Genomic DNA, 56,941 nt, shown 5'->3' with positions numbered 1-56,941 from the left:
TTACCCCTGCTATTGCCCAAAAGAAACTATTGCCCGGTTTTGTACGCCGCATGCTTTTTGATAAAGACAGCACCCGCCGCAGCAGTTTTTTTCTGCTACCAGTATTAGGATCGGCCCCGGAAACCGGTGTTGAGGTAGGTGGTTCGGCCTTATATTCTTTTTACACCGATACCGCGCATAAAAACACCCGGGTATCTAACATCTTCGGTTATGCCACCATTACCACCAAAGGGCAGGAACGTACCAGCCTGAGCACCAGCTATTGGGCACCGCAAAATGCCTGGCATTACATTGCTGCGGTAAGCTTCATTAATTTCCCATCAGATTTTTATGGTATTGGAGATAATACCTTAAAAGCCAACCAGGACCACATGGGCCAAAAGCGTTTCAAAGTAAACTTTGAGGCCGACAAGAATTTGGGGAGCGGTATATATTTAGGTGTTGTTGCGGGAGGCTTTAACTACAGCTTTAACGATAAAGATCCCGGCGGCATATTTGACACCGACCCTCGGGTAGAGTTTCGCAATGGCGGAGCAACTGCCTTTATAGGCCCCAGCCTTATCTACGATACCCGGAACAATAATACCTATACCACCAAAGGGATGGTAATTACCAGCTATTTCAATTTAATGAAAGGCCTTTTTGGCAACAACAGTTATCAGGGCGGCTTCTTTAACATTGAGTATGCGCAGTTCTTTAAACTCAATAAACGCTTTGTGTTAGGGTTGGATATACAGGACCAAAACCTTACCGGTGCACAATCGCCATTTTATTTGATGCCCGCCCTGGGCAGCGACGAAATGATGCGCGGCTACTATAACGGCCGTTACCGCGACCGCAACCTCGTAGCCGGACAAACTGAACTCCGTTATCGACTAAGCGACCGTATTGGTGTAGTTGGCTTTGTAGGTACAGGTACAGTGTTTAACCAGGCTTTCAGTTTCAATAAACTAAAACCTAACTATGGCGGCGGCTTACGCTACTTCTTCGATGTAGAAAAAGGCTTATCTGTCCGCATGGATTACGGTTTTGGCGAAAAACCGGCTGGAGAACAAAGACAAAGCGGATTATATTTAGGGCTTGGGGAATCGTTTTAGGAAATTGTTAATGAGTAATTTGTCAATGACTATTACTCTCCTTGATGGATAGAAATATACTTATTGCCTTTCCAATAAATTAATTCACCAGAAATTTCATCATTTTCTTCAATGCTAAATATACTTATGGCTGGGTGTTTAAGAATTATCTTTTTACTTCCTGACATACCTCCATCGGCACCCAAAATTGGTTCGTATGCTTGTTTGTTTTTAAATACCCTCCAGCCATCAAGCCAGTTTGTATCAGAAAAACCCTCTCCAGTAAATTCTTTCCCGCCTCCGAAAACAAAATAATTATTTTGTCCTCCGTTAATAATTAGAAGCCCTCTCTTTTTGGTCTTTAAATCAATTATCTGAACAACTACATCATTCTGGTGATCTCCATTAAAATCGGCTTCCAAAAATGCAGGTTTGCAAGGTTGTATAATCTTATATTGCTGCTCTAATTTTAAAGCATTAAATGTTTGTAAAAACCATTTAGGCAACGCATTTTCAGCATAGGCATTTAAATGCATGACAGTAAATAAAAGTGCTATTCTGATTGCTTTCATAAGCAAATTATCTAATCGACAAATCAACAAATTAAAACTTAATCTTAAAATCTTCCTTCGGTTTTCCTTTTCTAAAAAACACCAACCCTATCCAAAACAAATCAACCGTGATGGTTACCTCCGGATGGGCTTTAATTTCGGCCCAAGCTTCTTTCATGCCTTCGCTCCAGTAAATATCGTCGAAAATTAGCATTGTGCCTTCGTGTACTTTGGGTAGCGCCCAGTTGAAGTAATCGAGCGTGGCTTGCTTTTGGTGGTTACCGTCTATGAATACAAAATCCAGCTTAGGTAACTTAGCAATTAAGCCGGGCAAGGTATCATTAAAGTTGCCGGTAATGAGGGTGATATCTTTTGCACCTGCACTGTTAAAACCTTGTTGGGCAATGTTTGCCGTTTCGGGGCAGCCTTCCAGCGTAAATATCTTCGCATTTGGGGCAGCATATTGTAAATACAGCGAGGTAATACCTAAACAGGTACCCAACTCTATCATGGTATCGGGTTTGGCATCGGCAGCCAGGCGATAAAGCAACTGGGCCAATTTGGGTGGCTTCAATGCGTTTTTGGCAATCTGGCTTACCTGCTTTTGTTTGTTATTGTTAACGTGCGAACCTGCGCCCAAATCGGTCACGGTTATGGTTCTATCGTCAGCCAAAAGTTTTTTTCTGAAATTTTCGACCTCAGCATATACTTTTTTGGGCTGAAAGTCGTAAATTACTTCATCAACCAGCCGGTAAACAAAGGGCGAATGTAAGCCATGCCTGTTTTTAGCGCTGATGCGGTGCAGCAGGTAATCTTTCGCGAATTGCCATCTAAACATGGTGGTAAAATTATATAAAGGATTAATATTTTATGTCATCAATGATTAAGCCTTCAGAAATAAACTCACTTATTAAATTACTGGACGATCCGGATAACGAAATCTTCAACCATGTTCATGATAAATTGTTTGAATATGGTAACGATGCAATAACCTATCTCGAATCGGCCTGGGAAGGGGCATTTGACCCTATTTTTCAGGAGCGTATTGCCGACCTGGTACACGAGATCCAGTTCAGTAATGTAAAAAACGATTTGAAATTGTGGTATCAAAGCGGCAGCTTCGATCTGCTGCAAGGCACACTGATTGTTAATAAATACCAGTATCCAGACCTCGACGAGCAAAAGATCATCAATCAGATCGAGGCTATTAAGCGTGATATCTGGATGCAAATGCATAACGAGGCTAGCCCGGTTGAGCAAATTAAGCTGATGAACCATGTGTTTTACAACATTCATGGTTTCGGCGGCAATACTACTAGTCATCAGGACCCGCAGAATAGTTACCTAAGCCAGGTACTCGAATCGCACAAAGGGAACCAGATCTCGCTGGCTATTATTTATGCCATTGTTGCCCAAAAGCTGGATATCCCTGTGTATGGTGTAAACCTGCCGCAGCACTTTATCCTGGCCTACATGGACGAAAGCAAAGAAAGTGAATTCGAAAGCGGCATTCTGTTTTACATCAACGCCTTCAACAAAGGTTTCGTTTTTGGTCGCCGCGATGTAGATATGTTTTTGAAACAGTTGGGTGTAAAACCCGATAAACAATTCTATGAACCTTGCACCAATGCTGATATTATTCGCCGTATCCTACGAAATTTAATAAGTGCTTATGAGGCCCTAGGATCTACCGATAAGGTGAATGAATTGACGGAGTTGCTGGAGATTGTGTTGGATTATGGTGTGAATGATAGAAGGACTGAATGAATGAATAAACTACTTCAATCTCTGTCCATATCTTGTCATTCTGAACGTATGTGAAGAATCTTCTTCGATATACATAACGGCCTTGCCTCATGAAGAAGATCCTTCGCTATCGCTCAGGATGACAAATTTGTAAGGCTTAGCGCTCTCTTGACTCTCGATTCCTGATTCCCTTACTGCGCCCATCCATTAGCCTGCAGCCAGCCTGCCAAACTAATAAACCAATCTTCGTGCGAGCGTGGGTTATGCAACCCAAAGCCGTGGCCGCCAGATTGGTAAACATGCATCTCTGCTTTTACGCCTGCCTTAGTAAGCGCATCATAAAACATCAGTGTGTTTTGGATTGGCACCACGTCATCATCTTGCGCGTGGATGATAAAGGTTGGCGGGGTATCTTTGGTTACCTGCTTTTCGTTAGAGTACAAGTCAATTTGTTCTTGCGATGGATTTTTGCTCAGCAGATTATCTTTCGATCCCTGATGGGTAAGCGACCCCATGGTAATTACGGGGTACATCAGCATCATAAAATCCGGGCGAAGACTAATATTTTCCGGATTAGCGATAACAGCTTTAGCATAATGTGTACCCTCGGTAGCGGCCAGGTGGCCACCCGCAGAGAAACCCATAATACCGACTTTACCTGCATCAATATCCCACTTAACAGCATTTTGCCTTACCAGTTGAATAGCACGCTGTGCATCCTGCAATGGGCCAATGGTTTTATCTACCATAATATAATCGCTTGGTAACCGGTTTTTAAGCACAAAAACGGTTACGCCAATCTCATTTAGTTTTTCGGCAACTTTAAAACCTTCTTTATCAATTGCTAAACCGGCGTAGCCGCCGCCGGGGCATATCACTATGGCCGTGCCGTTGGCTTTACCTTTAACCGGGAAAAACGGTATCAGCTGCGGGTCTGTTACCAGGGTCACCCATCCTTCAGCAACATTCAGCTTTTCGCGGTATACACCCGGCGCAGGCTTGCTATTGGGCACACCATTAGGGTATAAGGCAATCGGATCTGCTTGCTGAGCTACAATTTTTAAAGAAGAAAGTATCATAATAACGATAGTAAAAATTCTTTTTTTCATATGTTAATAAAAATCTGTGTGTACTATTATGGTCCTTTTATCTTTAAAAAAGCCTATAAAACAATAATGTCTTCTATCGTTATCATCATCTCTGGCTAAACCTGTAACAATATTCTTTTCATTATAGTCGCGCATTACATCAGTTATTTCGGCCGAACCGTGTAATGCTTCTCTTTTAAATCGCTTATCATCTAAAAGCTGGCTTTCTAATCTGTTAAAATCATCTTTTGAGACCTCGATTAAGAAAGCAGTTCCATATTTACCATGAAAATCGGGATAAGAAGCTTCCTTCTTCAGGAAATGAGTTGTTTTGGGCAGATCCCTAAATGCTTCATTTTTGAACTCATCTTCATAAAATGATTCTCCGGGATAAACTGCGAAGTATATGTTATATGCAAAAAAGCCAAATACACCGCATAGAATTATTACAGCTACTTTTTTATATCCCTTTTTTGCTAACCACCTGTAAAATAAATAACCTAATAATACAGGGATAACAATTACAATGATTATGATAATTAGGGCTATAACTACAAAGTCCATAAACTATTTTTATAGCCCTAATTTATTTATTTCCCTCTACCTCCACCAAACTCCATCAGATAAGCTTTCAGGAATTCATCTAAATCTCCATCCAGCACTGCTGCTGCGTTGGAGGTTTCGTAGTCGGTACGCAAATCTTTTACCAGTTTGTATGGGTGCAACACGTAGTTACGAATTTGCGAACCCCACTCAATTTTTTTCTTATTACCTTCAATGGCATTGCTGGTTTCCTGGCGCTTGCGCATTTCAATTTCGTACAACTGCGACTTTAACAATCGGATCGCGTTTTCCTTGTTCTGCAATTGTGAGCGCGACTCCTGGTTCTTAATAATAATACCCGATGGCTTATGGTATAAACGCACGGCAGTTTCTACCTTATTTACATTTTGCCCACCTGCACCACCAGAGCGGAAAGTCTCAAACTCAATTTCGGCCGGGTTAATGTCAATCTCAATGGTATCATCAACCAATGGGTACACATATACCGATGCAAACGAGGTATGGCGCTTAGCATTGGCATCAAACGGAGACACACGCACTAAACGGTGCACGCCGTTTTCGCCTTTCAGATAGCCGTAAGCAAACTCGCCTTCCAGCTGCAGCGTAACGGTTTTTATACCAGCCACATCACCCGCCTGCGAATCTTGCTCGGTTACTTTATAGCCGTTTTTCTCGCCCCACATAATATACATCCGCATCAGCATGGCGGCCCAGTCACAGCTTTCGGTACCACCGGCACCGGCTGTAATCTGCAATACGGCGTTTAGCTGGTCTTCTTCAGATGAGAGCATATTTTTAAACTCCAGCTCTTCAATCGCTTTTGTAGCAATTGCAAACTGTTCGTTTAATTCCACCTCGGTGGCATCACCACTCTGGTAAAATTCAAATAATACGCCGGTATCTTCAACAACAGATACTACCTTTTGAAAAGCATCTGTCCATATCTTTTTCAGTTTAATGGAAGCCAGTACTTTTTCAGCTTCTTTAGGATGGTCCCAAAAATGCGGACCTATGGTTATTTCCTGCTCAGCGTTGAGCTCGGTCAGCTTTTTATCGATGTCAAAGATGCCTCCTCAGGGAAGCTGTTCTATCCCTCAGATCTTGAATCTGTTCTTTAGTCATAATAGCAAATATATAAATGTATTATCAGCATTAACAAAAAAGGCCCGCCGAAATTGGCAAGCCTATTTAATATTATGTTTTAGCGTGGCTTATGCAGCCATATAGTTGTTAACTAATAGGCTCAGATCGGCACCGCCGCTTAATTTGGATAAAAAGTTTTGCACCGCAAACTCCCCGTTTTTATCATCGTTTGACTGTTGTACCATTTGCTGCATTACCGGCATAATTAAACTAGTTGCTGTAGCAAAGGCAGCTTTTGAATCGATGTTGTAAAACTTGTTGAGCTTGTTGGCAAACCGGTTAATAATACTGGTAACCATCTCATTGTTCTTAATATCCGGAAACTGGAACATTTTAATAAGGTCTTTGATTTTGCCGCTTTCTAACTGGCTTTTCAATACCTCTATAATAGAACTTGAAGCTTCGTTAATTACTGCTTCGCTTTTGCCGGCTGGAATAACCGGGTTGTTGATAACGGCTGTGCCGGCGTTACTTTTTACAAGTAAGAATAATTTTTCGAACATAATATTAAGTTTTTAACGGTTACAAAAGCGTAATCAAAAGTAAATGTCGTGCCTTTTTATCGGTAATAACAGGGCTAAAATTAGCCTTGTTGAAATAATTGCATTGAAATGAATTTAGGGCAGCACAACTTAAGCTATTCAGCGTTTCTTTGTTTAAACACTATTTTTATTTAAATGCTGTTTTAAACATTTACTTCTATTTTTGATAAAAACAATTCAAATATGCTGCCAAACGTCAATTTCACCGAAACCAACGCTTACAAATACCTAGCAGATCATTACATTGATATCACTGCTACGCATTTAAAAGATCTATTTAAATCTGATAATCAAAGATTTGAGAACTTCTCGATCAGGTTTAATGATATTTTGTTCGACTACTCGAAGAACCGTATAGACGAAAAAACCATCGCCTTACTGATTCAATTAGCAAACGAGTGTAGCCTAAAAGAGGCAATTGAAGCCATGTTTGCAGGCGAAAAAATCAATGTTACCGAAGACCGCTCGGTACTGCATACTGCCCTGCGCAACGTAAGCAACACGCCCGTGTATGCAGACGGTAAAGATGTAATGCCTGAAGTTAATGCCGTGCTAGACCATATGAAAGCTTTTAGCGAGGCTGTGATCAGCGGCGAATGGAAAGGTTATACCGGCAAAGAAATTACCGATGTAGTAAACATAGGCATTGGTGGCTCTGACTTAGGCCCCGTGATGGTTACCGAAGCATTGAAGGCATACAAAACCCGCTTAAACGCTCACTTTGTATCTAATGTTGATGGTACGCATATTGTTGAAACCTTAAAACACCTGGACCCCGAAACTACCTTGTTTTTAGTTGCCTCTAAAACATTTACCACCCAAGAAACTATGGCAAATGCACACAGCGCCCGCGACTGGTTCATTGCATCGGGTGCTAAAGATGCGGATGTGGCTAAACACTTCGCAGCTTTGTCAACCAATGCCAAAGGCGTATCAGCATTTGGTATTGATACAGCCAACATGTTTGAGTTTTGGGATTGGGTTGGCGGCCGTTACTCTTTATGGAGCGCCATCGGTTTATCTATCTCGTTAAATATTGGCTTCGATAACTTTAAGCAATTATTAACCGGCGCCCACAAAATGGATGAGCACTTCCGCACCACGCCTTTTGAGCAAAATATTCCGGTTATTATGGGCTTGATCGGTGTTTGGTATAACAACTTCTTTGAGGCCGAAACCAATGTTATTTTGCCTTACGACCAATACATGAGCCGCTTTGCAGCCTATTTTCAACAGGGGGATATGGAAAGTAACGGTAAATCTGTCGACCGTAATGGTAACGCGATTGAGTACTCAACCGGTCCGATTATTTGGGGCGAGCCAGGTACCAACGGCCAGCATGCGTTTTACCAACTGATACACCAGGGTACCAAAATGATCCCTGCCGATTTTATCGCGCCAGCAATTTCGCACAACCCGCTGGGTGAGCATCATAAAATGCTGCTATCTAACTTTTTTGCGCAAACCCAGGCCTTAATGAATGGTAAAACCTTAGAAGAAGTGGTTGCCGAACTGAAAGCTGCCGGTAAAACAGAAGAAGATATTGCCAAAATTGCGCCGTTTAAAGTATTTGAAGGTAACCGCCCAACCAATTCATTCTTAATTAAAGAAATTACCCCGGAAAGCTTGGGTTCATTAATTGCAGCATACGAGCACAAAATATTTACCCAGGGCATTATCTGGAACATTTACAGCTTTGACCAATGGGGTGTTGAACTGGGCAAACAACTGGCCGGCCAGATTTTACCTGAATTGAAAAACGACGATAAAATAACTTCGCATGATTCATCAACCAACGGCTTGATCAATCAGTGGAAAGAATGGAAGTAATATATTAGAAGCAAAAATCGAGAGACAAGGATCAAGATAAACTTTCATAACGCGTCATTGGGATAAGCCTATGACACACATAACCACGCAGTACGGAGGAATCACGGATTTGCAGGGCCTTTCTGCAGGTCGGGGATTGTTTCCGTTTCTCGCAACAAGGTTTTTTCTTATGCCATGGGTGTCCCTGTCTTGATTCTTGGCTCTCGATTTCCGATTCTATATTAAACTTACTCATCCAGATCACTGATAATTAGTTTAAGCTCTTTAAGGTACCTGCCATACATCAGTTTTACGTGCCACTCAATTAGTATAAAGGCAACTATAAAACTTATCAGCAAAAAGCAAAGCATAACTATTAAATGATGCGTAGCATTAACGCCCGAACCCAAACCTTGCTGGATAAAAACCGAAGCATTTTTTCCGCATAAAATACCGATACCCACCATAATAGCCAGAGGAGTTACACAAAAGTTATAGGTTTTATAGATCTCCATATTAAGCTCCAGCTCGTAAGCTACTTTGCTGATGCTCGACTTTAAGCTTAAATTGTACTGCCCCATAGAGCGGTAAAAAAGATAAAATTTAAAAAAGTAATATCCGTTTAATACCACCATGGTAAAGAAAAGGATACAGGTGATATTGAACAAAAACGGATCTTGCTTACGTAATAAAGTGCCTAACAAGATAAAATAAGATACAATTGTGGCTATAAATTCGTTGCGCATTTTTCTGCGGATTTTAGTTACAGCCGATGTTGTTTGGCCCTGTATGGCCGCGCTTAAAGACTTATGAGTAAAACCGGAATCATCATTTTTCCAGGCATCTTTTAAATCATCTATATTCATAATTCATACTTTTTATGATATCCTTTAATTTGTTTTTGGTACGGTTTAGCCTCACCCTTACATTAATAACCGTAATACCCAGGTTAAGGGCAATATCCTCGTACGACTGATCTTCCATGTATAAAAAAATCAATGCCCTTTCAACCTTACCCAATTGCTTTAGGGCTTTGTAAAATAAGGCCAGCTGTTCCTCCTTTTCGGTATCAAATTCCTGGGCCTCAAGGTGGTCCAGCCTTTCGGGCAACTGTTCGCTATCTGGCCGGCGCTTTTGCTTTTTAAAAAACACTATCGCCGTGTTTAAAGCAACCCGGTACATCCACGAACTAAATTTACTTTTGCCTTGAAATGAATCGAATGCCAGCCATAACTGCAATACCATTTCCTGCATCAGGTCATCGCGATCGGCTTCGTCGTCCTGGTAAATGCGGCATATTTTAAAGAGCATTCCTTTGTGCTCTTCAATCAATTGCATAAACCGGGTTTCTTTGCTTTCCAATTTCTTAATGGTTATTACACAGAGTTAGTATAGATAATTGAATTATGTTACAAAGTAATTTATGAAATAGTTGCGGAATGATTAGCTGAGGTTCAAATTCCCTCCTTTGGGAGGGGCGCGAAGGGATTAGTGTAGTGGCAGGTAGGGGTTTCTCCGATTGACTTAGCAAAAATTCACCCCTCCCTGCCAACGCTCAAGGCACCCGCACCCCTCCCCGAGGAGGGAATTAGCTCCAAAACAAAAGCGGCTGCATTTTCATGCAGCCGCTTTTGTTTACCATTTTGTCATTCAGAGCGATAGCGAAGAATCTTCTTAGATTGCATAGTCCATTATCCACGGCGTAAAAGATTCTTCGCTACGTTCCGAATGACAAGGTAGATTATTCTTTCACAAACTTCACCTGGAACAATTTATCCCATTTCTTACCAGTAACAAACAAGCGTTTGCCTTGTGCATCCCAGGCTATACCATTCAATACTTCGGTGCTTGGGTTATTGGGATAAAGGTTTTTTAAGTTTATGCGTTGTGTAACGGCTCCCGTTTTGGGGTCAATAACAACAATGGTATCTGTTGTATAAACGTTAGCATATATTTTACCATCAATATATTCAAGCTCATTGATCTGGTTAACCGGGCCTTTATCATCATACACATCAACATAACCTATCTGCCTATAGGTGTGCGGATCTAAGAAAAAGAGACGGTTAGTACTATCATCCATGTAAATCTTTTTCCCGTCATAGGTTACGCCCCAGCCTTCAACTCCTACATTGTTTTGAAAAGTTCTCAGCAGCTTAAATGAGTTGAGGTCATACTCATAACCTATTTTCTCTGTATAGGTAAGTTGCATAACTTTATTATCTACAATAGCTATCCCTTCGGCAAATACTTTAGGGTCTACATCCACTTTTTGTAGTACTTTACCGTTTATATCTGTTTTGCGCAAGCTCGATTGTCCTTCACGCTCGGCTACACGGCCGCCGTCGCTTTCATAAAAATATCCGTTGTGGTAAATCAAACCTTCGGTATAGCTACTGGTGTCATGCGGAAACACTTTTTCAACCTTAAAAGTCAAAGCTTCCGGTTCTTTTGGTGCTAGCACTACGATGTTAGTAGCGGCATCATCGTCCTTCCCGCCCTGGTAAACTTTTACAGTAATGGTTTTGATCCCCATTTTAAGCGTATCTGTTTTTAGCGTAACTATCGACGAATCTTTTTTCACTGCCAGCCGTGTAGCATCTAACAGGTAAACTACAGAATCGGGCTTTACATCGGCATTGTAACTTACCTTAATGGGCACATCTGTACCGGCTTTGTAGCTAGTGCCGGCCTCCGGGCTAACGGTTACATTAAAGCCGCTTTCAACCGTTTTATTTTTACAGCCAAATACAATGGAAACAGCTGCGGCAACAAACAAAATTTTATAAAACTTCATGGATTTTAATTGATCAGGCCGTGGGCCAGAATGCATCTTCTATATGTTTTAATGTATAATTTTCACCCTTAAAAAGTATCGATATAATATCAAACCGAACTTCGCCCTGGTGATTCATCAGGTAAATATATTCATCTGCGGCATCAGCCAATAATTTTTGTTTACGATTATCTACAAAATCTTCTGGCTGGCCAAAACCGGTGCCGGTACGGGCCTTTACTTCGGTAAATATAATAACGCTGTTTTTCCAGGCAATGATATCTACTTCGGCTTTTCCATAGGTCCAGTTCTCGTCCAAAATTTCATAACCCAAATTAAGCAAATGTGTTTTGGCGATGAGTTCACCCTTACGGCCCAAGTCGAGGTGTTTGGCCATTTATTTAATGATAACAGAGCCCAGGTAATCTGATATATGCTTCTCTACTTTTTTAAGCTGAATGTACCGGGTCATCAGTATGTCCTGATCTATCGCACTCTCGGTAGTTTGAAGCTCTTTACGCAAGCCTTCGAGTAGCTTACCCACCTTTTGTTTTTTAAGGTGGAAGATGGCACCCAAAATAGCGGCTCGCAGGTGGTCAATCTCATCAGTGATCAAAATCTTGTGCATCTCGTACCAGTTTTCGCTCAGGGTATACTTGGTAGCCAGCATATCAACCACCAGGTTTACAATTTCCTTATCATCATAATGGATAAAAAATTTATCATCTGGCAGTTCGCCATTCTCTACCTGGCTGCGGTAAATGTCTGTAAACTGTTTGCATACCGGGTTCTCAAAGGTAACGTCGCTCAGTTCGGCAATCATAAACGGGCCTATATAGGTATTAGTGATGCCATCCCAGTCAATCATCCGGTTGCCATAAAGCAATAGCAGGCGTACAATTTCGCGCTCCTGGTTTACACCATTGTCCGAGTCTTTAACCGGCTGCTCTATTAACGTCCCCGCCTCGGCGGCTTCTATCGAATAGTAATCAAAATCTGCCGGCGGCCCTTCGCCATGTTGTTGCTGTTGCTGCCGCTCCGACTGCTGATTATTCTTCTTAGCCTTAGCAAGCCGCATCTTGTTCAGCTCAGAAAGCAGCACACGCTCCTCGATCTGCATCTGGTAGCTACACTCTTTAATAAAGACTGAGGCCTTGATATGATCCGGAATTTTGGCAATGCTTTCAACCACTTCACGAATTACCTCTGCACGGCGCAGCGGATCGGTACCGGCATCTTTAAGCAGGATGCTGGTTTTATAGAGAATAAAGTCCTTTTTATTTTGGTCGATGTGCTGCTTAAAGGCAGTGCTGCCCACCTTGCGCACATACGAATCGGGGTCGTGCCCATCGGGGAATGATACCACCTTTACGTTGAGGCCTTCCTCCAGGATCAAATCCAGTCCGCGAAGCGAAGCCTTAATGCCGGCGGCATCGCCATCATATAAAATGGTGATGTTTTGGGTAAGGCGGCCAATTAGTCTGATCTGCTCTACGGTTAACGAAGTACCCGATGAGGCCACCACATTTTCGATACCCGCCTGGTGTACCGAAAGCACATCGGCATAACCCTCTACCAGGTAGCAATTGTCCAGATCGCGGATTGATTTTTTGGCGAAGAACAAGCCATAAAGCACGTTGCTCTTGTGGTAGATCTCCGACTCGGGCGAGTTTACGTATTTGGGTACGTTTTTATCGCTCTTTAAAGTACGGCCGCCAAAGGCAATAACACGGCCTGTAAAACTATGTATCGGAAACATTACCCGGCCGCGGTAACGATCATATAACGAACCATTATCGCGCTTTACGGATAAGCCGCTTTCTTCTAAAAATTCCTGCTGATAGCCTGCGCTTAGGGCTGCGCCGGTAAAAGCCTCCCATTGATCGGGCGAGTATCCGAGCTCGAACTTGCGCATCACTTCTGGCGTAAAACCGCGCTCTTTAAAATAACTGAGGCCGATGCTTTTACCTTCATCGGTATCCCACATGCTTTCCTGGAAAAACTTAGCCGCAAACCCCGACACGATCATTAAACTTTCGCGGCGGCTGTCGGCTTCCTTGTTTTCGGTACTTTCTACGGTTTCCTCTACGTCAATTCCGTACTTTTTGGCCAGCCATTTTAACGCTTCCGGGTAAGTGAATTTCTCCAGCTCCATGATAAACGTAATGGCCGAACCACCCTTACCCGAGGAGAAATCTTTAAAGATGCCCTTGGCAGGAGATACCGTAAAAGAAGGCGTTTTCTCGTTCACAAAGGGAGATAAGCCAACATAGTTGGCACCACGCTTTTTCAGGGTCACAAACTCGCCAACTACCTCCACAATGTCGGTAGCTTCCATTATTTTATCAACGGTGAGTTTGGTAATCATACTTCTTAATATCCAGCCTGAAAACAGGACAACAAAAATATGCAATTGCCGCCTGATACCCTGTGTGTAAATTAATAAAAATTTGCTTACTGTAGCAAACGTTTAACACTTAGCGTATTGTATAATATATGCCTAAATTATATATTCATGAAAAAAATTACATTATTATCATTAGTCCTGGTATCACTGTTAAGCGCCTGCAAAAAGGATAATTCAACTACCAAAATTGAATACAGCATCTCTGCAAAGAAAAACAACGCAGTGTGGGTTTCCGCCAACCCATACACCGGCTATGTTAATCCCTCTATAAAGGATTCTATTTTAATTATTGCCCATGTAGGCGAAGAAACACTGGGTATTAAATTCAAAAGCAAAGGAGTTAGTACCTACCAATCAACCGAGATCAATGCTTATTATTGGAATACCGTAGGCCAGGATGCTATTGTGGCAACGTATAATCTAAGCAGTGATGCATCGAACAAACTCGTCATCAACAGCTACGATGAGGCTAAAAACCTGATGAGGGGTTCCTTTAGCCTCACGCTCAAAAAAACTTACGGTAACAGCGGCTTCCCAACTGAAGTAGTATTTACTAATGGCGAACTCATAACATACGTACAATCGCCTTCCGTTCCTATTAATTAATTAGTGTACTGTTTAGTAAGGTATTGATTGCTCCGTATTTAATAAATTGTATTTTTGCCATTCACATTTTTATTGGATATGAGTAAGCGCATTAAAATTAAAGCACTGCTGGAAAGCACACAAACAAACATTGAGGTTACAGTTAAGGGTTGGGTACGTACTTTCCGTAATAACCAGTTTATTGCTTTAAATGATGGCTCTACCAATAATAATATCCAGATTGTAGTTGATTTTCAAAATACCGACGAAGTCCTGCTTAAACGCATTACCACTGGTGCTGCGCTTAGTATTACCGGTACCCTGGTAGAATCATTGGGTAAAGGCCAAAAATTTGATATCAAAGCAACCAGTATTGAAGTACTGGGCGATAGCGACCCTGAGAAATACCCGCTGCAACCCAAAAAACACAGCCTGGAGTTTCTGCGTGAAATTGCCCACCTGCGTTTCCGTACCAATACGTTCGGTGCAATCTTTAGAGTGCGTAACAGTCTATCTTTTGCGGTACATAAGTTTTTTCAGGAGCGTGGGTTTATTTACCTCCACACACCGGTTATTACACAATCGGACGCTGAAGGCGCCGGTGAAGCATTCCGGGTTACTAACCTCGATCTGAACAACCTGCCACGTACCGAAGAAGGCGAGATTGACTTTAAACAAGATTTCTTCGGAAAATCTACCAACTTAACCGTATCCGGCCAGTTAGAAGGGGAGCTTGGCGCCATGGCGTTGAGCGATATTTATACCTTCGGGCCAACTTTCCGTGCCGAAAATTCTAACACCACCCGACACTTAGCCGAGTTTTGGATGATTGAGCCGGAGATGGCTTTTTATGACCTGACCGATAACATGGACATGGCCGAGGCATTACTGAAATATGTAATTAACCATGCCATTGAAAATAACAAAGAAGACCTGGAATTTTTAACCCAGCGTTTGGAAGAAGAAGACAAGCAAAAACCACAGAACGAACGTGCGGAAATGAGTTTGTTAGATAAACTGCAGTTTTGCCTGGATAACGATTTTCAACGCCTTACTTACACCGAGGCTATTGAGATCCTGAAAGAATCGACCCCGAACAAAAAGAAAAAGTTCCAATACCCGGTAGAAGGCTGGGGAACCGACTTACAATCTGAGCATGAGCGTTACCTGGTTGAGAAACACTTCAAAAAACCGGTTATTCTTACAGATTACCCTAAAGAGATCAAATCTTTCTACATGCGCCAAAACGACGACGGAAAAACCGTTGCCGCTATGGATATCCTGTTCCCGGGCATTGGTGAAATTATCGGTGGCTCGCAGCGTGAAGAGCGTTTGGATAAACTGGAGCAACGCATGGATGAGATCGGTATCCCTAAAGATGAGCTTTGGTGGTACCTGGATACCCGCCGTTTCGGTGCTTGCCCGCATGCAGGTTTCGGTTTAGGCTTTGAGCGTTTGGTATTGTTTGTTACAGGCATGGGCAATATCCGCGACGTGATCCCTTTCCCAAGGTTCCCGAAAAACGCAGAGTTTTAATAGCCTCACTCAAACCCTCTCCGGGGGAAAGGGCTTAAAGAATATTGAAAGGATTTCCGTTCGGAAGTCCTTTTTTGTGCGCTATTATTCCCTCCCTTGGGAGGGTTAGGGAGGGGTTTCTACAGTATGCTTTATGCAGGTACCCCTCCCTGCCAATGCACTATCCAGCCGCACCCCTCCCCAAGGAGGGATTTATGCTACCGTCACAATTTTTCTTTAATTTGCCTTATAAACCTCCAACCCCATGCTTACTAACCAAACACTCCACGCATTCATCCCCACCCTAAACCCAACCCGGGCTAAAGAATTTTATGGCGAAACACTTGGCTTACCGCAAGTATCAGAAAGCCCATTCGCTTTGGAGTTTAATGCCAATGGCACTTTGCTGCGCGTAACCACCGTACAGGCCTTGATACCACAACCGTTTACCGTTTTAGGCTGGGGCGTGGATGATATTGAAGATATGATTGGCCAACTAACAGCCAAAGGAATCTATTTCGAAATATTCGGCTTCTTTGAGCAGGATGACCTGGGCATCTGGCTTGCACCTGATGGTACCAAAGTAGCCTGGTTTAAAGATCCGGATGGTAATTTGTTGTCGCTGGCGGAGAGTAAGAAGTAGCGAGCGAGTGGCGGTTACCCAATTTGTCATTCTGAACGCAGTGAAGAATCTTCTGCTATATATATAGCGGCTTGACAAGTGAAAAAGATCCTTCGGTAGCGCTCTGGATGACAAAAGGCAGTTCCTTTTAAACAAAAAGAGACACAAAGTATTGTGTTTCTACGGTGTATAACCTGCACATATATTTTATTGTAGTAATAGGCACAATACCTTGTGCCTATTACGATTTGTCTCGATTCCTGGCTCTATTTTTTATACTCCTTGTGCAGAATCAAAAAAGCAGCCCGCTCCTCTTTGTGGAAAGGAACATTCCAGTTGCCCTGGTAGCTTATTTTGGCAGGGAGTAGTGTACCTTTATAATTGTTAAGCTCAATGTTCATCTGCACATTAAAGTCGAAGAACATGTTGCTGAATTTCATATCGATATAACGGCCCAGGATCTGGAAGCTGCGGGTGTCGAAGATCGTTGTCATTTCGTTAATCATCACATCGCCGTCGCTGGTACTGGGTTTGCGGATCACTTTAAAGCGGTACACGGGGATCGAATCCATGTAGGTACCGCGGGCAAACTGATAGAGGTAAAATTCCTTCATTTCCTTCGAGAAAATCTCTGTTTTACTACTCAAAAACGGAATGCCCGTAACCTTGGTACCGGGGCGGAAGATCAGCGTTTTAAGCTTGTCCTTATACGACTCGTTTTTACCACCACCGGGCAAGCCCTCGCCCGAGGTAAAATCAGAATTATAAGCATTCTGGAAAATATAGTCGAACATTTCTACCGTGTACAGCTCATATTTGCCGTTCTTTTTATAAACATTGCCACTGTCGCGTTTGGCCAGGGTTTCGATGGTATGCTTACCGTTTACATCGCCGTGGTGCAGCTTACGGTAAATTTTGCCGTCCACTTTATTCTTTTTGTCGAAGGTATAAATACGGTTTTCGGCAATAAAATCGTAGCCTTTCATATTATGGAAGGCTTTATAAAAGCTGGTATCGGCCAGTACGGCATCAATAAAATCCTGCGCGTTGAGCTTGTGCGATTTGATGTTGACAAAGTTCGAGTCAATCACCACAGACTTAATCGTATCAGGGTTAAACCTGTTGATCTGCTGGGCGTGCAGGGCACAAAGACCCATCAGCACAAAGGCTATGCTTAAAAGTAATTTCTTCATGCGGCAGATTTAGTTACCTAATTGTTTAAGGGCAATGTAGGCCATTAAACCAGTGCCGCCTAACAATGCAGTTTCTTCAATATCAAACGTTGGTGTGTGTACTGAGGATGTAATACCGCGACTCTCGTTACGGGTACCTAAACGGTAGAAACAGCTATCCGCAGCATGCGAAAAGTAAGCGAAATCTTCGCCTGCCATCCAGATATCCAGATCAAGCACGTTTTCTTTACCTAAGTAATCAACCGCAAAGCCCTTCACATTGGCGGTCAGTTTTTCTTCGTTAATCAGGTATGGATAACCCTTCATAATATTAAACTCGCATTTAGCGCCCATACTCTCGCATAAACCCTCGGCCAGTTTCTTCATACGTATATGTGCCTCCGCTCGCCAGGTTTCATCCATTGTACGGAAAGTACCTTCCAGGTAAACCTCATTAGGGATCACATTGGTAGCGCCATTGGCAATTACTTTACCGAATGAGAGTACCGATGGGTTTTTAGGGTCGGCAAAACGGCTGATCACCTGCTGCAACGCAGTTAACATATGCGCTGTGATAATTACCGGATCTATATTTTGTTGAGGCTGGGCACCGTGGCCACCTTTGCCAATTACTTTAACATAAATTTCATCTGTAGAGGCCATGTATTTACCGGCCCTGAAACCAACCTTACCGGCATCAATAAAAGGCATTACGTGCTGGCCTATTACCGCTTGCGGCTTAGGGTTTTCAAGTACACCCTGCTGGATCATGAGGTTTGCTCCACCCGGCAGTTTTTCTTCTGCCGGTTGAAAGATCAGTTTTACCGTTCCTCCAAAATCATTCTTAATTCTCGACAGGATAGTAGCCGTGCCCAATAATGATGATGTATGCGCATCGTGACCGCAGGCATGCATTACACCCACGTTTTGCGATTTGTAAGGCACATCATTAATCTCTGTAATTGGCAATGCATCCATATCGGCACGTAGCGCAACTACTTGGTTCGATGGTTTGTTACCCACAATTAGCCCAACCAAACCGTTATCTGCCATGCGCACATAAGGGATTCCCAGCTCATCTAACTTAGCTGCCACAAATGCCGATGTTGCTACTTCGTGAAAAGACAGTTCGGGGTTGGCATGCAGATGGCGGCGATTGCCAACCACATCATTAAAAATTTCTTCAGCTATGAGCTGTATACGTTCTTTAATCATTAGTTCTGTGTATCTGAATCCAGTTTGGGTGGATTAATTTTTTCTGTAATAATAAACATCAGTGGAAACCAGGGTTTTAGCTGCTCCATCATGCGAGTAGCCTCTATCCGGGTCCTGAAATCCCCTACACGCACCTTAAAGTCGGGTTCGCGGTAAGTAATGTAAGCGCTAATATCGGGATAGTTTTGTTGAAATTTAGCTTGTGCCTTGTAAGCAGCGGCGCGGTTTGAGCCGGTGTAAACCTGCACCCGGTAACCCGATGAGGAAAAACCACTTTGAGCACTACCCACATTGCCGTAAAGCTTACGGGCAATCAGGGTATCAACACGCGGGTCTTTAATTACTTCTACCTTGCCGCGAGTTTGGGCATGGGACGCCTGGGTACAAAGCATAAAAAAACAGCACCCAGTGATATACAAAAGTGTTTTGTAGTGGGATGCTGTGTTTTTCATTGAGTATGCTTATCTAAAAAGTATGTCATTGCGCGCGATAGCGTGGCAATCTCATTGTATGCTATTCGACCTGCATAGCTACGAGATTACTTCGTCGTACCTTCTCGCAATGACAAATTTATTAATCTAAAACATAATTTGTCATTCTGAACGCAGTGAAGAATCTTCTTAAAGATGCTTATCTACTGAGAAGATTCTTCGTTAGCACTCAGAATGACAAAATATTTATATAGGCAAGTCCTATTAATTTTCGCCTATGCCGTGGCAATTTTTATATTTTTTACCACTACCGCAAGGGCAGGGATCGTTACGGCCAATCTTTGGGTCAACACGTATTGGGGTTGCTTTTGGCGCATCCGGCATGTCGGCCAGTTCAATACCGCTACCATCCTGCATCAGCTCTGGTTTAGAAGTACGCATCTGGCGCATATCTGTTTTAGGCTGAGGGCGTGCTTCCTGAATTTCGTCGGGCTCTTGTTGTTGCGGGATACCACCTCTGAACAGGAAGCTAACTACTTCTTTGTTCACATTGGCCAGCATCGAACGGAACAACTCAAACGCTTCGAACTTGTAAACCAATAACGGGTCTTTTTGCTCGTAAACAGCATTTTGTACCGATTGCTTTAACTCGTCCATTTCGCGCAGGTGCTCTTTCCAGGCATCATCAATCAGCGATAAGGTTACGTTTTTCTCGAAAGATTTAAACACTTCCAAACCATGATTTTCAATCGCCTTTTTAAGCGGCACTGCCACCTGGATGCCGTGAATACCATCTGTAAACGGTACCACAATGTTTTCTACATATTCGCCACGGGCATCAAATACATCTTTCAGTACCGGATAAGCCTGCTCGGCAACTGCGTGCTGCTTGCGGTGATAAAAATCAGTTACCTCGGCAAAAATCTTGTCGGTCAGTTTTGCAACGTTAGAGCCTGCAAACTCGTCCTGGCTCATCTCTACATCGAAAGAGAACAGGCGGATAATTTCCAGCTGTAAACCTGCATAGTTGCTTGATTCTTTGTATTCGCTAACCACATCTTCGATAACATCAAAAATAGTATTGCTTAAATCAACGTCTAAACGTTCGCCAAACAAGGCATTTTTACGTTTAGCATATATTACAGTACGCTGTGAGTTCATCACATCATCATACTCTAACAAACGCTTACGGATACCGAAGTTGTTTTCTTCTACTTTTTTCTGCGCACGCTCAATTGATTTGGTGATCATCGAGTGCTGAATTACTTCGCCCTCTTCAATACCCATACGCACCATCAGGTTAGAGATACGCTCTGATCCGAATAAACGCATCAGGTTATCCTCTAATGATACGAAGAACTGTGAAGAACCCGGATCGCCCTGACGACCTGCACGACCACGTAACTGGCGATCGACACGACGAGACTCATGGCGCTCGGTACCTACAATGGCTAAACCACCGGCTTCCTTAACACCTTCGCCCAGTTTAATATCCGTACCACGACCAGCCATGTTGGTAGCAATAGTCACTGTTCCAGATTTACCGGCTTCGGCCACAATGTCGGCCTCTTTCTGGTGCAACTTGGCATTCAGTACGTTATGTTTAATACCGCGCAGTTTAAGCATACGGCTTACCAGTTCCGAAATCTCTACAGATGTTGTACCTACCAGTACCGGTCTTCCGGCCTGGGTTAGTTTAACAATCTCATCGGCAACGGCATTGTATTTTTCGCGCATGGTACGATACACCAAATCCTGGCGATCATCACGTTGTATACCTCTGTTAGCTGGTATTTCTACCACATCCAGTTTATAAATTTCCCATAACTCACCAGCTTCGGTAACGGCAGTACCCGTCATACCGCAAAGTTTGTGGTACATACGGAAGTAATTTTGCAGCGTTACTGTAGCAAAAGTTTGGGTTGCATCTTCAACCTTAACATTTTCTTTAGCCTCGATAGCCTGGTGTAAACCATCAGAGTAACGGCGGCCATCCAATACACGGCCGGTTTGCTCATCTACAATTTTAACCTTGCCTTCGTCAAGAATGTACTCAGTATCCTTTTCAAATAAGGTATAAGCCTTCAACAATTGATTAACCGAGTGAATCCGCTCAGATTTAATAGAGAAATCGCGCATCAGTTCATCCTTACGGGCAACTTTTTCTTCGGCGCTTAAGGTCGATTTTTCGATCTCCGCAACTTCACCGCCAACATCAGGCATTACAAAGAAGTGTTGATCTTCGCCCGAGGCAGTAATCAGCTCGATACCTTTTTCAGTTAATTCAACCGAATTATTTTTTTCGTCGATCACAAAAAACAAATCTGCATCAACCATAGGCATTTCTTTGCCCTGATCTTGCATGTAATAGTTATCTGTTTTTTGCAGGATAGTTCTGTTACCGCCTTCGCTCAAAAACTTAATTAAAGCTTTGCTTTTAGGTAAACCACGGTGTGCGCGTAATAAGGCTAAACCGCCTTCGTCTGTACCAGATTTACCGTCGTTGATCTGCTTTTTAGCTTCTTGTAAAATACCGTTGATGTATGCTTTTTGCGCATCAACCAAACGCTGAATGCGTGGTTTTAACTGGTAAAATTCATGCTCATCACCGCGAGGGATCGGGCCAGAGATAATCAATGGCGTACGGGCATCATCCACCAATACCGAATCCACCTCATCCACCATGGCAAAATGCAGTTTGCGCTGCACTAACTCTTCTGGTGTACGGGTCATGTTATCGCGCAGGTAATCAAACCCAAATTCGTTGTTGGTACCAAAGCAAATGTCAGACATGTAGGCTTTACGGCGTTCTTCAGAGTTTGGCTCATGCTTGTCGATACAATCAACAGTTAAACCATGAAACTCATATAAAGGGCCCATCCACTCCGAGTCACGGCGTGCCAGGTAATCATTCACGGTTACAATGTGTACACCCTGGCCGGCAAGTGCGTTAAGGTAAGCAGGCAAGGTAGCCACTAAGGTTTTACCCTCACCCGTGGTCATCTCCGCAATTTTACCCTGGTGCAATACAATACCACCAATTAATTGTACATCATAGTGTACCATATCCCAGGTGGTGTCGTTGCCTGCGGCTTTCCAGGTGTTATGGTGTATGGCTTTATCCCCTTTAATTATAACGTTTGCCTTGGTTGCAGCCAGTTCACGGTCGCTATCCCAGGCAGTAACCTCAATCGTCTTGTTTTCTTTAAAACGGCGGGCAGTTTCTTTAACCACGGCAAAAGCTTCGGGCAGGATGGTCATCAGCACTTCTTCAAGCGCTTTGTTACGGTCCTTCTCTAACTTATCTATCTGGGTGTAAAGGTCAACTTTTTCTTCTACGCCAAGTTCAGGACTTTCTGCCTGCTCTTTTGCTGACTGAATGTCATTATCAATGTCTGCAAGCCCCTGTGCAATCCTTTCTTTAAAGTCAAGCGTCATGGCACGCAGCTCATCATTACTAATGTTTTCGAGCTTCGCGAATTCCGCTTTTATCTTTTCAACTAAAGGTTGTATGCTTTTTAAGTCTCTTTCCGATTTATTACCGAAGAGCTTACTGATAAATCCTAACATGCTTTATTTATAATATAATCTCTACCACTTCAACAATTACGCCATACGAATGTAAAAGTCATTATGGCAGGTAAAGTTAGGAAAAATTCTGTTGTCTGTTGTCTGTTATCGGTTTTCAGTACCACCCTTCTTCTCAAAACTCCTTGATTTTATGATGAAAAGCCTCTTTATTAACGACTGACAACAGATAACTGACAACAGACAACCCGACTACTCATAGTAGATTATCTTCCGTACCGTAATCCAATCCTTTTTATCAGATTGATCCATCGATAGCCAATTAAATAGTTTATCGTAATTAAAGTAGTGATAGATAATGCTTCGCTTACTGCCCGCTGCATCGTTAGTGGTTTCGCTCATTTTATTATCCATTGCATCATAAGCCATGGTAATACTGTACGCCGTAGAATCAACAGATCGTCTATCCTCCCTAATTAAATTGCCCTGGCTATATTTATAATAGGTTTGCCCAGCCTCGTGGTTATGTCCATCATAAGTAATGCGCTTAGTTAAATTCCCGGCTTCGTCATATTTAGATATAAGGCTGCCGAGAAGGGAATCGGTATCAAACGCATAATTGCGTTCTTCCACTTCATTTCCCAGAGTATGGTAAGTATAAGTAGATGTGATCTCCAATTTTCTATTCGAATAATTCAGAACCGACCTTACAAGCTTATGACTTCTATACTCATAATCTATCCTATAACTAGAGGTGTCACCTTTAAATAACGAGTCGTAACGGATTTTTGATATTAAGTTACCGTCTTTATTATAGGTTGCAATTTCTTTATTAATGATTTTGGTAGTGCCGGTATCTTGTTGGGTAGTAGTTACTGATAACACATTGCCTTTCAAGTTCTCCTTTTCCAGATCGCTCTTTACGTTTTGGGCGGTGCAGGTAGCTGTAGCCAGAAACAAGATTATAATGGAGTAGAGCGTTTTCATACAGTGCGGCAATTTACCGATGATTAAAAACTTTGGCAAGTGTATCTGATTTTCCTCTCACGGATTTAAAAACTATGGCGCCGGCTGTACTACCTCCCTTATCGAAGCCCAGCCTGTTGGACTTTTTTTATAACGCACATAAACCACAATAGATCGCCCTTTAAATATAAACGGTTCACCGCCATTTTTTGGTGTTCCTTTAATTGTGAACAGATAACTTTCAACTGCGGTATTACCGTTAATAATTGTGCTTTCGACCTTGTTTTCTAAAAATTTCAGATGATTTACCTTAAATGCTGCTACTAAACCAGCCCTCACAGTATCGGCCCCCACTACATAACTGTTATAAGAAAAGGATTTGACAACATCCGGATGGTGATACGCCATTACGGCATCAACATCGCCATTAAAAAATGCTTTATGGATGGCTTCGCTGGTTTTCGCCAAGTCTGCCCGGTCTTTTGCTGTACCACTGAAATTTGTTTGGGCGATGCATGCCGAGGTTAATAATATCAGCACGATTAATGTCTTAATTACTTTCATGACTGGGCTTTAATGGTTTGTATACAAGATAAGGATATTTACGCAGCCTTTTAGACTTATCGACTTCCGCACTTACGGACTAAAACTCTATCTTTGACCCCCATGAACATCCTGCTCATTGGTTCCGGCGGTAGGGAAAGCGCCTTCGCCTGGAAATTAACTCAGAGTCCTTTATGCCAGCAATTGTTTATTGCACCGGGTAACCCGGGTACGGCCCAGTTTGGTACCAACATAGATATTAAGGTTACCGATTTTGAAGGCCACAAGGCTTTTACCTTAGCCAACAATATCGATATGGTACTGGTAGGCCCCGAAGAACCGCTGGTTAAAGGCATCCACGATTTCTTTTTAAACGATGAGCAGTTACGCAACATCCCGGTTATAGGGCCTCAGCAAGAGGGTGCGCAATTAGAAGGCAGCAAAGATTTCTCTAAGCAGTTTATGAACCGCCACAACATCCCAACTGCTGCTTCTAAAACTTTTACAGAAGCAACTTTACAAGAAGGCCTTACTTACCTGGCAACCGCTGGTTTACCCATTGTATTAAAAGCCGATGGACTTGCAGCAGGTAAAGGTGTATTAATTTGCACCAGCTTAGAAGAAGCGCAACAGGAACTAACCGAGATGCTTACCATGGCCAAATTTGGCGAGGCAAGCGCTAAGGTAGTTATCGAACAGTTTTTACAAGGCATTGAGCTTTCTGTGTTTGTACTGAGCGATGGCACCAACTATAAAGTACTACCCGAAGCCAAGGACTACAAACGCATTGGCGAAGGTGATACCGGTTTAAATACCGGCGGCATGGGTTCGGTTTCACCAGTACCTTTTGCAGATAAGGTATTTATGGACAAAGTACACGAGCGGGTAATTATCCCAACCGTAGAAGGTTTAAAGAAAGACAATATCCCCTACAAGGGCTTCATCTTTATTGGCTTGATTAGCTGCGATGGCGAGCCTTTTGTAATTGAATATAACTGCCGCATGGGCGACCCGGAAACCGAAAGCGTTTTACCACGCATAGAGTCTGACCTGGCCGACTTGCTGAAAGGCGTAGCTGAAGGCAACCTGGATACCAAAGAACTCATTATATCCAACAAGTTTGCAGCCACCGTAGTTTGCGTGGCAGGCGGTTACCCCGGCGAATACATGAAAAACGATGTAATTACCGGACTGGAAAATGTACGTGGTTCTATCGCGTTCCATGCAGGTACTTATGCCGATGGCGATGATATTAAAACTTCTGGTGGGCGTGTATTAGCCATTACCTCTTTACAGGACACCATGTTTAATGCACTGCAACAAGCCACACTTGATGCCAGCCGCATTTATTATGATGGTAAGTATTTTAGAAAAGATATTGGGTTTGACCTCTTGTAAAAGAGTCAAGAATCGAGACAACAATTAAAAACTTGTCATTGCGAGCGATAGTGTGGCAATCTTGTCGCATACAGAGCGGATTTGCAGCAATACGAGATTGCGTCGTGCCACAATGACAAAATATACAATAAGAAAGGCCTCCGGTAAACCAGAGGCCTTTCTTATTGTATTATAACAGCTAATTACTCTGCTTTGGTATTGCTTTTGCTTTTAGCAAGCAGCTCATTTAACTTATCAGTTAAATCTGTACCGCGCAAGTTTTTACCAACAATTTTACCGTTAGGGTCTAACAGGAAGTTTTGCGGGATAGCCTGTACGCCGTAAAGTTTGGCTGCATCATTATCCCAGAATTTAAGGTCTGATACGTGGGTCCAGGTGAGGCCATCTTTGTGGATCGCGTTCATCCATTTTTCTTTAGCACCCGTACGATCTAACGATACGCTCAGGATGGTAAAATTTTTGTCTTTAAACTGATGGTAGGCTTTAACCACATTAGGGTTTTCTGCACGGCAAGGGCCGCACCATGATGCCCAAAAATCAACCAAAACATATTTACCACGGAATGACGACAGCTTAACAGATACTCCATTGGTATCGGCCATTGCAAACTCAGGAGCGGTTGCACCGTAAGCAACGGTTTTTAATTTCTCTAACTGATCGGCATATTTTTTACCTGATGTGCTGTTCTGAATCTCTGGCGACAGGTGATGAAACATCGGATCAAGCTCTTTAAAATCGGCGCTGTAAGTATAGCTGCGCAATGCGTTTAAGCTGATCGCTGACGTAGGATTATCCTCAATGAATTTTTTAGTGATTGCTTTTTCGTGGTTTTCAATTGCTTTCTCTGTGGCGGCAAACTCTTTAGTCTGCTCGTCAGATGGTTTATCACCTGCTGCTTTTTGTTTAGCCTCAAGCGCTTCGTATTCGGCATTAACAGGTTTTAAGGCCAGTTGATACTTCGCATTTTCTTCGCTGATTTTGGTACCGGTGGCCGTTGCATTTTTGGCAACATCGCCACTATTTACCACCGTTGTACCTGGGGCAATGTATAATTCGGTATAGTCATAAGGCGAATGAATACCGTCACCTTTGGCATTTACAAACAGGTCTGCCTGCGCCGGATCTGCCACCGTGCCCTTAAATTCAAAAGCGCCGTTAACCAGCACTACAGAATCGGTTACACTTTTAGCACCCGAGCGGTAAGTTAAATAAGCTTTAGCAGGTGCATTGTAAGCACCAATTTTACCTTTAACGGTAAAGTTAGGTGCAACAGCAGGGGTTGTCTGCGCAAAACTAACAGCCGGCAGGGCAATTAGTGCGGTGTATAAGATCTTTTTAATCATGTTGTTTTTTTAGAGGTAGTTAAAAATCAAATATATAAAAAGGGCGATGAAAAATAAATAGCCAAAGAGATATTGATTTGTACGTAACAACGTAACCATACTTACGCGCCTTTGCAACTCGAGCGGGGATTGCTAATAAGAAATGCTGCAATAAATTTGTACTTGCGCGCGTTTGCAACCCGTGCTTAACCGGGTGGGCATTTGAAATGCCCCTACCAATACACACGCGTTAAAAGACGCGAGAGAGAATGGCTGCTATTAAGAAAGGCTGCAATTCATTCATCGCAGCCTTTACATATCTTGGTTCTTGATTCTCGGCTCTTGACTCTAATTTATCAGGATCCCGGAAATAATTCGGCCAGTTTCTTATCCAGATCTGCACCTCTTAAGTTTTTACCGATTATCTTCCCTTGCGGGTCTATCAGGTAATTTTGGGGGATTGCACGTACGGCGTACAATACAGCGGCCTCGTTATCCCAAAATTTAAGGTCTGATACCTGTGTCCAGATCAGGCCGTCGGCCTTAACGGCAGCTTGCCAGGCATCTTTAGCACCTGCTTTATCTAATGACACACCCAGTATGGTAAAGTTTTTTGCTTTGTATTTATTGTAGGCTTTTACCACGTTAGGGTTTTCCTGGCGACAAGGGCCACACCATGATGCCCAAAAATCAATCAGCACGTATTTACCACGGAAAGACGACAGCTTAACCGGTTTTCCATCGGCATCGGCCTGTGTAAAATCGGGTGCTATGGCACCAATGCCGGTAACTTTTAAATCGTCAAATGATTTTTTTAACTGCTTTGCTGCCTCCATGCTTTTCAGGCTTGGGTCAAGCGAATCATACATGGCAAGCAAGGGCGCAGGGTCGGCAGTTGGGCCACCAAGCGAACTTAGCGCCAATATGCTCAGGTAGCTTTTGGGGTTATTTTGTACAAAAGTTTTCAGCACATCCTGTTGCTGTGTTTGTACCGCCTTTAACCTGTCTTGTATAAAATTTTGGTACTCTACACTCTGTTGCTGGGCCAATGTTGCGCGCTGTGCATCGTATTGTATCTTTTTTGCTTTCGCTATAATCGGGGTTAACTGACCCATCAGTTTAGCATTATCATCATTAATCACAGAGCCGGTAACTTTACCATCGGCAATAGAATCTACGGCGTTAACGCCAATAATTCCGGGCTCGAGGTAAAGGTTCATCATGTCGGCACTGTTGTTATCCAGTTTCTCCATCCCTACACCTTTATGATCATACAGCAATGTGGCATTTACGGGGTTTAATACGGTACCAGAGATCTGGAAACCGCCTACACTAATGGCGCTCGAATCTACCATGCGGTTGGCACCCAGCGTATAAAACAAATAAACCTTGGCAGGTGGTACTGCGTTAGCTATTTTGCCTCTGATGGTAAATTGTTGCGGTGCCTGCGCAAATGATATTGCGGGTATAAAAAGTGCTATATAGAAGAATATCTTTTTCATTAATTACTTAATTATAAGGGATATTAACGTTAAAAATAACGCATCCGTATAAATTTGGTTAGCTTAATTTTTGGTAAGTACGCCACCACAGGTCGGGCATTTCGCCGCTCACTGCAGTTTGGTAATCTTCGTATCGGCAGGGTACTAAGTGGAAACGCTCGTTAAGCGAGCCATTTGCCGGGTACGGTACCTGCATCCACCACCTGTCTGATTTTTTGCTTTTTACAAACACCAGTTCATGGTCATCATGCGTAAGCGTAGTTTTATAGATCAGGTATTGCGATTTGGGGTTCAGCGGAAAATCTGACTTCCGGTTATAAAAGCCTTCTACAAAATACCAGATCATCTGGGCCATCAGCATGGCGGTTTGCCCGTTAACATCGTAAGCCGGGTTAAACTCGTAAAAACCTATGGAGGTTAATTTATCGTTGTAACCGGCATAACGGCAAATTTGGCAAGCCTCTTCGCCATAAAACCCATTGGGCGATGCATTGGCATTGCCCATGGCATCGGCTGCACGGACAGCCCCCATATCAAAGCTAATCATGCTGGCATTGCGAATCACCGGCTCGGCCACGTTGATCTTGCCGCTTAGTTCGCCCAGGCGATGTACATCAAACAATAGCTTATCCATTACACGCAAACTTTCCTGGCTGGCAAAATACGTCTGGTAACCCAGGTTACTAAAGTTAAACAGGTAATTGGGCTCGTGCAGCAGAATCTTGCTTAAAAATGAAGCCGAGGTAGTTTCGAAATGGTTACGTTCAAAATCATCGTCAAGGTCAAAAGCCTGGTCTATCACTACCAGGTCTACCCTTTGCTCCAGGTCTTCATAGGCCATAAACTGTGCATAGGTAAGGTCTTGCCCGCCGCCAATAATAATGGGTAATATATTTGCCCTTATGAGTTCATTTACTACGGTTTTAAGCGCTACATAGGTATCGGTAATGGTTGCGCCACGGCGGATATTGCCCAAGTCGGCTATTTTTACAGCAAAGCTGCCTTCATGCAACAGGTACAAACGTTCGCGCACATAGTTGGGTGCGGTAGAGCATCCTTCGTTGTTAATTGCATGGCGGTCTTCCATTACGCCAATAATAGCCATGTCGTACTGTTGCTCTTCCAGATCGGGAAAATGCCCGGCATATATATTGATCTTACTCCCCAGCTGGCTGTTGTTAAAGCCTTGCTTGGGTGTAACGCTGCTCAGATCAACAGGCGACAGAAAATCTGTTAATGACATAGGGATGCTTTACAAAAGCTCAAATATCAATTTAATTCAATTAATTTGCACTGTTTTCTAAAAAATTACAAGCATGATACTGGTAACCGGTGCAACAGGTTTTTTGGGTACGGAGCTGGTTAAACAGCTTGCCGAAAAGGGTTTACCCTTGCGCTGCACCCGGCGAAACCATTCTGTTATGCCACAAATACTTATCCCTTACAGTAACCTCATTGAGTGGGTGGAGGCTGACATTTGCGATATTTTTGCACTGGAAGCCGCCATGGAAGGCATAACGCAGGTGTACCATTGCGCGGCATGGGTATCATTTAAACAGGCTGATAAAGAGCCGATGATTAATACCAATGTTACCGGCACAGCCAATGTAGTTAATGCTTGTATTGATGCCGGCGCAAGGCTGATCCACGTAAGCTCGATAGCCGCTGTGGGTGTTGCCAAAACCGGCGAGCTGATTACCGAGAAACATTACCTGGAAGAAACCCCGGTTAATAACATCTACGCCATATCTAAACTGGAAAGCGAAATGGAAGTTTGGCGCGGTATTGCCGAAGGTCTGGATGCTGCCATTGTTAATCCATCGGTAATTATCGGCGCCAGTGCAGGTGCAAGTGGCAGCGGACAAATTTTTGAAACCGTGCGCAAAGGCCTCATCTTTTATACCGGCGGAAGCGTAGGCCTGGTTGATGTGGCCGACGTAGCCCAATGCATGATTACCCTCATGAACACCGATATTACCGCCGAACGCTATATTATCAATGCCGAAAACTGGTACTATAAAGATTTGTTTGACACCATTGCCGAACGTTTCCATGTAAAGGCTCCAACTAAACAAGCTAAATCCTGGATGCTGGAACTGGCCTGGCGCGGTGCATCGCTTATAGGTACTTTAACCGGTAAAAGCCCGGCGCTCGATAAAATATCGGCGCAATCTGCCAGTATTGTGCAGAACTATGATAACACCAAAATTAAAAAAGCCATTGGTTTTGAATTTAAGCCAATTGATAAAACTATTGATGAGGTAGTGGCAGTACTTAGTGCGGAAGACAAGAGATAAAGACGAAGGACTTTCTTCACAACTGCAAGTGTTGCGCTTGTGGTTAACCCAAAGTAAGATTCACCTATTATTTACAAATCCTTGCTTAATTTACACTATAATTGTGAATGACAAAACGCCTGATATGCCTGCTGTTTTCGTCATGCTTAATCGCCCCTAATCTGCATGCCCAAACCGTATTAAGAGATTCCTCAACCCTGATTACTCAAGCTAAAGAGGATGCAAATCATTTTAAGCTGAATCGTGCCGATCTAAAACAATTCAGAAAACACCGTGACGATTATATGTTACAATTTTCGCCCAACCGTAATCCCCTTTCGGGGCCGCCCAATCTATTCAGAACCCCGGTTACCCCTGCAGGCATGAGTAAAGTAAGAGAGGGTTATAAACATATTGATTACACCTCCGATTATTTTAAACCAAACAACGTTACCACAAGAGACACCGCCCTGCTGCGGGATTCTATATACGTAAAAGCCTTTAGAGATGCCGCTTACCAACGTACCACTGCAAGGCGTACAGCCGGGCATTATATAGCCATATTTGGTGGGGTTGCAGCAGGGGTAGCGCTTATTATAGGTTTTGTTATTATAGCCAACTCCATGGGCTAATTATAAAGCTAAAGAACGAAAGTCTTTTTAGATAAATACAAAGTGCCAATCGCAATCTTGCGCGCGTTTGCAACGCGTGTGTTTAAACGGACGGGCATTTGGAAATGCCCGACCAATCCGCACGCGCCAGAGACGCGCGTGAGTTAGATTTTTTATTTATCTCCGGTTTCTTATTTCTCACAAGGCAACGAATTTCATTTAAATCTACTTACTGACTTTAAATTTTGCATTTTTGCGCAAAACTTAATCTATACTAAAATACGATGAGCCAGTATTATATCATTGATTTCGACAGTACATTTACACAAGTAGAAGCCCTAGACGAACTGGCCCGTATTTCGCTCAAAGACCACCCCGACCGCGAACTGATTTACAAGAAAATTGAAGATCTGACCAACGCCTCTATGGAAGGCCGCCTGTCATTTACAGATAGCCTGGAGCAGCGTGTAAAACTACTCGAGGCCACGCGCGAACATCTTAAACAACTGATTCGCCACCTGCGCAAAAAGGTATCGACCTCATTTTCACGCAACAGCGATTTCTTTAAAAACCACCAGGATGAGGTATTGATCGTATCCGGCGGATTTAAAGAGTTTATTATCCCGGTGGTTACCGAGTATCATATCAAAAAAGAAAACATTTATGCCAATACTTTCATTTTTGATGAGGCAGATAAAATTGTGGGTTATGACCGTACCAACCCGCTCTCGCAAGAAGGCGGCAAAGTTAAGCTGCTGAAAGAGCTGAACCTGCCGGGCGATATCTTTGGCATCGGTGATGGTTATTCTGATTTCCAGTTAAAGGAATCGGGCATGATTAAAAAATTCTTTGCCTATACCGAAAACATCGAACGTAAATCTGTTACCGAAAAAGCCGACCATATTACCCCCAGCTTTGACGAGTTCTTGTACATCAACAGGTTGCCGCGTGCCATATCTTACCCTAAAAACAGGATTAAGTGTCTGATAGCCGGCAAGGTAGATGAAGAAGCGATAATCCAGATGCAAAAGGAAGGTTACAACGTACGTCAGCGTGATAGTATAGAAGAGAAATACCTGGAAGAAGCAGGCGTATTACTTTGTGCCGAAGATATACAACCAACGCCCGAACAACTGGCCGGCGCACCAAGACTAAAAGTGATTGGTTGCTTTGGTAAGGTTGCCAGCCGCAAACTGGCCGACACTGCCTGCGAAAACGGCGTCATCATTTTCGACGATCCAAAATATAATCCACGCAATTTCGATTTTATACCTAAACGTGTAATCTCATTTATGAACGAGGGCAAAACGCATACCAGCTGCAACTTCCCAGATCTGCAGCCGCCGCGCGTAAATAATGCCCACCGCCTAATCCATATTCACGAAAACGTGCCGGGGATACTTGCTAAAATCAATGAAGTATTTGCCCGCCACAACATTAACATTGTGGGCGAGTTTCTGGTAACCAACCACCAGATAGGTTACGTAATTACCGATGTAAATAAAGGTTATGATGCAGAGGTTTTAAATGAGCTTAAAGCAATACCACAAACTATAAAATTCAGACTGCTGTATTAAGGGTTATTTGTTATTAAGTTATTGGTTGGTTGTTTTATAATAACTTAATAACTAAACTTCTTCTTTAAACGGCACTACCAGTACCGGCATTTCTGCATGGCGTACAACGTGTTCGGCTACACTGCCCATCAGCAGGCGGTCTAAACCGGTACGGCTGTGGGTACCTATTACAATGAGGTCTGCATTAAACGCTTTGCTGCAATTGATAATACCTTCGGCGGTAGAACTGTAATCTGTAAAATGAGTTACTTCCAAGCCTTCCCCATAGGCTTTGATGGTGCTTTCGATAATATCGTCCGAAATATGGTTTTGGATATCCAACATTTCTACATTAACCATACTAACACCCGTTTCAATCGGCATACCGATGGTAGTATCTGTGACCGGCGACGGGATATAAGTGGCTTCAATAATATGTACTAACCCTACTGCGGCACCAAATTGTTTAGCCAGATCGAAACCTGTTTTGGCAGCATGTTTAGCAAACTTACTATCGTCTATCCCTATAAGTATTTTTTTGAAGGTGGTCATGATGGTTTATGTTTATAAAGTATATAACGCTCTGGGGCGAATATGTTTGTTTGATAAAAGATTAATTACGCTGAAATTAAGATTTAAAATCCGCATAACATACCTCTAACTCCTCTCAGGAAGGAATCGAAAAGAGGCTATCTTTTGTATTTACCAAATAACCTGTCCCAATAGCCATTTTCAATCTTATCATTCTCTTTTCGCTGGGCAGTATAAATCCCGGAGTCTCCACTAAAAAAGTAAGCTGTAAAACAGGCAACGGCAAATAGCATAGCATGTTCGCCGCCAAATAATTCAATGCCCATTAACGTGCAGGCCAAGGGTGTATTGGTAGACCCGGCAAATACGGCAATGAAGCCTAATGCTGCAAATAAACTTACCGGCGCGTTTAAAAAACCGGCCAATGTATTACCCAATGTAGCGCCGATATAAAACAGCGGGGTTACCTCACCGCCTTTAAAACCTGTACCTAGGGTTATGGCTGTATAGATTAGTTTCCATAACCAGCTAAATAGATCTGCACCGTTTTGCTGAAAGGCTGACACAATAGTGGCCGCTCCGGGGTGTTGAGGCTCTACACCCAAACTGAGGTAGTCTGTTTTTCCGATTAAGAAAGTCAAACCGATGATAATTAATCCACCACTAACCGGGATCAGCCAATCTATTTTAATCAGTTTAAGTGAGAAGGCCTTTACGGCATGTGTCGCGTTAGCAAACAGATAACTAGCCAGGCCAAACAAAGCCGAAGCAAAGATCACCTTCACCAGCAACAATAAATCAATTGGCAAATGGTGGCTATAATATTCTGCACTGGTTTTTACCACATCTATATGGTAAGCAGTGTGGTGGATGCCCCAAGCGGCAACGGTGGCATCGCCCGCAAAACCGGCAATAAGGCAGGGCAGCAAGGCATTGTATTGCATTCGCCCTATGGTAATTACTTCTATGGCAAAAATAGTCCCGGTTAACGGCGTACCAAATACAGCCCCGAAACCGGCAGCAATACCGGCGGTAAGCAGCAGGCGCTTGTCTTCCGGGTTTAATTTAAACAGCCCGGCAAAAAAATCGGCTATACTGCCTCCTATTTGTACTGCCGTACCTTCCCGACCGGCAGAACCACCAAATAAGTGGGTAATAACAGTGGTAATTAAAATAAGCGGTGCCATGCGTTTAGGTACGCCCGCACCGGGCTCATGGATTTCGTCGATAATTAAATTATTACCCCGCTCTGCCGAACGCCCGTACAGTTTATATAGAAAATGGATAACAATACCTGCAACAGGCAGCAAATACAATAACCAGGAATGTAAAAAGCGGTAATGAATAGCCATGTTCAGTAACCATAAAAACAGGGCTACTACGCTGCCGATGGCTATGCCAACAGGGAGTACAATGATAGTCCAACGGAAACTGTATGTGATGATGGAAAGCTGGGAAGAGAGAAATTTTTTCATAAACCTACATGCAAATAAATAAAATTATTCGAGTAGGCGTCATCAGCTTTTTAAGGCGGTTCAAATAGGCAGCTCACCATTGCCTTTCAGTACAATACAAATATGGGTTAAAAAAATTAGTTTTACATAACCATAATTGCAATGAGCCAATATCGCCGAACTAAAAATTTCTTAAAAATCATCTGCGTTGCTATTTCGCTATATACTATTTCGACATTCATTTTTATCAAACCCAGCAAAATATATGTTGGCTCTTTTGCCGGAGAATGTGGAAAGGGAAATTGCAAAACTAACTACGAAATTTCAGCGGACTATTTGAAAATTGAGGATACATCCGATGATACTATTTCTAATATTCACCGGGTAATTAAAGGGAACTTTAATTCTTTACAGTTTAGTATCCCGCCTGCATTACTATTTCATTTAGGTAAATTTGGGCGCCCCGATTGTAATGATGGCGGAGGATATATATTAGGTTTCAACTTATTGGGAATTCATTTCAACTATGAAATTGAGAAAGGGCATGAACCCTGGTATTTTCATGATATGACCAATGTAATAGCAGACCGACTGACTAAAATTCATGCCATAGAAAAGAAGTATAAATAACCGATTATCTTTGTATATGCAGTTTACACCCGATATTACCAATAGGTTAGATCTGTTACAGCAAAAGTACGAGGCAATGGGGCAAGATATGTCGTCGTACCTGGATGGTTTGTTGTATGCCGATTTCCTGACCTATTGGGATTACATTCACCTTGACACGCTACTAAGTTTACAAAGCCCCAAAACGCCGTTCCCTGATGAAGAAATCTTTATCATGTACCATCAAATTACGGAGCTGTATTTTAAACTTACCCTGCACGAGTGTAAGCAAATTGCAGCCAAAGCCGATCTTACAGCCGAGTTTTTTACCGCCCGCTTAAAACGCATCAACAATTATTTTAACGCCCTGGTTAACTCCTTCGAGGTAATGGTTGAAGGGATGGAGAAAGAACAGTTCCTCAAATTCAGGATGTCGTTGCTGCCTGCCAGCGGTTTTCAATCGGGACAATACCGCATGATCGAGATCTTCGCTACCGATTTTATCAATTTGGTTGCTAAAGATAAACGCGAAGAATTAAGAGGCAGCACTATCGAAGAACAGTTCGAATACATCTACTGGAAATTTGGCGCTACAGAACTATCTACCGGCAAAAAAACATTAACACTTAAACAGTTCGAGAAAAAGTATGCTAACACTTTTATCGCTTTGGGTAAAAGTTGTGCCGAAGTTAATTTCAATAAACTATACCATAATTTACTGGCAGCCGGACAAGCTACTCCACAATTAGCTGACCAATTGCGCCAACTAGATACCCATGTTAACGTAAACTGGCCGTTAGCCCATTATAAATCTGCCGTAAAATACCTGCACCGAGAGCCCGAAGAAATCAAAGCTACTGGCGGTACTAACTGGCAGAAATACCTGCCTCCGCGTTTCCAGAAAAGAATATTTTATCCGGAGTTGTGGACTGCTGAACAAATAGATAATTGGGGGAAAGCATGGGTTGAGGATGCGTTGAGTTAGGCAATAGCTTCATTACTCAACCTTACTTTCTCTTCTATTAAAGATTTTATTTCCTCAAAGCTTTCGAAGTTTTTAGAAATAAACAACGATGGCGTAGACGAGTATTTACTAACTAATTTGACACCGTATGAATTAAGATCAATACTCTTAATTTCTGTGATATGTAAGTTTTTCACAGGTTTACCCAACTTAATCAGAGTGATCTCATTTTCCCCTATTTCCAACTTTTCGCTGTCAATCAATTTGTCTGTTTTTCTTAAATTATAAATTAGGGTTCCTAATAAAAAATTTACGCAACCAATAAGAGTGTATTTTATAGTTAAGTTTTGTTTAGAGAAGTTCCATAAAAACACGATTGCTCCTATTCCATAATTTACACAAAGCGTAATCTTAATTTTACGTTTTAATTTAGCTTTGCCTTCAGCGCTTAGCTCATAAGTATTGGGTTCAGGATTCATATAAGTATATTAACGTTTCCGCTTCGCCACCTTCGCTTCAATCAGTTTTTTGATCTGATCAAACTTCTCAAATTCCTGCGCAATCACAAAGGCATTTTTAGAAGTCGATTTACCCTTTAGTTCAATACCTTTTGCAGTGATATCCACAGCGGTAATATCGGCGATGTTGATTTGCTGCTCGCGTTTGCCCAACTCGGTTAATGTAACTACATCATCGCCCACGGCTAACGTCATGGTATCGATACGTTTGTTCGATTTTTTAATACTGAGAAATAACAGGATCAAGGATATTAAGCTTATTGCAATGCTCAGGATAACAAAGCGGTAATCATACCCCGTCCGCACCAATTGGTACACAATTAAACCTATCGGGAACAGGTAGGGCACCAGCAAGCTGATGTTGGTTTGGCGCTTTAATGCAGGCGTTTTTTTCGGGTCGGTATGGTAGGTGTGTATTGCTGTGCTCATAATATTTGGCTAAGGTCTATTTTTCCGGCTTATAAATTGAGATTTAGTTCATAAATACCTAAATTGCCATTTTTCAAATCTATTGGGCCATGACAGACACGTTAGACATCAAAATTACAAAAACAACCCATTCCCGTTTACAAGAAACGGACTTTACTAACCTGGTATTTGGCCGTACCTTTTCTGACCACATGCTGGTAGCAGATTATGCAGATGGCGAATGGAAGAACTTCGAAATTGTGCCTTATGGCGAAATTGCCTTTAGCCCGGCTATTTCTGCACTGCACTACGGACAAGCGTTTTTCGAAGGAATTAAGGCTTATAAACATGCAGATGGCCAGGTCTCGGTTTTTCGCCCTGATAAAAATGCGGCCCGTTTTAACAAATCGGCAGAGCGTTTATGCATGGCAGAACTACCCGAAGATCTGTTTGTGCAAAGTATTGCCGCTTTAGTTGATCTCGACCGCGACTGGATTCCGACCGAAGCAGGTCACTCTCTATATATCCGTCCGTTTATGTTTGCTACAGACCCGTATTTGGGTGTTAGCCCGTCTACTACTTATAAATTTATGGTGTTAACCGGCCCGGTTGGTCCTTATTTCACCAAGCCTTTGCGCGTGAAATTTGAGACTCACTACACTCGTGCTGCCGAAGGTGGTTTTGGTTATGCCAAAGCAGCCGGTAACTATGGTGGCTCTATGCTGCCATTTAAAAAAGCTGCCGAAGAAGGTTTCGACCAATTGATATGGACTGATGCCAAAGAGCATTTATATGTAGAAGAGATGGGCGCAGCCAACGTAATGTTTGTGCTGGATGGTACTTTGGTAACCCCATCAACCCGCGATACTATTTTAGATGGTGTAACCCGCGATACCGTACTTACCCTTGCAAAATCATGGGGAATGCCTGTTGAGGAACGCCGTGTATCTATTGCCGAAGTAGTGGAAGGTGCTAAAAACGGCACATTAACCGATGCCTTTGGTGCAGGTACTGCCGCTACTATTGCCCCGGTCGGTTCATTAAACTACAATGGCGAAGAATATACCCTAAGCGATCCGTTAACCCGTGAGTTTTCGCAAAAGGTATTAAAAACATTAGATGATATCCGCTATGGTAAAACCACCGATACTTTCGGCTGGAACTACATAGTATAAGTTGTACGTTTAATCGTAACCATATAAATAAAAAGCGCCTTAGATAATCTAAGGCGCTTTTTATTTATATATTGTCTTGAACCAGAATTTATAGAATTTAGGAATTTCCCGAATTCCTTTTTATTCATTACACTTCTGCATATCCGCACATCATTAGAGTTTCATTTGCACATCTGCATATCCACTCATCTGCACATCAAAAACTTATTCTACAGAAACGGTTAAACCTTCCTGCTGTAATATTTTTCGGTAAACTTCCATTTCGGTAAATGAGCCTTCCAGTACGGCGCATTTGCCTTCGTTGTGTACCTTCCAGGCAATCTTTTCGGCTTGGCCTTCAGAGTAGTCCAGGTATTTCATCATGCAATAAATAACATGATCAAAACTGTTCACATCATCATTCCACAAAATAAGGCGGTGCATTTCTTTTAGCCCGGCCAATACTTCTTCAAGGGTGAGGGTCTCTTCCTGTACTTCGGTTGGCATAGTTATATTGTAATTACAAATTTACTTAAAAAGGGCATAATAAACACACTAAAATTATGTTATACCTACACAATTGATAGTTTTTACAAACCCCTATTATAAATGAAGCCTTACTTTACCGCTTTTGCCTTTTGTGCAGTAGCCTCATTAACGTTGCCACAGCATACTCATGCACAAACAAAAAATACCAGTACACTAACAGCACCCCCAACAGAAATTAAAATTGATGGCGACCTGAAAGAATGGGGTGATAGTTTGCGGTATTACAACACCGAGAAAAAACTGAACTATGCCTTAGCTAACGATAAGGATAACCTTTATATGGCGATCAGGGTTAATGACCGTACCGAGCAAATCCGCATTATCAGGGCGGGGCTTACCTTAAGCGTTAATACTAAGGGTAAAAAGAAAGAGATCAGCAGCATTACCTTCCCCATAGGCAACCCGGATCAGCCTAAAATGGGGCAGGATGACAAAAAGGGCAATCCCGATCTGCTGGATCAGCAAGACCGCGACGAGATGATGAATGCAAAGCTTACCAAGCTGCGTAACATCAAGGTAACCGGGTTCCCGGATATTGAGAGCGATATCATCACTACATCAAATACATACGGCATTAAAGTAGCGCTTAACATTGATGCCGACGGCTACCTTAATTACGAAGCGGCCATACCTCTAAAATTTTTCCACGCCGAACTAACCGACAAATCTGAATGGGCATTTAATATCAAAATTAATGGCGTTACCCGCCCCGAAGGAGCCAAAAACGCAGATGCAGAAGGTGGAGGCGGCCACGGTGGCGGTGGCCGTGGTGGCATGGGCGGCGGCGGCATGGGTGGTGGTGGCGGACGCCACGGCGGTGGCATGGGCGGTGGCCGCGGTGGTATGGGCGGCAACACCAGTGGCAGCAGCGACCATTCAGAATTATCTAAATCAATGGATTTCTGGGAGAAATATTACTTATTTAAGTAAGGGGCAAACACGCACTTATTCCACTTTGTAACGGTATATATGGCGGCCTATGTGGCCGTCATTATCAATACCTTCTACCACAACGCGGTAAGTGCCTTTGCTGCCTGCATTAAAAAATTCGATAGCCGCTTTACCGTCTTTTCCGGTTATAATTTCAGGGTTCCAGTAAATAGTGCTACGCATGTCTGCTAGTGCCGTATTGGTTTTAGGATCATCGTACTGCGGCGAATAAAATGTACGTGCCCTGTAATAACCCTTGGGCGAGTATCTGATTAACCCCGGGGTATAGCGCTGGTACCCATTATCGCTAACTTCGTTTCCGCGTTTGGTATTTACAATAATAACCCCGGCACCACCTTGTGCGCCATATATGGCTGTATTACCTATGCTTCGTAATACCTCTATACTGCCAATATCATAAGGGCTTATCATCGATAAATAATCTGCCGAAACAGAAACCCCGTCTACAACAACCTGCATTGGGTTATTTGGGCTCCGGGTTGAGTAAGGTATACCGCCTCTAAATACAACACCCAACAAGCGGCCCTGCAAGCAAATAGTAATATCGGCACAACCCATGTTGGCAAACTGATCGCTTTTTAAAACCTGGTCGGCATTGCCCGGGCCATTCAGGTTGGATGAGTTTTCGAGTACGGGTTTTCTCTTTTCTGTAATGGTAACCTCTTTTAGCATAATGTTGTGGTTACCCACCCCGTATTTTATTTGCTGCTGATAAAAAAGCTTGCTACTTTGCAAATAAGGTAGCATCGTATTATTCATATTCATAGCTATATCGGGCGCATTCACATTGGTAGTTACCTGCTGGCGGCCAACATTATCCAGGTCTATATCAACATCCTTTTTGTTTTTTGCAGTTCGGGCCTGAATGATAAACCTGATACTATCTTTAAAAGCCAGATTTTTAAAGGCAAAATGGCCGTTGGCATCAGTAAGCGTATCTAAAATAAACACCCCTCCGGCTGTTGTAAACAGGGTAACCTTGCCATTTGCAACCGGCTTGTTGTTGGAGGTATGCACCCGGCCCGATACCTGCAATGTTTTCTCGGGCTCATAAACCGGCGGGGTAAACGTATCGCTCATCAACTGCTTCCATTCAAACCTGCGGTAGCCCTGGGTAAGCATTAGCAGGTCAAGATCGTCATGCGTTTGCTTATCGTTACTGGTAAAATAATAGTTGGGCTTTTCTATGTACCCCTTAATATCCGAGCTGAGCAGCATGCTGGAAAGAATAGTTGTTTCGTCCGATTCATCAACCGGCACTTTGGTTTCATCAACTACAGCGGCCGACATACTGGCCTCTACCGGCTTATCATCAGGGCTGTTGGCGGTTAGCTCTAGTTTCACCTTTTCGCGCGGCGCATAAGTTTGCTGGCCGGTTTTTACAGCCAGCTTCAGTCCGTCTGCCCGGTTTACAAAAACTAATCGCTCGTTAATGGCCTCACCGGCCGCACTAAACAAAGTAAACTGCACAATACCCGATGGAAAACGGTCTTTAGGTATTTTTGCAGCAATGGCACCATTAGTTAATTTATTTTTGGCAGCAAAACAAACACTGCCGCCATACTGTGCCATTAAATTAATTTCGCTATCTGCCAGTGCCGGGCTCGCAATTATCCTTATTGCAATATGGTCGGGGTCGTTAATAATATTGTTGTTAATAACCAACACATACCCCTGGTCTAACGCCTTGGGTAGGGCTACGCTACCTTGCGAACCATCTTCATAAGTTAACTGCGCATGGTATGTTTTACCGGCTTCGGGTACTAATATAAATGTCCCCATACCTAAATGCTGTGTAGCTATTTTGGTTACCTCTTGGTTATCATTGTCGAGCACTACGCCACTTATAGGTTTGCCAAGGCCGTCATCGCCAACAGCTTTAAACGCCACTTTTGATGGCAATCCGTTAACCAGGTTGCCGCTCTCCGGAAAAAACTGAACATTAACTTTTGCCGATACCGCCCTTATCGGCAGTACGCTGGTAACAGTCAGCTTTTCTTCAACCTTTATTTTAGTGGTAATAGCACCTTGCTTTACCGGCACTTGTAATGGGTTAATGAAAGCAATAGGCAAGTCGCCTTTGCTATCCGTTATTCCTTTGCCTCTTGATACATCCTTATTATTAAGCTGCACCCTGTAATTTACCTCTTTATTAGCATAGGGCTTGCCATCTAAATCGGCATAATTAACTAATACATTAATAACCGGCTTGCCGTTTTGGGTAGTGTAAGTATAGCTTGTTTTGGTATAAACAGTATTTTTTGCTGCATTACCTATCTGTATGGTCTTGTCAAAAAAGTAATCGGGCCCGGCATTACGCATCCAGTTGGTGTAGGCCCTTATGCGGTAACTCCCCGCCGCAAGGGTATCAGACAGGGCAAAGTCGCCCTGGCCCAAACCTGCTGAAAGCGGTATCTTAATTGATTGTTTAACAGAATCTTTATCGTCAATCAGCTCCACATTTAAGGCACCGCTTAAAGCCGAAAGCTGATGCCTGGGGCCCACGGTAACATAGGCTTTAAACCACATATCATCGCCCACGGCGTAATAAGGTTTGTCGAAGTGCAGGTATACCTTTTCCTGCGGATATTCATTTACCCATTTTTCTAACTGTGCGGCTGCCTTTTTAATAGGGTCGTCATCGGCTTTAATAAAACCGAACAAAATTACCGACACTATACAGGCCAGTACCAACAGGGGTATTTTTTTCATGAATACAGGTAATAGGTAAATTATATTATACTAGTACGCCCGCTAGCATCAGTTTGTTTTAAAACTTATTCTTCCACATCATGCTTTCAACAGGGCGGGTTGTTGGGTTATTATATTTTGCATCGCCTTTGGTATTATAAAGCGTTTCGATATCGCCCTCTACTACAAAATAAATGAGCTGCCCAATAGGCATGCCCGCATAAATTCGCACAGGTTGGGTAGATGAGATCTCCAGCGTCCAGGTATTACAGAAACCCACATCGCCTTTACCGGCAGTGGCATGGATATCAATACCCAAACGCCCGGTGCTCGATTTACCTTCTAAAAAAGGCACGTGTTTATGCGTTTCGGTATATTCAACCGTAACGCCTAAGTATAACGTATTGGGCTGTAAAACAAAGCCATCTTTCGGGATCTCAAAGTGGTCTATCTCGTTGTGTAGTTTGGCATCCAGCACCCGGCTGCGGTAAGTTGCCAGGTGTTTACCCAGGTGTACATCGTACGAATTGGTCCCCAGGTTTTCGCGGTAAAAAGGCTCAATAATGATGTGTCCTTTTTCAATTTCCTCTAAAATGCGCTTATCCGATAAAATCATATATTAGGCTATGCTTAGCGTACTAATTTATAATTATTTGACATAAGTTTGCCATCGATTTTGCAATTTTACTTTTATGGCTATAGCGTACCGCCAACAGGTGGACCCGGATACTGAATTTGCTCTTTGGAAGATTGAGGAAGAGGCTGATGAACTTTATAATCAGCTCCAACTTAATGATGATGAGCAAGCCTATGTTGAAAAACTAAGCAAAGGAAAAAGAAACCTGCACTGGCTGGGCACAAGGGTATTGCTACGCAAAATGCTTAAAACCGAGCAATATATTGATTGCCGGGTGGATGCCCACGGAAAGCCGTACCTGGTAGACCTCCCCTACCAGATCTCCCTGAGCCATTCGTTTGATTATGCTGCTGTAATGCTCAGCAAAAACAAACCGGTGGGTATTGATATTGAACAGATTAAAGAAAAAGTAGAACGTATTGCCCACAAGTTTATGCGGCCGGAGGAAATGAAGTTTTTAGACCCAGCCCATAAAATACAGCAGCTATATGTTTGCTGGTGCGTTAAAGAAGCTGTTTATAAATGCTACGGACAAAAAGAGGTTTCATTTGCTGATAATATCCTGCTCGAACCTTTTGACTTTAACACACAAGGTACCGTATCTGCAAGGTTGTTGAAAGGCGATGTGGATATTAATTACCAGGTGGGTTATTTGCAGTATGAAGATTATATGGTGGGTTACGTAAAAGGATAACAATGAAAAACAAAGCAATTGTCGCACGGCTATTATTTTGAATCAGGATAACCATTACCCTCTTCTAGATTTGGCGACTGCTTAGGGAGCTTTTCAGTATCAGCAATTAATTTTTGTTTCGCTAAATGAGGACTTTCAACAAGCTCATGATCTATTTCATTACTTATGCTAAATGACTTCATTTGTGAAATTGCCTCTCTTCTTAAATTTGTAAGTCTGTCATATTTATCAGTTACTCCTGCTTTTATTAATACAGAATCCAAATTTTCAAGATTTGCTAAGATTATCAATTGATGACTATTAGCTAAATCTCTTATATTTAAACCCTTGGCGGCCAATTTTGGATTTGTCTCCCTCCATTGTTTTGAAGTATATCCAAACATAGCTAAGTAAATCAAATCAGAAGCTTCCGCGTACAAAATACCTTCTTTTTCTTTTGGAAGATTTCTAAGAGGTATCAATACTTCTTTGACAGCATCTGTTTGTAGTTTAAAATTAACTTTACTAACAAATCTTCTGACATCCCACTGACCTCCAATTTGTTTCGCTTCATTTTCTCTTAATCTTTTAAATTCTTTTATAACTGCAAGCTTAAAAACAGGATCTAACCATGTGCAAAATTCCATGGCGATATCTTCATGAGCAAACGTTCCTCCGTATCTCCCAGCCCGTGCTTGTATGCCAATTGCATTTGTTTTTTCTACCCACTTTTTTGCGGACATGTAGAATCTGTTAACACCTGCTTCATTTTTAATTACCCCGAATTCGGGGTAATTAAAATCTTTATTCTCTATTGCCTCCCAAGCCCCAAGAAACTCTAATGTATTTTTATTGCTTAACCATCTATCAATCGTTCCATTTCCATTGCCCCCATTGTAGCTATCGACTATTTGCGTCAGACTTACATAATTAATATCATTATTCTTAATAATGGTTATTTGTTTACCCTGAACTTCGATCGTTATATTCTTACCCATTTCAGTCAATTTTAATTTAACTAACTATTTTAGTAAAGCTAATGGTATTATACAACTTTATCAATTGAATTTATTTACTGTAATTTTGCAATAAGGATAACAATGAAAAACAAACAGGTAATATACCACGATTGGGGGCTAATTGATTACAAAGAAGCATGGGATAAGCAGGAAGCTATTTTTGCCGATACCGTCAACACCAAAATAGCCATCCGCAACCTGCAGGTAGCGGGCGACGAAATGCCTTTAGAGCTAGCCACCAAAAACCACCTGATATTTTGCGAACACCCGCATGTATATACATTGGGCAAAAGCGGCAAGGCCGAAAATTTATTACTGGACGAGAAAGGACTGGAAGAAAAGCATGCCGTTTACTACCCTATAAACCGCGGCGGCGATATCACTTATCATGGCCCCGGACAGTTGGTGAGCTACCCAATACTGGACCTCGACAATTTTTTTACCGATATACACCTTTACCTGCGCACGCTGGAAGAAGCTGTAATTAATACCCTGGCCGAGTTTGGTATTAAAGCAGGCCGCTACCCCGGTTACACCGGCGTTTGGCTGGATGCAGATAATGACAACGCCCGTAAAATTTGCGCTATGGGTGTACGCTGCAGTCGCTGGGTAACTATGCATGGCTTAGCACTAAATGTAAACACCAACCTGGACTATTTTAAAAACATAGTGCCCTGTGGGATAGATGATAAGGCGGTGGCATCAATGCAGCAAGAACTGGGTGCCGAAGTTGATCTAAAACAAGTTAAAAAAATCCTTACACACCATATTTCCGTATTGTTTGATATGGAGATTGTGGGATGAAGATTGTAACCAGTATATTAATTGCCATTACAACCGCTACCGGTTGCAGCAAACAACCTATGGATACCATTAATAATACAACACAGCCCATAACCAACGAGCCTGTTTTAACACCTGCTGTTACCGCTAAAGATACCGTTACCTACCTTGCGCTTGGCGATTCATACACCATTGGCGAAGCCGTTACGCAAGACCAGTCTTTCCCCTACCAGTTAGCTGCCCAGTTAAGGCTCAACAACTTTAATACGGGAAACCCGATGATTATAGCAACCACCGGCTGGACTACTGCCCAGTTAAAAGCTGCTCTTTCAGCCGCAGCTTTTAAGAAGACTTTTACTTTCGTTACCTTATTGATCGGCGTAAACAATCAATATCAAAACTATAACCCGGATAGCTACAGAGCCGATTTTAAAGACTTGCTGAGCACTGCAACTATTTTGGCAGGCGGGTTTAAAAGCCGGGTATTCGTACTATCTATTCCAGATTACTCGGTAACGCCTTTCGCTGCCAATAGTAATAAAGACGTCATAAAGCAGCAACTCGATTTATATAATGCTATTAACCAAAATGAAAGCAGCCTTGCCGGCGTACATTATTTAAACATAACCGGTATTTCGCGTGGTGCCGCTACCGACCCTTCCCTGCTGGCTGTTGATGGCCTGCACCCATCGGGCAGCATGTATACGTTGTGGGTTAACGAGCTGATTAAGCAGGTGATTCCCAGCTTAAACGGCAAATAACCATTGAGCTTATGAAGAAGTATAGCTTTTTATTCTTCCTCTTTACAATAGTTGTTGATACCGGTGCTACAGGGCAGTCTTTAGCGCCCCACAAAAATATTAACGATTCATTAACTTATATTGCGCTAGGCGATTCATATACCACGGGCAGGGCGGTAAGTACAGATCAATCTTTTCCCTATCAACTGGCAGCCCTGCTTAAACACAAAAATTTAAAAGTGGCTGCGCCTGTACTTATTGCCCAAAATGGCTGGCGAACAGACGAACTGCTTAAAGGCATCAGTAACAGCGATACTTCAAAAACGGTTGATTTTGTAACCTTGCTTATCGGTGTAAATAACCAGTTTCAGCATTATGGCATTGCTGTTTATCAAACAGAGTTTACGCTATTGCTTAAAAGGGCTGTAAAATTTACCGGGGGAAATGCCAGGCACGTTTTTGTACTTTCTATCCCGGATTGGGGCGTAACACCGTACGCCAATGGCCGCAACCGCGATAAAATTGCCGAAGAGATAGATCAATACAATGCTATTAATAAAGACGCGAGCGAAAAGGCGGGTGCAAACTATATAAACCTTACCGATCTATCGCGTGCTATGGCAGATGATGAGAGTTATATTGCCGGTGATAAACTCCATCCCTCGGGGAAAATGTATAGCTTGTGGGCTCAAAAATTAGCCGCTGCCATTAACAAGCAGTTTAAAAAATAGCTTTTAACACTCCGGCAAACTCAGCGGGATATTGATAGCAAGGCCACCGTCTGAGGTTTCTTTATATTTTGAGTTCATATCCTGTGCGGTTTGCCACATGGTTTTTACCACGGCATCGAGGCTTACCTTGGCATTATCGGGATTGGTTTGCAGGGCCAGCTGTGATGCAGTAATGGCCTTAATTGCGCCCATGGTGTTGCGTTCGATGCAGGGGACTTGCACCAGGCCGCCTATCGGGTCGCAGGTTAGGCCCAAATGGTGTTCCATGGCAATCTCTGCGGCCATCATGGCTTGTCGCTGTGAGCCGCCCAAGCACTCGGTAAGCGCTGCTGCTGCCATTGCAGATGACACACCGATTTCGGCCTGGCACCCACCCATAGCGGCAGATATGGTAGCTCCCTTTTTAAAGATGCTCCCGATCTCTGATGCCGTAAACATAAACTGGATGATTTTGGCATCGGTATAGCCTTCGCAAAACACCAGGTAATATTGCAATACGGCAGGTATTACACCGGCAGCGCCATTGGTTGGCGCAGTTACCACCCTGCCAAATGAAGCATTTTCTTCATTTACTGCCAGGGCAAAACAACTCACCCAATCCAGTATATTTTTAAAGCTATCGCCGGTTTCGCGGATGGCGGCAACCCACTCATCAAAATTGCCGTAAGGGCGATTGCCAATTAGTTTCTTATTCAATGCAGCAGCACGGCGGCCAACATTTAGCCCGCCCGGCAGGTAACCAGTGGTATGGCAACCACGGTAAATACACTCTTTTATGGTATTAAAAATATCGAGTATTTTCGATTTTGCCTCGTCTTCACTACGCCAGGCCATTTCGTTCTCCATTACCACTTCAGAGATCTTTAAACCTGTTTTACGGCACCAGTGCAGCAGGTCGGCGGCGGTATCAATCGGGAAGGGAAGATCCACCTCATGAGAAGCATCACTGGTTTCGTTCTCTCTTACCACAAAACCGCCACCTATTGAATAATAGGTTTCTGAAACAGCTTTGCCATCGCTTAAAAAAGCCTGAAACGTTACCGCATTGGGGTGAAACGGCAGGCTCTCGTTAAACAGAAACATCAGATCGTCGTCAAAATAAAAACTAATGGGCTGATGGTTGCCCAATATCAGCTGATGATCGCGTTTAATTTTATCAACTTTTGGATTGATCTGTGTTACATCAAATGTAACCGGGTCGTCGCCGCTTAAGCCTAAAAGAATAGCTATATCTGTACCGTGGCCCTTGCCGGTTTTAGCCAGCGACCCATAGAGTAAAATTTTAACCTGCACCACCAGCTCAACCACCTGCCGTTGTTGCAGCAAAGCAACAAACTGCTGGGCGGCGCGCCACGGGCCAAGGGTGTGCGAGCTGGATGGCCCGATACCAATTTTAAACATGTTGAATACAGAGATCTGTTCTTTTTGCATCGGCATAAAGATAGGGAAGTTTTAGACTGTGCTGCTTATTTTACCGGCTAAGAAAGCGGTATTACATACCCGGAAGCTTAACACTTGCGGCTCTTAAATCTTTGATTATTCTCTCTTGAAGATCAATCTTGGTACGCAGAAAATCTTTGGGGTTAACCCAAACCTGTACCACGTATTTAATACCGTCTATTTCTAAAGAAACGATCCCAACATTGGTAGCCGGAGTTTTTAAAATATTGGGCATAGCTTTAATAGCGTCTTGGATAATCTGCTTCACCTGTTCGCTATCCGCGGCATAACCAAGCTTAATTTCAATATCTAAACGCCTTTTCCCTTCGCGGGTAACGTTGACGATAACTTCATTAAAAAGCTTTCCGTTGGGGATAATTACCGTTTTATTATCGCCGGTTAACACTACAGTATAAAAGATTTGGATAGAAGTTACTACGCCATCCTGGCCTTGTGCGATGATGTTATCATCAAGGTCGAAGGGTTTAAGCAACAATATTAAGATACCGCCCGCAAAGTTTTGCAACGTACCCGACAACGCCAAACCCGCGGCAACCGTAGCCGCACCAATAACGGTGGTAAATATGGTAAGCTCTATACCAACAATCTCCATCACAAAAATGATGAGCAAGAAATAAAGTGAAGTGATAGTAAGGCTTAAAAAGAATGGCTGTAACGATGAGTGTACTTGCCTTTGGCTCATACGGGTTTTAAGGGAGGTTCTAATGAGCCTGATTACCCATAGCCCAACAAAAAAAACAATTATCCCGAATAATAGCTTAGGCCCGTTGCTAAGCAACCAATTAAATACCTTATTGTAAATGATGTGTATATCCATAGTAATATGGATACGAAATTAAGAATTTTATGAAATCAAACTAACCAAAACTTCAGGGCCCTTAAATATAACCCATTCAAATATCCTGGTTTGTAAGTAACGACGATTGTTGATAATGCTTTTCATAATACTGACTAACAAACAAAGCCTGTGCCTTGATTACCTCATCAGCCTAAAAACCTGTAAATAACTATAATGGTGACAATTAGCGTATATAATTTTAACACTGTGTCCAAAAACAGGCTATTTGTGTTTAAATGCAGGGTAGTATATTTTGGACATTCCTAAGAAATGTACGTTAAAACACACACTTTATGGCTAACGTGTTTAACCACTGTACAATGAGCTTTTTACAGCTAACGCTATAATAATAACTGAGGTTATCAATTATAAACCAGACCCCGGAAAACAAGAAAGCCTTGTCTGTTATCCAGACAAGGCTTTCTATATATTTGGTTTGGGGATGATTACATCATGCCGCCCATGCCGCCCATTGGTGGGCCACCTGCGCCAACTTGAGCATCTTCCGGATCGTCTGCCAATACAACTTCTGTTGTTAACAACATAGCTGCGATTGAAGCTGCGTTCTCTAAAGCTACACGAGATACTTTAGTAGGATCGATAACACCTGCACCGATTAAGTTTTCGTACACGTTTGTGCGTGCATTGTAACCATAATCGCCGGTACCTTCTTTAACTTTTTGAACCACGATAGAACCTTCGATACCTGCATTTTCGCAGATCTGACGAAGTGGCTCTTCGATAGCACGACGGATGATCTGGATACCAGTATTTTCATCTTCGTTTTCGCCTTTCAAATCAATGATAGAAGCTACAGCACGGATGAAAGCAACACCACCACCAGCTACAATGCCTTCTTCAACAGCGGCACGTGTAGCGTGTAAAGCATCGTCAACACGGTCTTTCTTTTCTTTCATTTCAACTTCGGTAGCAGCACCTACATAAAGTACAGCCACACCACCTGATAATTTAGCTAAACGCTCTTGTAATTTTTCTTTATCGTAATCAGATGTAGTAGAATCAATTTGAGCTTTGATCTGGCCTACACGAGACTTAATATCGTCTGAGTTACCAGCACCATTGATGATCGTAGTATTGTCTTTGTCGATTGTGATTTTCTCAGCAGTACCTAAGTAAGTAAGATCAGCATTCTCTAATTTGTAACCTCTTTCTTCAGAAATTACGGTACCACCGGTAAGGATAGCGATATCCTCTAACATTGCTTTACGACGGTCGCCAAAACCTGGTGCTTTAACAGCAGCAACTTTCAGTGAACCACGGATTTTGTTAACTACCAAAGTAGCTAATGCTTCACCGTCTAAATCTTCGGCAATGATTAACAATGGACGGCCAGTTTGCACTTGTTTTTCCAAAATTGGTAATAACTCTTTCATCGAAGAGATCTTCTTGTCGTAGATCAGGATGTAAGGGTTTTCCAATTCTGCTTCCATTTTGTCGGCATTGGTTACAAAGTATGGAGAAAGGTAACCACGGTCAAACTGCATACCTTCTACAGTTCTAACTTCGGTTTCAGTACCTTTTGCTTCTTCAACAGTAATAACACCATCTTTACCAACTTTTGCCATTGCATTGGCAATTAAAGTACCAATAACTTCGTCGTTGTTTGCAGAGATAGATGCAACTTGTTTAATTTTATTATTGTCGTCACCAACAGCTTGAGATTGCTCTTGCAGGTTTTTAACAACCGCATAAACTGCTTTATCAATACCGCGTTTCAAATCCATTGGATTTGCACCGGCAGCAACGTTTTTAATACCAGCAGTAACAATAGCTTGTGCTAATACAGTAGCAGTAGTAGTACCATCACCTGCAATGTCAGCAGTTTTTGATGCAACTTCTTTAACCATTTGGGCACCCATGTTTTCTAAAGAATCTTTTAATTCGATTTCTTTAGCAACAGTAACACCATCTTTAGTGATAATTGGTGAACCGAATTTTTTATCGATAATTACATTACGTCCTTTTGGACCTAAAGTTACCTTAACTGCATTAGCTAAGATATCAACACCACGTTTAAGGGCGTCACGTGCTTCCACGTTGTATTTAACTTGTTTTGCCATTTTCTTTTTGAGATTTGAGTATTGAGATTTGAGATGTGAGATTAAGCTCACCTTTAAACCTCAAATAATAATTTTATCTATTGGTTTGTTAATGTGTGATGTGATTCTGAGAAAATCTATTATCTCATATCTCACATCTCATATCTAAGCTTACAGTACCGCGTAAATATCAGATTCGCGCATAATCAGGTATTCTTTACCGTCGAAAGTAATTTCTGTACCTGCATATTTGCCATATAAAACAGTGTCGCCTGCTTTTACTGTTGGTTTTTTGCCATCACCATCTTCGTCAGAAACTGATACTACAATTCCTTTCTGTGGTTTTTCTTTAGCAGTGTCAGGTATGATGATACCCGATGCAGTTTTTTCTTCAGCGGCAGCAGCTTCTATTACTACTCTGTTTGCTGTGCCAGCAATAGGTTTAATGTTTATTGACATAATTATATAATTATAGTTTTTAGTTCTTGATTACTCCCTATTGAACATCAATGATGCCAAGTAAATGATTTGTTAATATTTGGCATAAAGGGCTGTACAATTGTCATACTTTTAATATAGCCTTTACATACCCGTCACGTTACACAAACATGACAATGCCAGCCTGTCAGGTTTACTACTAACGCAAAAAGGCCCACGATACATCGCGAGCCTTTTCAAATATCTGATCAGCTTATTTTTTAACAGGTGCTGTTATGGGCGCAATAGGTGCGCTAACAGGTGCTGTTGGTTTTGATGCTCTTTCTATCTGGTTTTGGTATTCGTTGCTACCACCTGCTTTTACTGTGCTGCTTTTTACGGCAACGTTAATGGCTAATGATAATACCATTAAAGCAATAGCTAATACCCAGGTGCCTTTTTCAAGGATATCACCGGTTTTTTGTACGCCCATTAATTGTGATGATGACGAAAAATTTGAAGATAAGCCACCGCCCTTAGGGTTTTGGATCAATACGATAAATCCTAAAAGGACACATACGATAATGGCGACAATAATTAAAATAAAATACATTTTATAATTAGTTGATTTTGTTTTCTAAATTCTCAATTTGACCTGCAAAGTAACTACTTTTTTCCGGATATCTCAACATTAACTTTTTATATGTTGCTATCGCTTTTGGATAAAGCATCTGATCGATATAAATACGGGCCAGGGTTTCGGTTACCAGCTCGTCGCTGTCTTCGGCACTGTTACGTGCTTTGTTTTCGTTATCCAGCTTATCACCTGCCGGTGGTTTAATCTGGGGCTCGGCTTGTATAAAGCGTTCAATGATCTCTTCTTCCTTATGTTTAGTATCCGGCAGCGATAAGCCCAGTGCTTCTTTTTCATCAGCCAGGCTCTCCATTGCAGGCAAGGCCGAAGGCTTGGCATAGGGCTGATACATGTTGGCATGCTCGCGGCGGGTTTTATCCAGCCACCATAAAAAAGAATACGGCAAATTATCATCATGGTATTTAGCCATGGTTTGGTTTTCGTCTGCTTGCGCAGCTTCCAGCTGCGCTACCTGTTGCTCTGGTTGTACTGCCGGCTCTTCCAGCAGGGCATCCTTAAAAGCAAAATAATCGGTAGCATAAATGCTCTCGGTGATCTGGTCTTCGAGGTTAAATTCCGGCTTCGGCGTTGTGGGCGCAGGTATAATAACCTCATCATTACGCTGCTCGGTGTAGTTGGTATAATAAGGCTCTTCTGCCACGGCCGGTGCAGGGGCTTGCTCAGTTACTGCTATGGGCGCTATGTAAATATCATCAATACTTACAATCTCGTCATATACTTCATCTTCTGCAGGTTCTGCTTCTTTCTGCGCTTCGGGATGATGCTCGCCGTTATTATTAACGGCAACATCTTCGTAACGCACAGCTTGCCATTCAGAAACTACGGGGGCCGTATTTACAACGGGTTCTGGTGCTGCCGGCTTAACGTCCTCTACTGGTGCGGGCTCTTCTGCCTTGTAATTACTGGCATAGAACAAAGGCTCGGCAGGCGGGTTAATGTTGGCTGGGGTTGGTTGCCAATCGCTAAGGGTAGGTTCGGGTACTGCAGCCGCATCATCCTGACCAACAAGACCCGGTTCAGGTTCTGCGACCGGCTCTTCGGCTACCGGTTCCGGAGTAACATTTTCTTCAATTGCTTTCTCTACAACCGGCATTTCTTCAACCGCTGGCGCATTAGTTTCAAGTTCCGGCGTATTATCAACATGTTCAACCTGGATTTGCGCTTCTATCGGGGCATCCTGCGCTGCAATCGGTTCTTCAATTACAGATTCGGCAAAAGAAGCAGTTTTAAAAACAGCGGTATCTAAATTTACAACCTGCGCTGTATTTACAGCGGGCAATGGCTCATTATTATTAGTGAGTTTGTATAAAGATTCTCCGTTATAATATACGGCTGCATTACCGGCAAATTGCCCGTTGCCACCTTTTGCGGCCAATACATGCAGCAAATTACTTTGCGGGTATTGGCTCATTAAACTTTTTAATTCGTCAATATGCAACTGGGTATCAGCCGGGTTGGCTAACACACTCCACAAGGCCTCCGCCAAATTATCATTTACCTGTTGCTCCACGTGTTGAAAGTACTAATTACCTACCAATTGGAGAAGGCTTTGTTAAAAATATCTTCGGTTAGCTGCGGCAATATAAGGGCTATAACATTCTGTTCCTGGGTACCCAGATCTCCTTTAAAATCGGCATAACGCGAGAAAGACTGATCGAAATTAAGCTTCTTATCAATGTCATTAACGTATTTTACAGTTACAGTAATAGTTAAACGGCTGGCGCTTGCAATTGGTGGCGCAGAAGTGGTACCGGTAGCCTGTACAGATACCGGGGCAATGCTATAACCCACAATAGCACCAGACATGGTTGCGTTGGCCTCGCCCCTTACTATACTTAAGCGGGTTTGCGAACGGATCTTATTTTTCAAAGCCTCTGTAAAGTTTTGACTTAAGTTGTTTACCACAAACGGCGCATTGTTTTCAAAAAACTGCACATTAATGGTTTTTAAGCCCGCCGGTATAGAGGCAGCATCTAACCTGTAAGCGCATGACTGGCTTACGCAGGCTAAAGCCACGATAATTAAAACAGAAAACGCCGCTCTTTTGAACATGCTTATAAATTTAATTCTTTAATTTTTCGGTACAGGGTACGTTCTGAAATGCCTAATTCATTGGCGGCCAGCTTACGTTTGCCCTTGTGTTTTTTCAAAGCCTTACGGATCAGGTCAGATTCTTTCTCGATCAGCGATAACGATTCTTCTACCTCCTCGGCGTGCGGGGTGATAAATGATTCGTTACTGCCGTTACCATTGTTATTATTAGCTGTAACGGGTTGCTGCAAAGTAAATTGTGCGTCCTGGTTATTCGGTATCTCAATATCCCTGTACAACTGGCTAATGGTTTGCGAATGGTTAGCAAACGTTGGCGCAGCACCACCATGCTCTATCATATCGGCCACCAGCTTTTTCAGCTCTACCATGTCGCGTTTCATATCAAACAGTACTTTGTACAGGATATCGCGTTCAGAAAAATCTTCTTTAGGCTGGTCTATCCGCATGGGCAGGTTAGAATTGCGGCCTTCGTTAGGGATATAGGTCAACAGTGTTTGCCCGGTTATGGTATGGTCGCTCTCTAAAACAGCCAATTGCTCGGCTATATTTTTGAGTTGGCGTACATTACCCGGCCACGAATAATTGGCCAGTATCCGCTGCGCATCTTCATCAAGCTGCATAGCCGGGGTGCGGTATTTATCTGTAAAATCTGACGCAAACTTGCGAAACAGCAAATAAACATCTTCCTTACGATCCCGCAATGGCGGTATGCGCAAAGGCACGGTATTTAAACGGTAATACAAATCTTCCCGAAACTTGCCTGCTTTTACCGCATCATAAACATCTACGTTGGTAGCTGCTATAACACGCACGTTGGTTTTCTCTACTTTTGACGACCCCACGCGTATAAACTGGCCCGATTCCAGCACCCTTAGCAAACGGGCCTGGGTACCCAGGGGCATTTCGCCAATTTCATCTAAAAATATGGTACCACCATTAACGGTTTCAAAGTAGCCTTTACGCTCGCCAATGGCACCGGTATAGGCTCCCTTTTCGTGCCCGAAGAGTTCCGAATCGATAGTCCCCTCGGGGATAGCCCCGCAGTTTACCGCAATAAACGGCCCGTGCTTGCGCGGACTGAGCTGGTGTATAATATGCGAAAAAGCCTCCTTACCACTGCCGCTCTCACCGGTTATCAATACAGATATATCGGTAGGCGCCACCTGGCTGGCTATATTTATGGCCCGGTTTAACAGCGGCGAATTGCCAATGATACCAAAGCGTTGTTTAATTTCCTGAACGTCCATAGTTTGGAATTAGTGAGTGGTTGATTTAGTGAGTAGTGAGTAAGTTGCTTAATTCAGAACTCATCAACTCAAGCAACCCAATTTACTTAATCAACAATTACTCCCATTAAAGTCGCTGTTGTGCATCGTTCGGCCAAAACGTTTACGTATTGCCCTGGTTTGTAGCGTTCGTCAACCGGGAAGATCACCATCGAATTTTCATCGCTTCTTCCGCAGTAGTCGTTTGCCGATTTTTTTGAATAACCTTCTATTAATACCTTTTGTATGGTACCAATTTTATTTAAGAGGCGTAAATGCGCATGCTCTCTTTGTTTGGCTATCACTTCATTCAGCCTTCTTGCTTTCACATCCTCGGGGATATCATCTGCATAGCGTTTGGCAGCCAGTGTTCCGGGGCGTTCAGAGTACATAAACATGTAAGCAAAATCAAATTTAACATAATCCATCATGCTTAATGTTTCGGCATGCTCCTCTTCCGTCTCACTGCAAAAACCGGTAATTACATCGGTTGATACGGCGCAACCCGGCATAATCCGCCTGATGGCATCAATGCGGTTCATGTACCACTCGCGGGTATAAGTACGGTTCATAATATCCAGTACACGGGTACTGCCCGACTGGATTGGCAGGTGAATATATTTGCAGATGTTAGCATACTTTTTTATGGTATACAACACCTCATCAGTAATATCTTTAGGGTGCGAGGTAGAAAACCTAACCCTCAACTCGGGATTGATCTGCGCTACCATCTCGAGCAGGTTGGCGAAGTTAATAATAGCAACCCCTCCTAAATCCTCCCCTTCGGGGAGGACTTTTGATTGTCCTATTTGCTCGGCAAGCCCCCTCTCCTCTGGG

56 protein-coding genes and 1 riboswitch are annotated in these 56,941 nt (G+C 42.8%); of the genes, 18 read left to right on the top strand and 38 right to left on the bottom strand.

Annotation, left to right across the window (positions count from 1 at the left end; translation table 11 throughout):
- On the top strand, positions 1-1,097 hold a 1,097-nt coding region (locus tag RG47T_RS24545), incomplete at its 5' end, for a BamA/TamA family outer membrane protein (RefSeq protein WP_216351102.1).
- Between the two features lie 32 nt (positions 1,098-1,129).
- Here the strand turns inward: RG47T_RS24545 and RG47T_RS24540 are convergent.
- Together RG47T_RS24540 and RG47T_RS24535 are read right to left on the bottom strand one after the other, a co-directional pair.
- Positions 1,130-1,648, bottom strand: a complete 519-nt coding sequence (locus RG47T_RS24540; protein ID WP_074492745.1) for a hypothetical protein — start codon at positions 1,646-1,648, stop codon at positions 1,130-1,132.
- Between the two features lie 31 nt (positions 1,649-1,679).
- Positions 1,680-2,465: an O-methyltransferase gene (locus RG47T_RS24535; protein ID WP_074492742.1), complete on the bottom strand. Its 786-nt coding sequence runs from the start codon at positions 2,463-2,465 to the stop codon at positions 1,680-1,682.
- Between the two features lie 41 nt (positions 2,466-2,506).
- Here RG47T_RS24535 and RG47T_RS24530 point away from each other — a divergent pair, with 41 nt between their 5' ends.
- Entirely contained in the window at positions 2,507-3,394 is an 888-nt protein-coding gene (locus RG47T_RS24530) for a transglutaminase-like domain-containing protein (RefSeq protein WP_074492740.1), read from the top strand.
- On the opposite strand, the gene RG47T_RS27180 is transcribed toward RG47T_RS24530, so the two are convergent.
- From RG47T_RS27180 to RG47T_RS24510, 5 genes are all read right to left on the bottom strand, one after another.
- The gene (locus RG47T_RS27180) at positions 3,315-3,485 is read right to left on the bottom strand and encodes a hypothetical protein (protein WP_394365246.1); all 171 of its coding nucleotides are present in this window, start codon (positions 3,483-3,485) and stop codon (positions 3,315-3,317) included. The two genes, RG47T_RS24530 and RG47T_RS27180, sit on opposite strands and share 80 nt — an antisense overlap.
- A gap of 79 nt (positions 3,486-3,564) precedes the next feature.
- The gene (locus tag RG47T_RS24525) at positions 3,565-4,482 is read right to left on the bottom strand and encodes an alpha/beta hydrolase (RefSeq protein ID WP_074492738.1); all 918 of its coding nucleotides are present in this window, start codon (positions 4,480-4,482) and stop codon (positions 3,565-3,567) included.
- 3 nt (positions 4,483-4,485) lie between these two features.
- Positions 4,486-5,025: a hypothetical protein gene (locus tag RG47T_RS24520; protein ID WP_074492736.1), complete on the bottom strand. Its 540-nt coding sequence runs from the start codon at positions 5,023-5,025 to the stop codon at positions 4,486-4,488.
- 26 nt (positions 5,026-5,051) lie between these two features.
- Positions 5,052-6,147 (bottom strand): peptide chain release factor 2 gene (prfB, locus tag RG47T_RS24515; RefSeq protein WP_139235661.1). Its coding sequence is split into 2 segments (ribosomal slippage): positions 5,052-6,086 and positions 6,088-6,147, totalling 1,095 coding nucleotides; the frame shifts between segments, so codons are not numbered across the junction.
- 89 nt (positions 6,148-6,236) lie between these two features.
- On the bottom strand, positions 6,237-6,671 hold the full coding sequence (locus RG47T_RS24510; RefSeq protein WP_074492730.1) for a hypothetical protein: 435 nt from the start codon (positions 6,669-6,671) through the stop codon (positions 6,237-6,239).
- Between the two features lie 222 nt (positions 6,672-6,893).
- Between RG47T_RS24510 and pgi the strand changes: the two genes are divergently transcribed.
- The gene (pgi, locus tag RG47T_RS24505; RefSeq protein WP_074492728.1) at positions 6,894-8,540 is read left to right on the top strand and encodes a glucose-6-phosphate isomerase; all 1,647 of its coding nucleotides are present in this window, start codon (positions 6,894-6,896) and stop codon (positions 8,538-8,540) included.
- Positions 8,541-8,767: 227 nt separating this feature from the next.
- Here the strand turns inward: pgi and RG47T_RS24500 are convergent, their stop codons facing one another.
- The 5 genes from RG47T_RS24500 to dnaG all read right to left on the bottom strand — a co-directional run bounded on the left by RG47T_RS24500 (position 8,768) and on the right by dnaG (position 13,663).
- Positions 8,768-9,385, bottom strand: a complete 618-nt coding sequence (locus RG47T_RS24500; protein WP_074492726.1) for a hypothetical protein — start codon at positions 9,383-9,385, stop codon at positions 8,768-8,770.
- Positions 9,372-9,881, bottom strand: coding sequence for an RNA polymerase sigma factor (locus RG47T_RS24495; protein WP_074492723.1), 510 nt, complete (start codon positions 9,879-9,881; stop codon positions 9,372-9,374). The genes RG47T_RS24500 and RG47T_RS24495 overlap by 14 nt, the downstream gene beginning before the upstream one ends.
- Before the next feature lie 379 nt (positions 9,882-10,260).
- Positions 10,261-11,316 carry a glutaminyl-peptide cyclotransferase gene (locus tag RG47T_RS24490; protein ID WP_074492721.1) on the bottom strand — a complete coding sequence of 352 codons (1,056 nt, stop codon included), beginning with the start codon at positions 11,314-11,316 and terminating at the stop codon, positions 10,261-10,263.
- Between the two features lie 13 nt (positions 11,317-11,329).
- Positions 11,330-11,692 carry a YraN family protein gene (locus RG47T_RS24485; protein WP_074492719.1) on the bottom strand — a complete coding sequence of 121 codons (363 nt, stop codon included), beginning with the start codon at positions 11,690-11,692 and terminating at the stop codon, positions 11,330-11,332.
- Complete coding sequence (dnaG, locus tag RG47T_RS24480; protein WP_074492716.1) at positions 11,693-13,663, bottom strand: DNA primase; 1,971 nt, start codon at positions 13,661-13,663, stop codon at positions 11,693-11,695.
- A 147-nt stretch (positions 13,664-13,810) separates the two neighbouring features.
- Between dnaG and RG47T_RS24475 the strand changes: the two genes are divergently transcribed.
- From RG47T_RS24475 to RG47T_RS24465, 3 genes are all read left to right on the top strand, one after another.
- Positions 13,811-14,308 carry a DUF6252 domain-containing protein gene (locus RG47T_RS24475; protein WP_074492715.1) on the top strand — a complete coding sequence of 166 codons (498 nt, stop codon included), beginning with the start codon at positions 13,811-13,813 and terminating at the stop codon, positions 14,306-14,308.
- 78 nt (positions 14,309-14,386) lie between these two features.
- On the top strand, positions 14,387-15,823 hold the full coding sequence (gene asnS, locus RG47T_RS24470) for an asparagine--tRNA ligase (protein WP_074492713.1): 1,437 nt from the start codon (positions 14,387-14,389) through the stop codon (positions 15,821-15,823).
- A gap of 244 nt (positions 15,824-16,067) precedes the next feature.
- Positions 16,068-16,445 (top strand): VOC family protein, encoded by a 378-nt coding sequence (locus RG47T_RS24465; protein WP_074492710.1) that lies wholly within the window; start codon positions 16,068-16,070, stop codon positions 16,443-16,445.
- Positions 16,446-16,690: 245 nt separating this feature from the next.
- On the opposite strand, the gene RG47T_RS24460 is transcribed toward RG47T_RS24465, so the two are convergent.
- The 6 genes from RG47T_RS24460 to RG47T_RS24435 all read right to left on the bottom strand — a co-directional run bounded on the left by RG47T_RS24460 (position 16,691) and on the right by RG47T_RS24435 (position 24,300).
- Positions 16,691-17,617 carry a hypothetical protein gene (locus tag RG47T_RS24460; protein WP_074492708.1) on the bottom strand — a complete coding sequence of 309 codons (927 nt, stop codon included), beginning with the start codon at positions 17,615-17,617 and terminating at the stop codon, positions 16,691-16,693.
- 9 nt (positions 17,618-17,626) lie between these two features.
- Positions 17,627-18,811: a M20 metallopeptidase family protein gene (locus RG47T_RS24455; protein ID WP_074492706.1), complete on the bottom strand. Its 1,185-nt coding sequence runs from the start codon at positions 18,809-18,811 to the stop codon at positions 17,627-17,629.
- A complete protein-coding gene (locus tag RG47T_RS24450) occupies positions 18,811-19,263 on the bottom strand; it encodes an SPOR domain-containing protein (protein WP_074492704.1) in 453 nt (150 codons plus the stop codon). The genes RG47T_RS24455 and RG47T_RS24450 overlap by 1 nt, the downstream gene beginning before the upstream one ends.
- A gap of 243 nt (positions 19,264-19,506) precedes the next feature.
- Positions 19,507-22,812, bottom strand: coding sequence for a preprotein translocase subunit SecA (gene secA / locus RG47T_RS24445; protein WP_074492702.1), 3,306 nt, complete (start codon positions 22,810-22,812; stop codon positions 19,507-19,509).
- A gap of 210 nt (positions 22,813-23,022) precedes the next feature.
- The gene (locus RG47T_RS24440; RefSeq protein ID WP_074492700.1) at positions 23,023-23,757 is read right to left on the bottom strand and encodes a hypothetical protein; all 735 of its coding nucleotides are present in this window, start codon (positions 23,755-23,757) and stop codon (positions 23,023-23,025) included.
- A 72-nt stretch (positions 23,758-23,829) separates the two neighbouring features.
- Positions 23,830-24,300, bottom strand: coding sequence for a YybH family protein (locus RG47T_RS24435; protein WP_074492698.1), 471 nt, complete (start codon positions 24,298-24,300; stop codon positions 23,830-23,832).
- A gap of 102 nt (positions 24,301-24,402) precedes the next feature.
- Between RG47T_RS24435 and purD the strand changes: the two genes are divergently transcribed.
- Positions 24,403-25,677: a phosphoribosylamine--glycine ligase gene (gene purD, locus RG47T_RS24430; RefSeq protein ID WP_074492696.1), complete on the top strand. Its 1,275-nt coding sequence runs from the start codon at positions 24,403-24,405 to the stop codon at positions 25,675-25,677.
- Positions 25,678-25,859: 182 nt separating this feature from the next.
- On the opposite strand, the gene RG47T_RS24425 is transcribed toward purD, so the two are convergent.
- From RG47T_RS24425 to RG47T_RS24415, 3 genes are all read right to left on the bottom strand, one after another.
- Positions 25,860-27,020 (bottom strand): TlpA disulfide reductase family protein, encoded by a 1,161-nt coding sequence (locus RG47T_RS24425; RefSeq protein WP_216351101.1) that lies wholly within the window; start codon positions 27,018-27,020, stop codon positions 25,860-25,862.
- Between the two features lie 335 nt (positions 27,021-27,355).
- Entirely contained in the window at positions 27,356-28,501 is a 1,146-nt protein-coding gene (locus tag RG47T_RS24420) for a TlpA disulfide reductase family protein (protein ID WP_074492694.1), read from the bottom strand.
- 58 nt (positions 28,502-28,559) lie between these two features.
- On the bottom strand, positions 28,560-29,744 hold the full coding sequence (locus tag RG47T_RS24415) for a formimidoylglutamase (RefSeq protein ID WP_074492692.1): 1,185 nt from the start codon (positions 29,742-29,744) through the stop codon (positions 28,560-28,562).
- A gap of 73 nt (positions 29,745-29,817) precedes the next feature.
- Here RG47T_RS24415 and RG47T_RS24410 point away from each other — a divergent pair, with 73 nt between their 5' ends.
- The 3 genes from RG47T_RS24410 to RG47T_RS24400 all read left to right on the top strand — a co-directional run bounded on the left by RG47T_RS24410 (position 29,818) and on the right by RG47T_RS24400 (position 32,965).
- A complete protein-coding gene (locus RG47T_RS24410; protein ID WP_074492690.1) occupies positions 29,818-30,798 on the top strand; it encodes an SDR family NAD(P)-dependent oxidoreductase in 981 nt (326 codons plus the stop codon).
- A 107-nt stretch (positions 30,799-30,905) separates the two neighbouring features.
- Positions 30,906-31,409 carry a hypothetical protein gene (locus RG47T_RS24405; protein WP_074492688.1) on the top strand — a complete coding sequence of 168 codons (504 nt, stop codon included), beginning with the start codon at positions 30,906-30,908 and terminating at the stop codon, positions 31,407-31,409.
- 263 nt (positions 31,410-31,672) lie between these two features.
- A complete protein-coding gene (locus RG47T_RS24400) occupies positions 31,673-32,965 on the top strand; it encodes an HAD-IB family phosphatase (RefSeq protein WP_074492685.1) in 1,293 nt (430 codons plus the stop codon).
- A gap of 51 nt (positions 32,966-33,016) precedes the next feature.
- Here RG47T_RS24400 and RG47T_RS24395 read toward each other — a convergent pair whose 3' ends face one another.
- A complete protein-coding gene (locus tag RG47T_RS24395; RefSeq protein ID WP_074492683.1) occupies positions 33,017-33,496 on the bottom strand; it encodes a universal stress protein in 480 nt (159 codons plus the stop codon).
- A gap of 137 nt (positions 33,497-33,633) precedes the next feature.
- Positions 33,634-34,950 carry a voltage-gated chloride channel family protein gene (locus tag RG47T_RS24390; RefSeq protein WP_074492681.1) on the bottom strand — a complete coding sequence of 439 codons (1,317 nt, stop codon included), beginning with the start codon at positions 34,948-34,950 and terminating at the stop codon, positions 33,634-33,636.
- A 26-nt stretch (positions 34,951-34,976) separates the two neighbouring features.
- Positions 34,977-35,043: riboswitch (Fluoride riboswitch) on the bottom strand.
- A 48-nt stretch (positions 35,044-35,091) separates the two neighbouring features.
- Between RG47T_RS24390 and RG47T_RS24385 the strand changes: the two genes are divergently transcribed.
- Both RG47T_RS24385 and RG47T_RS24380 read left to right on the top strand, forming a co-directional pair.
- On the top strand, positions 35,092-35,559 hold the full coding sequence (locus RG47T_RS24385) for a hypothetical protein (protein ID WP_074492678.1): 468 nt from the start codon (positions 35,092-35,094) through the stop codon (positions 35,557-35,559).
- A 16-nt stretch (positions 35,560-35,575) separates the two neighbouring features.
- Entirely contained in the window at positions 35,576-36,523 is a 948-nt protein-coding gene (locus RG47T_RS24380) for a tryptophan 2,3-dioxygenase family protein (protein WP_074492676.1), read from the top strand.
- On the opposite strand, the gene RG47T_RS24375 is transcribed toward RG47T_RS24380, so the two are convergent.
- Together RG47T_RS24375 and RG47T_RS24370 are read right to left on the bottom strand one after the other, a co-directional pair.
- A complete protein-coding gene (locus tag RG47T_RS24375; RefSeq protein WP_074492673.1) occupies positions 36,520-36,981 on the bottom strand; it encodes a hypothetical protein in 462 nt (153 codons plus the stop codon). The genes RG47T_RS24380 and RG47T_RS24375 overlap by 4 nt on opposite strands.
- Positions 36,982-36,990: 9 nt before the next feature.
- The gene (locus RG47T_RS24370; RefSeq protein WP_074492671.1) at positions 36,991-37,449 is read right to left on the bottom strand and encodes a hypothetical protein; all 459 of its coding nucleotides are present in this window, start codon (positions 37,447-37,449) and stop codon (positions 36,991-36,993) included.
- A gap of 89 nt (positions 37,450-37,538) precedes the next feature.
- Between RG47T_RS24370 and RG47T_RS24365 the strand changes: the two genes are divergently transcribed.
- Positions 37,539-38,603: a branched-chain amino acid aminotransferase gene (locus tag RG47T_RS24365; RefSeq protein WP_074492668.1), complete on the top strand. Its 1,065-nt coding sequence runs from the start codon at positions 37,539-37,541 to the stop codon at positions 38,601-38,603.
- Between the two features lie 204 nt (positions 38,604-38,807).
- Here the strand turns inward: RG47T_RS24365 and RG47T_RS24360 are convergent, their stop codons facing one another.
- Positions 38,808-39,089 carry an ATP-dependent Clp protease adaptor ClpS gene (locus RG47T_RS24360; RefSeq protein ID WP_074492666.1) on the bottom strand — a complete coding sequence of 94 codons (282 nt, stop codon included), beginning with the start codon at positions 39,087-39,089 and terminating at the stop codon, positions 38,808-38,810.
- Positions 39,090-39,191: 102 nt separating this feature from the next.
- Between RG47T_RS24360 and RG47T_RS24355 the strand changes: the two genes are divergently transcribed.
- Positions 39,192-40,061 carry a hypothetical protein gene (locus RG47T_RS24355; RefSeq protein ID WP_074492663.1) on the top strand — a complete coding sequence of 290 codons (870 nt, stop codon included), beginning with the start codon at positions 39,192-39,194 and terminating at the stop codon, positions 40,059-40,061.
- Between the two features lie 15 nt (positions 40,062-40,076).
- Here RG47T_RS24355 and RG47T_RS24350 read toward each other — a convergent pair whose 3' ends face one another.
- Together RG47T_RS24350 and dcd are read right to left on the bottom strand one after the other, a co-directional pair.
- A complete protein-coding gene (locus RG47T_RS24350; protein ID WP_074492662.1) occupies positions 40,077-42,794 on the bottom strand; it encodes a carboxypeptidase-like regulatory domain-containing protein in 2,718 nt (905 codons plus the stop codon).
- 58 nt (positions 42,795-42,852) lie between these two features.
- Entirely contained in the window at positions 42,853-43,389 is a 537-nt protein-coding gene (dcd, locus tag RG47T_RS24345) for a dCTP deaminase (RefSeq protein ID WP_074492660.1), read from the bottom strand.
- Positions 43,390-43,465: 76 nt separating this feature from the next.
- On the opposite strand from dcd, the gene RG47T_RS24340 reads away from it, so the two are divergent.
- Complete coding sequence (locus tag RG47T_RS24340; RefSeq protein WP_074492658.1) at positions 43,466-44,104, top strand: 4'-phosphopantetheinyl transferase family protein; 639 nt, start codon at positions 43,466-43,468, stop codon at positions 44,102-44,104.
- 32 nt (positions 44,105-44,136) lie between these two features.
- Here the strand turns inward: RG47T_RS24340 and RG47T_RS24335 are convergent, their stop codons facing one another.
- Entirely contained in the window at positions 44,137-45,081 is a 945-nt protein-coding gene (locus RG47T_RS24335) for a KilA-N domain-containing protein (protein WP_074492656.1), read from the bottom strand.
- A 102-nt stretch (positions 45,082-45,183) separates the two neighbouring features.
- Between RG47T_RS24335 and lipB the strand changes: the two genes are divergently transcribed.
- From lipB to RG47T_RS24320, 3 genes are read left to right on the top strand one after another with little or no spacing between them, the layout of a single operon-like run.
- Entirely contained in the window at positions 45,184-45,906 is a 723-nt protein-coding gene (gene lipB, locus RG47T_RS24330) for a lipoyl(octanoyl) transferase LipB (RefSeq protein WP_074492654.1), read from the top strand.
- Positions 45,903-46,646, top strand: coding sequence for an SGNH/GDSL hydrolase family protein (locus RG47T_RS24325; RefSeq protein ID WP_074492652.1), 744 nt, complete (start codon positions 45,903-45,905; stop codon positions 46,644-46,646). The genes lipB and RG47T_RS24325 overlap by 4 nt, the downstream gene beginning before the upstream one ends.
- Positions 46,647-46,657: 11 nt before the next feature.
- Positions 46,658-47,356, top strand: coding sequence for an SGNH/GDSL hydrolase family protein (locus RG47T_RS24320; protein ID WP_083627514.1), 699 nt, complete (start codon positions 46,658-46,660; stop codon positions 47,354-47,356).
- Positions 47,357-47,359: 3 nt separating this feature from the next.
- On the opposite strand, the gene RG47T_RS24315 is transcribed toward RG47T_RS24320, so the two are convergent.
- The 9 genes from RG47T_RS24315 to RG47T_RS26920 form a co-directional block, all read right to left on the bottom strand.
- A complete protein-coding gene (locus tag RG47T_RS24315) occupies positions 47,360-48,787 on the bottom strand; it encodes an L-serine ammonia-lyase (RefSeq protein ID WP_074492651.1) in 1,428 nt (475 codons plus the stop codon).
- A gap of 61 nt (positions 48,788-48,848) precedes the next feature.
- Positions 48,849-49,634: a mechanosensitive ion channel family protein gene (locus tag RG47T_RS24310; protein WP_074492649.1), complete on the bottom strand. Its 786-nt coding sequence runs from the start codon at positions 49,632-49,634 to the stop codon at positions 48,849-48,851.
- 467 nt (positions 49,635-50,101) lie between these two features.
- Positions 50,102-51,736, bottom strand: coding sequence for a chaperonin GroEL (groL, locus tag RG47T_RS24305; protein WP_074492647.1), 1,635 nt, complete (start codon positions 51,734-51,736; stop codon positions 50,102-50,104).
- A gap of 150 nt (positions 51,737-51,886) precedes the next feature.
- Entirely contained in the window at positions 51,887-52,174 is a 288-nt protein-coding gene (locus tag RG47T_RS24300) for a co-chaperone GroES (protein ID WP_074492645.1), read from the bottom strand.
- A gap of 232 nt (positions 52,175-52,406) precedes the next feature.
- The gene (secG, locus tag RG47T_RS24295) at positions 52,407-52,745 is read right to left on the bottom strand and encodes a preprotein translocase subunit SecG (RefSeq protein ID WP_074492643.1); all 339 of its coding nucleotides are present in this window, start codon (positions 52,743-52,745) and stop codon (positions 52,407-52,409) included.
- Between the two features lie 7 nt (positions 52,746-52,752).
- Complete coding sequence (locus tag RG47T_RS24290; protein WP_074492641.1) at positions 52,753-54,297, bottom strand: hypothetical protein; 1,545 nt, start codon at positions 54,295-54,297, stop codon at positions 52,753-52,755.
- A gap of 20 nt (positions 54,298-54,317) precedes the next feature.
- On the bottom strand, positions 54,318-54,839 hold the full coding sequence (locus RG47T_RS24285; RefSeq protein WP_074492639.1) for an LptE family protein: 522 nt from the start codon (positions 54,837-54,839) through the stop codon (positions 54,318-54,320).
- A 2-nt stretch (positions 54,840-54,841) separates the two neighbouring features.
- Entirely contained in the window at positions 54,842-56,086 is a 1,245-nt protein-coding gene (locus tag RG47T_RS24280) for a sigma-54 interaction domain-containing protein (RefSeq protein ID WP_074492637.1), read from the bottom strand.
- 86 nt (positions 56,087-56,172) lie between these two features.
- On the bottom strand, positions 56,173-56,941 hold a 769-nt coding region (locus tag RG47T_RS26920; protein WP_253187554.1), incomplete at its 5' end, for a radical SAM protein.

Source organism: Mucilaginibacter polytrichastri, from assembly GCF_001911425.1.
GTDB classification, from domain to species: domain Bacteria; phylum Bacteroidota; class Bacteroidia; order Sphingobacteriales; family Sphingobacteriaceae; genus Mucilaginibacter; species Mucilaginibacter polytrichastri.
The sequence above is the reverse complement of the archived record's forward strand: the minus strand, read 5'-3'. Positions and strand labels throughout refer to the sequence as shown.

Coding starts and splice junctions, on each gene's coding strand:
- RG47T_RS24475 (WP_074492715.1), top strand. CDS start 13,811: ATGAAAAAAATTACATTATTATCATTAGTCCTGGTATCACTGTTAAGC.
- RG47T_RS24340 (WP_074492658.1), top strand. CDS start 43,466: ATGGCTATAGCGTACCGCCAACAGGTGGACCCGGATACTGAATTTGCT.
- RG47T_RS24400 (WP_074492685.1), top strand. CDS start 31,673: ATGAGCCAGTATTATATCATTGATTTCGACAGTACATTTACACAAGTA.
- RG47T_RS24285 (WP_074492639.1), bottom strand. CDS start 54,839: ATGTTCAAAAGAGCGGCGTTTTCTGTTTTAATTATCGTGGCTTTAGCC.
- RG47T_RS24535 (WP_074492742.1), bottom strand. CDS start 2,465: ATGTTTAGATGGCAATTCGCGAAAGATTACCTGCTGCACCGCATCAGC.
- purD (WP_074492696.1), top strand. CDS start 24,403: ATGAACATCCTGCTCATTGGTTCCGGCGGTAGGGAAAGCGCCTTCGCC.
- RG47T_RS24540 (WP_074492745.1), bottom strand. CDS start 1,648: ATGAAAGCAATCAGAATAGCACTTTTATTTACTGTCATGCATTTAAAT.
- groL (WP_074492647.1), bottom strand. CDS start 51,736: ATGGCAAAACAAGTTAAATACAACGTGGAAGCACGTGACGCCCTTAAA.
- RG47T_RS24410 (WP_074492690.1), top strand. CDS start 29,818: ATGATACTGGTAACCGGTGCAACAGGTTTTTTGGGTACGGAGCTGGTT.
- RG47T_RS24360 (WP_074492666.1), bottom strand. CDS start 39,089: ATGCCAACCGAAGTACAGGAAGAGACCCTCACCCTTGAAGAAGTATTG.
- RG47T_RS24300 (WP_074492645.1), bottom strand. CDS start 52,174: ATGTCAATAAACATTAAACCTATTGCTGGCACAGCAAACAGAGTAGTA.
- RG47T_RS24510 (WP_074492730.1), bottom strand. CDS start 6,671: ATGTTCGAAAAATTATTCTTACTTGTAAAAAGTAACGCCGGCACAGCC.
- RG47T_RS24425 (WP_216351101.1), bottom strand. CDS start 27,020: ATGATTAAAAAGATCTTATACACCGCACTAATTGCCCTGCCGGCTGTT.
- RG47T_RS24350 (WP_074492662.1), bottom strand. CDS start 42,794: ATGAAAAAAATACCCCTGTTGGTACTGGCCTGTATAGTGTCGGTAATT.
- RG47T_RS24390 (WP_074492681.1), bottom strand. CDS start 34,950: ATGAAAAAATTTCTCTCTTCCCAGCTTTCCATCATCACATACAGTTTC.
- RG47T_RS24490 (WP_074492721.1), bottom strand. CDS start 11,316: ATGAAGTTTTATAAAATTTTGTTTGTTGCCGCAGCTGTTTCCATTGTA.
- RG47T_RS24530 (WP_074492740.1), top strand. CDS start 2,507: ATGATTAAGCCTTCAGAAATAAACTCACTTATTAAATTACTGGACGAT.
- RG47T_RS24420 (WP_074492694.1), bottom strand. CDS start 28,501: ATGAAAAAGATATTCTTCTATATAGCACTTTTTATACCCGCAATATCA.
- dnaG (WP_074492716.1), bottom strand. CDS start 13,663: ATGATTACCAAACTCACCGTTGATAAAATAATGGAAGCTACCGACATT.
- RG47T_RS24355 (WP_074492663.1), top strand. CDS start 39,192: ATGAAGCCTTACTTTACCGCTTTTGCCTTTTGTGCAGTAGCCTCATTA.
- RG47T_RS24385 (WP_074492678.1), top strand. CDS start 35,092: ATGAGCCAATATCGCCGAACTAAAAATTTCTTAAAAATCATCTGCGTT.
- RG47T_RS24310 (WP_074492649.1), bottom strand. CDS start 49,634: ATGGATATACACATCATTTACAATAAGGTATTTAATTGGTTGCTTAGC.
- secG (WP_074492643.1), bottom strand. CDS start 52,745: ATGTATTTTATTTTAATTATTGTCGCCATTATCGTATGTGTCCTTTTA.
- RG47T_RS24520 (WP_074492736.1), bottom strand. CDS start 5,025: ATGGACTTTGTAGTTATAGCCCTAATTATCATAATCATTGTAATTGTT.
- RG47T_RS24525 (WP_074492738.1), bottom strand. CDS start 4,482: ATGAAAAAAAGAATTTTTACTATCGTTATTATGATACTTTCTTCTTTA.
- RG47T_RS24320 (WP_083627514.1), top strand. CDS start 46,658: ATGAAGAAGTATAGCTTTTTATTCTTCCTCTTTACAATAGTTGTTGAT.
- dcd (WP_074492660.1), bottom strand. CDS start 43,389: ATGATTTTATCGGATAAGCGCATTTTAGAGGAAATTGAAAAAGGACAC.
- RG47T_RS24460 (WP_074492708.1), bottom strand. CDS start 17,617: ATGAAGAAATTACTTTTAAGCATAGCCTTTGTGCTGATGGGTCTTTGT.
- RG47T_RS24415 (WP_074492692.1), bottom strand. CDS start 29,744: ATGTCATTAACAGATTTTCTGTCGCCTGTTGATCTGAGCAGCGTTACA.
- RG47T_RS24455 (WP_074492706.1), bottom strand. CDS start 18,811: ATGATTAAAGAACGTATACAGCTCATAGCTGAAGAAATTTTTAATGAT.
- secA (WP_074492702.1), bottom strand. CDS start 22,812: ATGTTAGGATTTATCAGTAAGCTCTTCGGTAATAAATCGGAAAGAGAC.
- RG47T_RS24485 (WP_074492719.1), bottom strand. CDS start 11,692: ATGGCCAAACACCTCGACTTGGGCCGTAAGGGTGAACTCATCGCCAAA.
- RG47T_RS24500 (WP_074492726.1), bottom strand. CDS start 9,385: ATGAATATAGATGATTTAAAAGATGCCTGGAAAAATGATGATTCCGGT.
- RG47T_RS24465 (WP_074492710.1), top strand. CDS start 16,068: ATGCTTACTAACCAAACACTCCACGCATTCATCCCCACCCTAAACCCA.
- RG47T_RS24375 (WP_074492673.1), bottom strand. CDS start 36,981: ATGAATCCTGAACCCAATACTTATGAGCTAAGCGCTGAAGGCAAAGCT.
- RG47T_RS24365 (WP_074492668.1), top strand. CDS start 37,539: ATGACAGACACGTTAGACATCAAAATTACAAAAACAACCCATTCCCGT.
- RG47T_RS27180 (WP_394365246.1), bottom strand. CDS start 3,485: ATGAGGCAAGGCCGTTATGTATATCGAAGAAGATTCTTCACATACGTT.
- RG47T_RS24315 (WP_074492651.1), bottom strand. CDS start 48,787: ATGCAAAAAGAACAGATCTCTGTATTCAACATGTTTAAAATTGGTATC.
- RG47T_RS24335 (WP_074492656.1), bottom strand. CDS start 45,081: ATGGGTAAGAATATAACGATCGAAGTTCAGGGTAAACAAATAACCATT.
- RG47T_RS24440 (WP_074492700.1), bottom strand. CDS start 23,757: ATGAAAACGCTCTACTCCATTATAATCTTGTTTCTGGCTACAGCTACC.
- RG47T_RS24380 (WP_074492676.1), top strand. CDS start 35,576: ATGCAGTTTACACCCGATATTACCAATAGGTTAGATCTGTTACAGCAA.
- lipB (WP_074492654.1), top strand. CDS start 45,184: ATGAAAAACAAACAGGTAATATACCACGATTGGGGGCTAATTGATTAC.
- RG47T_RS24325 (WP_074492652.1), top strand. CDS start 45,903: ATGAAGATTGTAACCAGTATATTAATTGCCATTACAACCGCTACCGGT.
- RG47T_RS24435 (WP_074492698.1), bottom strand. CDS start 24,300: ATGAAAGTAATTAAGACATTAATCGTGCTGATATTATTAACCTCGGCA.
- pgi (WP_074492728.1), top strand. CDS start 6,894: ATGCTGCCAAACGTCAATTTCACCGAAACCAACGCTTACAAATACCTA.
- RG47T_RS24450 (WP_074492704.1), bottom strand. CDS start 19,263: ATGAAAAACACAGCATCCCACTACAAAACACTTTTGTATATCACTGGG.
- RG47T_RS24395 (WP_074492683.1), bottom strand. CDS start 33,496: ATGACCACCTTCAAAAAAATACTTATAGGGATAGACGATAGTAAGTTT.
- RG47T_RS24280 (WP_074492637.1), bottom strand. CDS start 56,086: ATGGACGTTCAGGAAATTAAACAACGCTTTGGTATCATTGGCAATTCG.
- RG47T_RS24405 (WP_074492688.1), top strand. CDS start 30,906: ATGACAAAACGCCTGATATGCCTGCTGTTTTCGTCATGCTTAATCGCC.
- RG47T_RS24370 (WP_074492671.1), bottom strand. CDS start 37,449: ATGAGCACAGCAATACACACCTACCATACCGACCCGAAAAAAACGCCT.
- asnS (WP_074492713.1), top strand. CDS start 14,387: ATGAGTAAGCGCATTAAAATTAAAGCACTGCTGGAAAGCACACAAACA.